This is a genomic window from Pseudoduganella sp. OTU4001 (assembly GCF_038440195.1).
GTDB lineage: Bacteria > Pseudomonadota > Gammaproteobacteria > Burkholderiales > Burkholderiaceae_D > Rugamonas.
Window position 1 is genome coordinate 1 of the sequence record NZ_JASATG010000022.1, and the last position, 53,847, is coordinate 53,847.

57 protein-coding genes (1 of these 57 only partly in view) are annotated in these 53,847 nt (G+C 63.7%); 31 read left to right on the top strand and 26 right to left on the bottom strand.

What is annotated here, in order from left to right:
- A partial coding sequence (locus AAHE99_RS18395; RefSeq protein ID WP_342118878.1) for a hypothetical protein occupies positions 1-191 on the bottom strand: 191 nt, incomplete at its 3' end.
- Between AAHE99_RS18395 and AAHE99_RS18400 the strand changes: the two genes are divergently transcribed.
- Genes AAHE99_RS18400 through AAHE99_RS18420 form a run of 5 tightly spaced genes read left to right on the top strand, consistent with a single transcriptional unit; the run spans position 127 to position 4,353 of the window.
- Positions 127-840, top strand: a complete 714-nt coding sequence (locus AAHE99_RS18400; RefSeq protein WP_342118796.1) for a ZIP family metal transporter — start codon at positions 127-129, stop codon at positions 838-840. The two genes, AAHE99_RS18395 and AAHE99_RS18400, sit on opposite strands and share 65 nt — an antisense overlap.
- Positions 841-893: 53 nt before the next feature.
- The gene (gene tagH, locus AAHE99_RS18405) at positions 894-1,496 is read left to right on the top strand and encodes a type VI secretion system-associated FHA domain protein TagH (RefSeq protein WP_342118797.1); all 603 of its coding nucleotides are present in this window, start codon (positions 894-896) and stop codon (positions 1,494-1,496) included.
- A 3-nt stretch (positions 1,497-1,499) separates the two neighbouring features.
- Positions 1,500-2,270 carry a PP2C family protein-serine/threonine phosphatase gene (locus AAHE99_RS18410; protein WP_342118798.1) on the top strand — a complete coding sequence of 257 codons (771 nt, stop codon included), beginning with the start codon at positions 1,500-1,502 and terminating at the stop codon, positions 2,268-2,270.
- Positions 2,267-3,883 (top strand): serine/threonine-protein kinase, encoded by a 1,617-nt coding sequence (locus AAHE99_RS18415; RefSeq protein WP_342118799.1) that lies wholly within the window; start codon positions 2,267-2,269, stop codon positions 3,881-3,883. The genes AAHE99_RS18410 and AAHE99_RS18415 overlap by 4 nt, the downstream gene beginning before the upstream one ends.
- A complete protein-coding gene (locus tag AAHE99_RS18420; protein ID WP_342118800.1) occupies positions 3,880-4,353 on the top strand; it encodes a TssQ family T6SS-associated lipoprotein in 474 nt (157 codons plus the stop codon). The genes AAHE99_RS18415 and AAHE99_RS18420 overlap by 4 nt, the downstream gene beginning before the upstream one ends.
- A 3-nt stretch (positions 4,354-4,356) precedes the next feature.
- On the opposite strand, the gene AAHE99_RS18425 is transcribed toward AAHE99_RS18420, so the two are convergent.
- Positions 4,357-4,542: a hypothetical protein gene (locus tag AAHE99_RS18425; protein WP_342118801.1), complete on the bottom strand. Its 186-nt coding sequence runs from the start codon at positions 4,540-4,542 to the stop codon at positions 4,357-4,359.
- 156 nt (positions 4,543-4,698) lie between these two features.
- Between AAHE99_RS18425 and AAHE99_RS18430 the strand changes: the two genes are divergently transcribed.
- A complete protein-coding gene (locus AAHE99_RS18430; RefSeq protein WP_342118802.1) occupies positions 4,699-5,481 on the top strand; it encodes a hypothetical protein in 783 nt (260 codons plus the stop codon).
- Positions 5,482-5,597: 116 nt separating this feature from the next.
- Here AAHE99_RS18430 and AAHE99_RS18435 read toward each other — a convergent pair whose 3' ends face one another.
- The 3 genes from AAHE99_RS18435 to AAHE99_RS18445 are packed head-to-tail and all read right to left on the bottom strand — an operon-like array spanning position 5,598 to position 8,476.
- Positions 5,598-6,452: a sulfurtransferase gene (locus tag AAHE99_RS18435; protein ID WP_342118803.1), complete on the bottom strand. Its 855-nt coding sequence runs from the start codon at positions 6,450-6,452 to the stop codon at positions 5,598-5,600.
- A 9-nt stretch (positions 6,453-6,461) separates the two neighbouring features.
- The gene (locus tag AAHE99_RS18440; RefSeq protein WP_342118804.1) at positions 6,462-7,376 is read right to left on the bottom strand and encodes a DMT family transporter; all 915 of its coding nucleotides are present in this window, start codon (positions 7,374-7,376) and stop codon (positions 6,462-6,464) included.
- Positions 7,376-8,476: an aromatic ring-hydroxylating oxygenase subunit alpha gene (locus AAHE99_RS18445; protein ID WP_342118805.1), complete on the bottom strand. Its 1,101-nt coding sequence runs from the start codon at positions 8,474-8,476 to the stop codon at positions 7,376-7,378. The genes AAHE99_RS18440 and AAHE99_RS18445 overlap by 1 nt, the downstream gene beginning before the upstream one ends.
- Positions 8,477-8,734: 258 nt before the next feature.
- Between AAHE99_RS18445 and AAHE99_RS18450 the strand changes: the two genes are divergently transcribed.
- From AAHE99_RS18450 to dxs, 3 genes are read left to right on the top strand one after another with little or no spacing between them, the layout of a single operon-like run.
- Entirely contained in the window at positions 8,735-8,974 is a 240-nt protein-coding gene (locus AAHE99_RS18450) for an exodeoxyribonuclease VII small subunit (protein WP_342118806.1), read from the top strand.
- Positions 8,971-9,861: a polyprenyl synthetase family protein gene (locus tag AAHE99_RS18455; protein WP_342118807.1), complete on the top strand. Its 891-nt coding sequence runs from the start codon at positions 8,971-8,973 to the stop codon at positions 9,859-9,861. The genes AAHE99_RS18450 and AAHE99_RS18455 overlap by 4 nt, the downstream gene beginning before the upstream one ends.
- Before the next feature lies 1 nt (position 9,862).
- Positions 9,863-11,731, top strand: a complete 1,869-nt coding sequence (gene dxs, locus AAHE99_RS18460; protein ID WP_342118808.1) for a 1-deoxy-D-xylulose-5-phosphate synthase — start codon at positions 9,863-9,865, stop codon at positions 11,729-11,731.
- Positions 11,732-11,758: 27 nt separating this feature from the next.
- Here the strand turns inward: dxs and AAHE99_RS18465 are convergent, their stop codons facing one another.
- Positions 11,759-12,853 (bottom strand): hypothetical protein, encoded by a 1,095-nt coding sequence (locus AAHE99_RS18465; RefSeq protein WP_342118809.1) that lies wholly within the window; start codon positions 12,851-12,853, stop codon positions 11,759-11,761.
- Positions 12,854-13,350: 497 nt separating this feature from the next.
- Between AAHE99_RS18465 and AAHE99_RS18470 the strand changes: the two genes are divergently transcribed.
- Together AAHE99_RS18470 and AAHE99_RS18475 are read left to right on the top strand one after the other, a co-directional pair.
- Positions 13,351-14,085, top strand: coding sequence for a M48 family metalloprotease (locus AAHE99_RS18470; protein WP_342118810.1), 735 nt, complete (start codon positions 13,351-13,353; stop codon positions 14,083-14,085).
- Positions 14,086-14,134: 49 nt separating this feature from the next.
- The gene (locus AAHE99_RS18475; RefSeq protein WP_342118874.1) at positions 14,135-14,560 is read left to right on the top strand and encodes an ORF6N domain-containing protein; all 426 of its coding nucleotides are present in this window, start codon (positions 14,135-14,137) and stop codon (positions 14,558-14,560) included.
- Between the two features lie 11 nt (positions 14,561-14,571).
- Here AAHE99_RS18475 and AAHE99_RS18480 read toward each other — a convergent pair whose 3' ends face one another.
- A complete protein-coding gene (locus AAHE99_RS18480; RefSeq protein ID WP_342118811.1) occupies positions 14,572-15,126 on the bottom strand; it encodes a cob(I)yrinic acid a,c-diamide adenosyltransferase in 555 nt (184 codons plus the stop codon).
- A gap of 103 nt (positions 15,127-15,229) precedes the next feature.
- Between AAHE99_RS18480 and AAHE99_RS18485 the strand changes: the two genes are divergently transcribed.
- Genes AAHE99_RS18485 through glcF form a run of 3 tightly spaced genes read left to right on the top strand, consistent with a single transcriptional unit; the run spans position 15,230 to position 18,987 of the window.
- Complete coding sequence (locus AAHE99_RS18485; RefSeq protein WP_342118812.1) at positions 15,230-16,687, top strand: FAD-linked oxidase C-terminal domain-containing protein; 1,458 nt, start codon at positions 15,230-15,232, stop codon at positions 16,685-16,687.
- A 1-nt stretch (position 16,688) separates the two neighbouring features.
- Entirely contained in the window at positions 16,689-17,738 is a 1,050-nt protein-coding gene (gene glcE, locus AAHE99_RS18490; protein ID WP_342118813.1) for a glycolate oxidase subunit GlcE, read from the top strand.
- Between the two features lies 1 nt (position 17,739).
- The gene (gene glcF / locus AAHE99_RS18495) at positions 17,740-18,987 is read left to right on the top strand and encodes a glycolate oxidase subunit GlcF (RefSeq protein ID WP_342118814.1); all 1,248 of its coding nucleotides are present in this window, start codon (positions 17,740-17,742) and stop codon (positions 18,985-18,987) included.
- On the opposite strand, the gene AAHE99_RS18500 is transcribed toward glcF, so the two are convergent.
- The 5 genes from AAHE99_RS18500 to AAHE99_RS18520 are packed head-to-tail and all read right to left on the bottom strand — an operon-like array spanning position 18,984 to position 25,711.
- Positions 18,984-19,994, bottom strand: a complete 1,011-nt coding sequence (locus AAHE99_RS18500; protein WP_342118815.1) for a response regulator — start codon at positions 19,992-19,994, stop codon at positions 18,984-18,986. The two genes, glcF and AAHE99_RS18500, sit on opposite strands and share 4 nt — an antisense overlap.
- Positions 19,991-23,020, bottom strand: a complete 3,030-nt coding sequence (locus tag AAHE99_RS18505) for an MHYT domain-containing protein (protein ID WP_342118816.1) — start codon at positions 23,018-23,020, stop codon at positions 19,991-19,993. Before AAHE99_RS18505 ends, AAHE99_RS18500 begins: the two co-directional genes overlap by 4 nt.
- Positions 23,021-23,040: 20 nt before the next feature.
- Positions 23,041-23,526 carry a glutathione peroxidase gene (locus AAHE99_RS18510; RefSeq protein WP_342118817.1) on the bottom strand — a complete coding sequence of 162 codons (486 nt, stop codon included), beginning with the start codon at positions 23,524-23,526 and terminating at the stop codon, positions 23,041-23,043.
- Positions 23,526-24,662, bottom strand: coding sequence for a PilT/PilU family type 4a pilus ATPase (locus AAHE99_RS18515; protein ID WP_342118818.1), 1,137 nt, complete (start codon positions 24,660-24,662; stop codon positions 23,526-23,528). The genes AAHE99_RS18510 and AAHE99_RS18515 overlap by 1 nt, the downstream gene beginning before the upstream one ends.
- A gap of 5 nt (positions 24,663-24,667) precedes the next feature.
- Positions 24,668-25,711 carry a type IV pilus twitching motility protein PilT gene (locus tag AAHE99_RS18520; protein WP_342118819.1) on the bottom strand — a complete coding sequence of 348 codons (1,044 nt, stop codon included), beginning with the start codon at positions 25,709-25,711 and terminating at the stop codon, positions 24,668-24,670.
- Between the two features lie 55 nt (positions 25,712-25,766).
- Here AAHE99_RS18520 and AAHE99_RS18525 point away from each other — a divergent pair, with 55 nt between their 5' ends.
- Both AAHE99_RS18525 and proC read left to right on the top strand, forming a co-directional pair.
- Positions 25,767-26,471: a YggS family pyridoxal phosphate-dependent enzyme gene (locus AAHE99_RS18525; protein ID WP_342118820.1), complete on the top strand. Its 705-nt coding sequence runs from the start codon at positions 25,767-25,769 to the stop codon at positions 26,469-26,471.
- Between the two features lie 3 nt (positions 26,472-26,474).
- Positions 26,475-27,317 carry a pyrroline-5-carboxylate reductase gene (gene proC / locus AAHE99_RS18530; protein ID WP_342118821.1) on the top strand — a complete coding sequence of 281 codons (843 nt, stop codon included), beginning with the start codon at positions 26,475-26,477 and terminating at the stop codon, positions 27,315-27,317.
- Here proC and AAHE99_RS18535 read toward each other — a convergent pair.
- From AAHE99_RS18535 to AAHE99_RS18550, 4 genes are all read right to left on the bottom strand, one after another.
- Positions 27,314-29,455 carry an ATP-binding protein gene (locus tag AAHE99_RS18535; RefSeq protein WP_342118822.1) on the bottom strand — a complete coding sequence of 714 codons (2,142 nt, stop codon included), beginning with the start codon at positions 29,453-29,455 and terminating at the stop codon, positions 27,314-27,316. The two genes, proC and AAHE99_RS18535, sit on opposite strands and share 4 nt — an antisense overlap.
- Before the next feature lie 68 nt (positions 29,456-29,523).
- Positions 29,524-31,917: a TonB-dependent receptor gene (locus AAHE99_RS18540; RefSeq protein WP_342118823.1), complete on the bottom strand. Its 2,394-nt coding sequence runs from the start codon at positions 31,915-31,917 to the stop codon at positions 29,524-29,526.
- A gap of 21 nt (positions 31,918-31,938) precedes the next feature.
- A complete protein-coding gene (locus AAHE99_RS18545; RefSeq protein ID WP_342118824.1) occupies positions 31,939-33,063 on the bottom strand; it encodes an SO2930 family diheme c-type cytochrome in 1,125 nt (374 codons plus the stop codon).
- On the bottom strand, positions 33,063-34,310 hold the full coding sequence (locus AAHE99_RS18550; RefSeq protein ID WP_342118825.1) for a parallel beta-helix domain-containing protein: 1,248 nt from the start codon (positions 34,308-34,310) through the stop codon (positions 33,063-33,065). The genes AAHE99_RS18545 and AAHE99_RS18550 overlap by 1 nt, the downstream gene beginning before the upstream one ends.
- Before the next feature lie 167 nt (positions 34,311-34,477).
- Between AAHE99_RS18550 and AAHE99_RS18555 the strand changes: the two genes are divergently transcribed.
- Positions 34,478-35,419 (top strand): GlxA family transcriptional regulator, encoded by a 942-nt coding sequence (locus tag AAHE99_RS18555; protein ID WP_342118826.1) that lies wholly within the window; start codon positions 34,478-34,480, stop codon positions 35,417-35,419.
- Here AAHE99_RS18555 and AAHE99_RS18560 read toward each other — a convergent pair.
- Both AAHE99_RS18560 and AAHE99_RS18565 read right to left on the bottom strand, forming a co-directional pair.
- Complete coding sequence (locus AAHE99_RS18560; protein ID WP_342118827.1) at positions 35,395-36,144, bottom strand: substrate-binding periplasmic protein; 750 nt, start codon at positions 36,142-36,144, stop codon at positions 35,395-35,397. The two genes, AAHE99_RS18555 and AAHE99_RS18560, sit on opposite strands and share 25 nt — an antisense overlap.
- 8 nt (positions 36,145-36,152) lie before the next feature.
- A complete protein-coding gene (locus tag AAHE99_RS18565) occupies positions 36,153-37,136 on the bottom strand; it encodes a porin (RefSeq protein ID WP_342118828.1) in 984 nt (327 codons plus the stop codon).
- Between the two features lie 145 nt (positions 37,137-37,281).
- Between AAHE99_RS18565 and AAHE99_RS18570 the strand changes: the two genes are divergently transcribed.
- Complete coding sequence (locus tag AAHE99_RS18570; protein WP_342118829.1) at positions 37,282-38,064, top strand: substrate-binding periplasmic protein; 783 nt, start codon at positions 37,282-37,284, stop codon at positions 38,062-38,064.
- On the opposite strand, the gene AAHE99_RS18575 is transcribed toward AAHE99_RS18570, so the two are convergent.
- The 3 genes from AAHE99_RS18575 to AAHE99_RS18585 are packed head-to-tail and all read right to left on the bottom strand — an operon-like array spanning position 38,061 to position 40,305.
- Positions 38,061-38,435 carry a DUF883 family protein gene (locus AAHE99_RS18575; RefSeq protein ID WP_342118830.1) on the bottom strand — a complete coding sequence of 125 codons (375 nt, stop codon included), beginning with the start codon at positions 38,433-38,435 and terminating at the stop codon, positions 38,061-38,063. The two genes, AAHE99_RS18570 and AAHE99_RS18575, sit on opposite strands and share 4 nt — an antisense overlap.
- 46 nt (positions 38,436-38,481) lie before the next feature.
- A complete protein-coding gene (ubiA, locus tag AAHE99_RS18580) occupies positions 38,482-39,336 on the bottom strand; it encodes a 4-hydroxybenzoate octaprenyltransferase (RefSeq protein WP_342118875.1) in 855 nt (284 codons plus the stop codon).
- 30 nt (positions 39,337-39,366) lie between these two features.
- Positions 39,367-40,305 carry a hydrogen peroxide-inducible genes activator gene (locus tag AAHE99_RS18585; RefSeq protein WP_342118831.1) on the bottom strand — a complete coding sequence of 313 codons (939 nt, stop codon included), beginning with the start codon at positions 40,303-40,305 and terminating at the stop codon, positions 39,367-39,369.
- A 96-nt stretch (positions 40,306-40,401) separates the two neighbouring features.
- Here AAHE99_RS18585 and AAHE99_RS18590 point away from each other — a divergent pair, with 96 nt between their 5' ends.
- Genes AAHE99_RS18590 through AAHE99_RS18600 form a run of 3 tightly spaced genes read left to right on the top strand, consistent with a single transcriptional unit; the run spans position 40,402 to position 42,335 of the window.
- The gene (locus AAHE99_RS18590) at positions 40,402-41,592 is read left to right on the top strand and encodes a PilT/PilU family type 4a pilus ATPase (protein WP_342118832.1); all 1,191 of its coding nucleotides are present in this window, start codon (positions 40,402-40,404) and stop codon (positions 41,590-41,592) included.
- Positions 41,589-42,071 (top strand): adenylyltransferase/cytidyltransferase family protein, encoded by a 483-nt coding sequence (locus tag AAHE99_RS18595; RefSeq protein WP_342118833.1) that lies wholly within the window; start codon positions 41,589-41,591, stop codon positions 42,069-42,071. The genes AAHE99_RS18590 and AAHE99_RS18595 overlap by 4 nt, the downstream gene beginning before the upstream one ends.
- 9 nt (positions 42,072-42,080) lie before the next feature.
- Positions 42,081-42,335 (top strand): hypothetical protein, encoded by a 255-nt coding sequence (locus AAHE99_RS18600; protein ID WP_342118834.1) that lies wholly within the window; start codon positions 42,081-42,083, stop codon positions 42,333-42,335.
- Here AAHE99_RS18600 and AAHE99_RS18605 read toward each other — a convergent pair.
- From AAHE99_RS18605 to AAHE99_RS18620, 4 genes are all read right to left on the bottom strand, one after another.
- On the bottom strand, positions 42,332-42,790 hold the full coding sequence (locus AAHE99_RS18605; RefSeq protein WP_342118835.1) for a DUF421 domain-containing protein: 459 nt from the start codon (positions 42,788-42,790) through the stop codon (positions 42,332-42,334). The two genes, AAHE99_RS18600 and AAHE99_RS18605, sit on opposite strands and share 4 nt — an antisense overlap.
- A 64-nt stretch (positions 42,791-42,854) precedes the next feature.
- On the bottom strand, positions 42,855-43,922 hold the full coding sequence (locus tag AAHE99_RS18610) for a hypothetical protein (protein WP_342118836.1): 1,068 nt from the start codon (positions 43,920-43,922) through the stop codon (positions 42,855-42,857).
- A gap of 70 nt (positions 43,923-43,992) precedes the next feature.
- Entirely contained in the window at positions 43,993-44,463 is a 471-nt protein-coding gene (trmL, locus tag AAHE99_RS18615) for a tRNA (uridine(34)/cytosine(34)/5-carboxymethylaminomethyluridine(34)-2'-O)-methyltransferase TrmL (protein ID WP_342118837.1), read from the bottom strand.
- Between the two features lie 9 nt (positions 44,464-44,472).
- A complete protein-coding gene (locus AAHE99_RS18620) occupies positions 44,473-45,228 on the bottom strand; it encodes a ComF family protein (protein ID WP_342118838.1) in 756 nt (251 codons plus the stop codon).
- Between the two features lie 60 nt (positions 45,229-45,288).
- Between AAHE99_RS18620 and AAHE99_RS18625 the strand changes: the two genes are divergently transcribed.
- From AAHE99_RS18625 to AAHE99_RS18655, 7 genes are all read left to right on the top strand, one after another.
- On the top strand, positions 45,289-46,212 hold the full coding sequence (locus AAHE99_RS18625; protein WP_342118839.1) for a methyltransferase domain-containing protein: 924 nt from the start codon (positions 45,289-45,291) through the stop codon (positions 46,210-46,212).
- A gap of 340 nt (positions 46,213-46,552) precedes the next feature.
- Complete coding sequence (gene coxB, locus AAHE99_RS18630) at positions 46,553-47,773, top strand: cytochrome c oxidase subunit II (RefSeq protein WP_342118840.1); 1,221 nt, start codon at positions 46,553-46,555, stop codon at positions 47,771-47,773.
- A 13-nt stretch (positions 47,774-47,786) separates the two neighbouring features.
- Positions 47,787-49,385: a cytochrome c oxidase subunit I gene (ctaD, locus tag AAHE99_RS18635; protein ID WP_342118841.1), complete on the top strand. Its 1,599-nt coding sequence runs from the start codon at positions 47,787-47,789 to the stop codon at positions 49,383-49,385.
- A 45-nt stretch (positions 49,386-49,430) separates the two neighbouring features.
- Entirely contained in the window at positions 49,431-49,541 is a 111-nt protein-coding gene (locus AAHE99_RS18640; RefSeq protein WP_342118842.1) for a cytochrome oxidase small assembly protein, read from the top strand.
- Positions 49,542-50,078 carry a cytochrome c oxidase assembly protein gene (locus AAHE99_RS18645; RefSeq protein WP_342118843.1) on the top strand — a complete coding sequence of 179 codons (537 nt, stop codon included), beginning with the start codon at positions 49,542-49,544 and terminating at the stop codon, positions 50,076-50,078.
- A complete protein-coding gene (locus AAHE99_RS18650) occupies positions 50,075-50,260 on the top strand; it encodes a DUF2970 domain-containing protein (RefSeq protein ID WP_342118844.1) in 186 nt (61 codons plus the stop codon). Before AAHE99_RS18645 ends, AAHE99_RS18650 begins: the two co-directional genes overlap by 4 nt.
- 27 nt (positions 50,261-50,287) lie before the next feature.
- Positions 50,288-51,151 carry a cytochrome c oxidase subunit 3 gene (locus tag AAHE99_RS18655; protein ID WP_342118845.1) on the top strand — a complete coding sequence of 288 codons (864 nt, stop codon included), beginning with the start codon at positions 50,288-50,290 and terminating at the stop codon, positions 51,149-51,151.
- Between the two features lie 75 nt (positions 51,152-51,226).
- Here the strand turns inward: AAHE99_RS18655 and AAHE99_RS18660 are convergent, their stop codons facing one another.
- Complete coding sequence (locus AAHE99_RS18660; protein WP_342118846.1) at positions 51,227-51,427, bottom strand: DUF2909 domain-containing protein; 201 nt, start codon at positions 51,425-51,427, stop codon at positions 51,227-51,229.
- Between the two features lie 40 nt (positions 51,428-51,467).
- On the opposite strand from AAHE99_RS18660, the gene AAHE99_RS18665 reads away from it, so the two are divergent.
- The 3 genes in view from AAHE99_RS18665 to AAHE99_RS18675 are tightly spaced (at most 37 nt apart) and all read left to right on the top strand, a layout consistent with a single transcriptional unit that may run on beyond the window.
- Entirely contained in the window at positions 51,468-52,187 is a 720-nt protein-coding gene (locus AAHE99_RS18665; RefSeq protein WP_342118847.1) for an SURF1 family protein, read from the top strand.
- Positions 52,188-52,224: 37 nt separating this feature from the next.
- Positions 52,225-52,776, top strand: a complete 552-nt coding sequence (locus tag AAHE99_RS18670; protein WP_342118876.1) for an SCO family protein — start codon at positions 52,225-52,227, stop codon at positions 52,774-52,776.
- Positions 52,777-52,786: 10 nt separating this feature from the next.
- Positions 52,787-53,847: the 5' portion of a COX15/CtaA family protein gene (locus AAHE99_RS18675; protein ID WP_342118848.1), read on the top strand. It continues 82 nt past the right edge of the window; the window shows 1,061 of its 1,143 coding nt (coding positions 1-1,061); the start codon lies at positions 52,787-52,789; its stop codon lies beyond the right edge, outside the window.

Genomic DNA, 53,847 nt, shown 5'->3' on the forward strand with positions numbered 1-53,847 from the left:
CACGAACTCGGCTGTAAGAGGTAAAATGCTCGGTTTGCACGCAAAGGAAGCACCATCGATCCCGTCCTGACCTCCATCCTGCTGGCCACCACGATTGCCGGCGTTGCCAGTATTTCGGCAGCGGCGGTGTTTTCGTTCGCCTTGCTGTCGAAGGTGGTCGAGAAGATGGTTAGTTTGTCGGTCGGCATCATGCTGTCCACCTCCTTACTGCACGCGCTGCCGGAGGCGTTTGAGTCCGGCACCGACCCGCGCCACCTGTTCGGCGCCTTGCTGGCCGGCCTGCTGGCTTTCTTCCTGCTCGAAAAACTGGCTATCTTGCGCCATTCGCACCATCACGAGCACGATGGCCACCACCATCACCACGGCCACGATAAGGCCGAGGCGGGCCGCGCCGGCTGGATGATCCTGCTGGGCGACGGCATGCACAACTTCACCGATGGTATCCTGATCGCGGCGGCCTTCCTGGCCAACCCGCAGTTGGGCATCGTCACCGGCGTGGCCATCATTGCCCATGAAATTCCGCAGGAAATCGGCGATTTCATCGTCCTGCTGAACGCCGGGTTCTCGCGCACGCGCGCCTATGTCTATAATCTCCTTTGCAGCCTGCTGGCCGTGGCCGGCGGCCTGCTCGGGTATTACACCCTGGACAAGGCCACCAACCTGATCCCTTACGTGCTGGTGTTCGCGTCCTCTGGCTTCATTTATATTGCGGTCAGTGATTTGATGCCTCAAATGCAACGCCGCGCTACCATGCGCGAGACTATCCCGCAAGTGTTGTTGATCGCCCTCGGTGTGGCGATTGTGCTTTTCCTGACAGCTACCGCGCACGATACGCACTAAGTAGTTTCCGCCTGGCATCTTTTTTGCTACGCTAGGGGGAATAGGAGACCCCCATGCTCGACACTGCGACTGAAAACCATAACGCCGATTCCCTGATGGCCGCCTTCCAGCGCGGCGCCGGCGTGCAACCGAACTGGCAACTGACGCCGGAATTCATGGAAATGCTGGGCAAGCTGGTCGCTACGTCGATCGGCGGCGCCCACAGCCTGCTCGAAACGCGCGCCGAGCTCAAGCGCGATATCCACGCCGACGCCACCGTGGTGGTGGTGCGCAACAACAATCCCCTCAAATTCCTGCCCGATGGCCAGGCCGCCCTGACCCAGATGCTGCGCAAAAAGATGCCTGGCTTTATGGGCCCGGTGGAGGCGCTGGAAGATGCCTTTGCCGACCTGTCGGCCCACCAGCAATGTGTGATGGCCGGCATGGAAGGTGCGGTGGCCGAAGCGCTGGCGCGTATCTCGCCGGAGGCTATCGCCGCGCGTCATCGCAGCGGTGTGCTGGCGGCTGCCGTGCCGGCGCTGCGCAAGGCGGCGCTGTGGGACCGCTTCTGCGCCAAGCATGCGGCGCTGGCCGAGGCCACGTCCGCCGATTTCCACGGCGCGCTGGGCGATGCGTTTTTGGGTGCTTACGAGCGCCGGTTGGATGAAATGGAGTAAATCATGGCCGATATGTCCCAGCGCCTGGCGCTTAACGTGGCGGAGGTGAGCTCCGTCGGTGGGCGCTCTTCCAACCAGGATGCGATCGGCCGTGCCGAACGTGGCGAGCTGGCTTGCTTCGTCGTGTCCGACGGCGCCGGCGGGCATGAGGGCGGCGAAGTGGCGGCGCGCACGGTGGTGCAGTCGGTGCTGTCGACCTTCGGCGAAAAGCCCGGCTTCAGCGCCGATGCCACGCCGGCCATGGTGGCCGAAGCGGCCATCGCAGTGGCCCGCAGCAAGAAGCAGCGTCCGGCGCTGCAGGGCATGAGCGCCACCGTGGCGCTGGCGCTGGTGGACCGCGCCGGTGCGCAAGCTACCTGGGCGCATATGGGCGACACGCGTATCTACCTGTTCCGCGCTGGGCGCCTGCTGCAGGCCACGCGCGACCACAGCATGGTGCAGCAGATGATCGATTCCGGGCTGGCTGCCGGCGCCGATCCGCGCAGCCATCCCAAGCGCAACGTGCTGTATGCCGCGATTGGTACCGACAACGAAGTGCAGCCTGCCGTGCAGCCGCCGCTGGCGCTGCTGGCCGGCGATGCGATCCTGATCTGCACCGACGGCTTATGGGAGTGGGTGGCCGAGCCGCAAATGGAAATGCTGCTGGCCCAATCGGGCACCGCGCAGCAATGGCTGGATGCGATCTGCGCCGTGGCCGAGGAGCGTTCCGGCCTGGTACACAAGGCGCGCGACAATTTCAGTGCACAAGCTATCTTTATCGGTGAGGCGCCATGAACCGGCCTGCTGATTTGCCGAATAGCCTTCCGCTCGGCACCCGTGTCGCGGAATTCGAGATCCGCGATGTGGTCGGGGAGGGCGGCTTTGGCATCGTCTACCTGGCGTTCGACCATTCCTTGCAGCGCACGGTGGCGATCAAGGAGTACATGCCGACGGCGCTGGCTTCGCGCGCTTCCGACCATACGGTGTCGGTGCGCTCCAAGCGCCATGCGGAGGCGTTCGGTGCGGGCTTGCGCAGCTTTATCAACGAGGCGCGTTTGCTGGCGCAGTTCGACCATCCGGCGCTGGTGAAGGTGTACCGTTTCTGGGAGGCGCATGGCACGGCTTATATGGCGATGCGCTATTACGAGGGGCGTACCTTCAAGGTGGTGTGCCGCGATAATCCGGAGCTGGTGACCGAGGCCTGGCTGAAACGCCTGCTGCAACCGGTGCTGGGTGCGCTGGAGGCGCTGTATGCGGCCAATATCCTGCACCGCGATGTCTCGCCCGAGAACATCATGATCCAGCCCGATGGCAAGCCGGTGCTGCTCGACTTCGGCGCGGCGCGCCAGATCGTGCAGGATATGGCGCAGTCTCTGACCGTGATCCTGAAGCCGGGCTTTGCGCCGGTTGAACAGTATGCGGATGACGAGTCGATGCGCCAGGGGCCGTGGACCGATATCTATTCGCTGTCGGCGGTGATGTATGCGGCGATTACCGGCAAGGCGCCGCCGGCTGCCGTGGCGCGCATGCTGAATGATCCGATCGAGCCGCTGGCTGTGGCGGGGCGTCCCGGCTATAGCATGCAGTTCCTGGAGGCGATTGATCGCGGGATGGCAGTGCGTCCGGAAGTGCGGCCGCAGTCGATTGCGGAGTTTGCGGCATTGTTGGGGATCGCTGATTCGCATGGTGCGGATGCAGCACATGCCGCGGCGGGTCAGCCAGTTGCCAGCAGCGCGCCTGCCAAGGCGCTTCCGGCGGAAGCGGGCGGCAAGCCGGCTGCCAAGGCTGAAGCCAAGCCGGACGCCAAGCCGGATGCCAGGATTGACGCCAAGCCGGCCGTAAAGTCGGCCAGCAAACCGTCCAGTAAACCGGCCGCCAAATCCGGCAAGAGCGCCTCGGCATCCGCAGCGGCTGTTGCACGTCCGGCAGCCGGCGGCAAGGGCAAACTGATCGGCGCCGGTATTGCCGTCGCGCTGCTGGCGGTGGTGGGCGCGTTCTGGCTTGCCAGCGACAGTCCGGTCAAACCCGCCGCCACTGAAGTTGCCAGCGTCGAGGAAGCTCCTGCCAGCAAGGCAGCGAGCGAGGCCTCGGTAGGCGCCGCGATTGCAGCCGGCGCCAGCGCCGCCGCGAGCGAAGCCGTGGCCCCAGTGGAAGCAAGCCCCCAGGCTGCCGTTGCGCCCGAACCCGCCGCACCGACCAGCGGAAGCGTCACCATCGCCGTCCAGCCATGGGCTACAATCTACGTGGACGGCGTCCAGAAAGGCATCACACCGCCTTTGAAGAAATTGACGCTGCCACTGGGCGATCATGAGGTCCGCCTGGAAAACCCTAACTTCCCAGCCTACGTGCAGAAAGTCACTGTCGACGCCAAGCGGACTGTGACCGTGAAACACGATTTCGGACAATGAATAAGAAGAAGATCTGCCTGATCGCCGCCGCGCTAGTGCTGGCCGGCTGCGAAACCACCGGCCCGCTGAAGCAGGCGCCGCAAGCGTCCGCCCCGCAGAAAGAGCCCGCGCCGGTGGCTGCCGCTCCGGCCACCCCACCGGCGCCACCCGCGCCGCCGGAATTACCGCCAGCCCGCAAGGCCCTGAACGCCGGCATCGAGATGTATAGGGCCGGAAACTTCAACGGTGCAATCAAGCAGCTGACGACCGCGCCGGAGCTGGCCAAGGCCGAGACACCGCTGCAGCTGGAAGCGCTGAAATACACCGCGTTCAGCTATTGCGTCACCAACCGCGTCACGCTGTGCCGCCAGCAATTCGACAAGGCCTTCAAGCTCGACAAGACGTTCGACCTGAACGCAGGCGAAAAAGGCCATCCGCTGTGGACGCCGTCCTTCGAGCGGGCGCGCAAGGACGCAAAAATCAAGAAGTAAGAGTCAGTGAACGACGTGTAGAGCTGGTGTGTGGCGCAGCAGGTTCACGATTTCATCGTCGTGAAAGCCATTTTGTTTCAGAAAGATCCAGGCATGGATGCTGCCCGCTTCCACATTGATGCGCATGGCAATCTGGACGATATCCTGCGTTGTATTTTCCGCAGTGGCCAGCTGTGTTCTGGTTTTCATGATTTTTTGCCCTCGCGACGAAGCCCGCTATCCCCGGCGGGCTCTCAAGCTAAATAGTCACACTTTCTCACCGAAATTTCCAACGGAAAACGACCCGGTGCGGCAAGGGCGCCACGTTGTAATACACTTGTCACAATCTTTTCGTAGGCTTTGATCATGATTTGGACAATGTTGAATACCTGGTACGCGCAGCGACTCTTGCAGCGTTCGCGACACGGCAAAGCCCTCAAGGACCTGCCACCGAGCCTATACGATTACTGGAAAAGCAGCGCACCCAACGAATACCACGGCATCCCGACGGATGCCGTTTTTTTTGCCCGCTCGGTGATCGGCCTGCTGGACTTCTTCGAATGCGCCGCACGCGACGGGACACCATGCGCCTTGCCCTCCAAAGCGGCCGATTCGGTGTGGCACGCCTGGCTGCGGCTGTCGCCGCTCAAGCTGGAAGTGTTCTGCCGCAAGCACTTTGGCCGTGTGGTACCGCATGTGGAAGGCGCGGCCATGGGCGGCAAGCTGGATGAAGGGCTGGCGGTGTGCCTGGTGCGGGCGCGCAAGGCGGAAGGCATCGTCGTCGAAGGCCCGCGCCTGCCGTCGCTCTTCCTGCTTGATAAGAAAGTAAAGATGCCGTATGGCTTCGGCTACGCCGTGCAGCGCGGCCAGCCGGGCTGCAGCCGGCTCGACGCCTCTGGCCGGTTTGACCCGCTGATCGCCTGCCCGCCGCAATTGGCGGCCGCAGGGCTGCTGGCAGCCGGCCTGATCACTACCGCCCAGTTTGAAGAGTTTGAGGCCCGCGCCCGCCAGCAAGCCAACAGCAGTGGCAGCAGCTGCGGCTCCGGCTGCGGCAGCTCGCTCGACTGCAGCAGCTCATCCAGCTGCGACAGCGGCGGCAGTAGTTGTGGCAGCAGTTGCGGCAGCAGCTGCGGCGGAGGCGGCGATTAAAGCTGAACTCGCCGGATGGCCGTCCCGTCCATCTTGGGGTCAGGCTCTTTGGTGGACATGGGCAGAGCCCGTGTCCACCAAAGAGCCTGACCCCAAGGTGGACACGGGCTGGAGTGTCAGGTGGGGCCGGTGGCGACGGGGCGCGTGCTGTCGGAGCACCACTCGGACCAGGAGCCGGGGTAGAGGGCGGCGCCGCCCATGCCGGCGACTTCCAGGGCCAGCAGGTTGTGGCAGGCGGTGACGCCGGAGCCGCATTGCATGACGGCGTCCTGCGGCGAGCCGACCAGCGGCGCCAGTTCGGTCTTCAGCGTGGCGGCATCCTTGAAGCGGCCGTCGGCTTGCAGGTTGTCTTTGAAGAAGCGGTTGCGCGCGCCGGGAATGTGGCCGCCGACCGGGTCGATGGTTTCGTTCTCGCCGCGGAAGCGGTCGTTGGCGCGGGCGTCGATGACCTGGAAGCGTTTCGACTCAAGGTTCTCCACTACATCTGCCACCGACACGGTGCGCACCAGCGTGTGCTTCTCGGCGATGTTGCCGCGCGCGCGGGCGGCCACCGGAGTGACCAGCGGCAGGCCGGCTGCGCTCCAGGAGGCCAGGCCGCCATCCAGCACAGCGACCGCGCCATGGCCTACCCAGCGCAGCAGCCACCACAGGCGGGCGGCGAACATGCCGCCGTGCGCGTCATACGCAACGACTTGCGAATCTCCGTTGATGCCCCAGGCGCGCAGCATTTCGATCAGCTGCGCGCGCTCCGGCAGCGGGTGGCGGCCACGGAACACCCCGTCGGCGCCAGTCTTTGGCCCGGACAGGTCGGTGTCGATATTGGCGAATTGCGCATTCTGGATATGGCCTTCGGCGAAGGCATTGCGGCCGAAGTCCGGATTCATCAGGTCATGGCGGCAATCGAGGATGACCCAGTTCGGGTCGGTCAGGTGCTGCGACAGGGTGTTGGCGTCGATCAGGGTGGTGAACATGCGTGGTCCTTAAACTTCGCTGGCAATAGGGTCGGTGTCGGCAATGGCCTTGCCGCGCTCCGTGCTGCGCGTATTGTAGAACGTGGCCGCCACGCCGGACAGCACGATAATCCCCATGCCCAGCCAGCTAAGCCAGTCGAAACTGTCGGCGAACAGCAGCACGCCCCAGATGCTGGAAAACACAATGCCGCTGTACTGCAGGTTGGCCACCACCAGCGTCTTGCCGACGCGGTAGGCGCGTGTCATGGCGACTTGCGCGGCGGTGGCGCACAGGCCGGTGCCGAGCAGCAGGAAGGCGCCGTAGCCATTATCGAGCGGCGTCCAGCTCCAGCCCGAGCCGGCCACATGGCCGCCGAAGCCCGCCACAAAGTTCATGCAGGCGAAGTAGAACACCACGCGGCTTTCCGGCTCGCCCGCCAGGCCCAGTTTGCGCACCTGCATATAGGCCATGGCCGTCAGCACCGAGGAGCCGATCGCCACCAGGGCCGGCACCAGCTGGTTGGCGTGGAAGGCCGGCTGCAGCAGGCAGGTCACGCCGACGAAGGAGAATGCCACCGCCAGGATCAGCGGCCATTCGACATGGTTCTTGCGGTGCCACCAGCCGTGGCCGAACAGCCAGACCGCGATCCAGATCGGGGACAGGTAGTTCAAGGTCATGGCCGTAGCCAGGGGTAGGGCGGCGATGGTGTAGTACCACAGCCAGAGGGAGGCCACGCCGACCACGCAGCGCCACAGGTGCGCCAGCGGCATGGTGGTCTTGAATGACCCGCCTTGCAGGCGGATCATCGTCCCCAGGACCAGAATGCCGATGATTCCACGGTACATCACAATCTCTGAAGTGCTATAGAGACCCGAGGCCAGTTTCACGCACACCCCCATGGCGGCGAACAGGAAACTGGCAAGTAGCATCCAGAGTGATTGCATCAGATTTCCAGCTTGCTCCGGTACCATTCATGGAAGTGCTGCATGCCGTCTTCCATCGGTGATTGATAAGGGCCGGCATCGTTTTCGCCGCGTTCCATCAGGATCTTGCGGCCGGCATCCATGCGGGCGCCGATTTCATCGTCCTCGACGCAGGTTTCCATATAGGCTGCGCGTTCGGCTTCGATGAATTCGCGCTCGAACAGCACGATTTCTTCCGGATAGTAGAACTCCACCACGTTCTTGGTGCGGTTCGGGCCCTCCGGCCACAGGGTCGATACCACCAGCACGTGCGGGTACCACTCGACCATGATGTTCGGGTACAGGGTGAGCCAGATCGCGCCATGCTTCGGCGGTTCGCCATTGCGGAACTTGAGCAGCTGCTCGTGCCACTTCTGGTAGGTGTCGGAGCCGGATTTCTTCAGGCCACGGTTCACGCCCACGGTCTGCACGCTGTAGTCCTTGCCGAATTCCCAGCGCAGGTCGTCGCAGGTGACGAAGCTGCCCAGGCCCGGGTGGAACGGCTCGACGTGGTAATCCTCCAGGTAGACCTCGATGAAGGTCTTCCAGTTGTAGTCGCAGTGGTGCACTTCCACGTGGTCCAGCATATAGCCGGTGAAATCGAGATCCTTGGTCACCGACAGGGTGCCCAGCTTCTCCATCACGTTGTAGCCGTTTTGCTCGAACAGCAGGCCGTTCCAGTTCTGCAGCTTGGCCTTCGGCAGGTTCAGGCACGGGGTGTCCGGGAAGTGCGGTGCGCCAATCAGCTCGCCCTTCAGGTCGTAAGTCCAGCGGTGCAGCGGGCAGACGATGGTGTCGGCATTGCCGCGGCCATTGAACATCAGCGCCTGGCGGTGGCGGCAGACATTGGACAGCAGTTCGATACCGTTCGCGTTACGAACCAGCATGCGGCCTTCATTTTCAGCCGCCAGCGTGGCAAAGTCGCCAACATTTGGCACCATCAGCTCGTGGCCGACGTAGCGTGGACCCTTTTTGAACAGTTCCTGCATTTCACGCTGCAGCAGCGTTTCGTCAAAATAGACGTTGACCGGAAGTTGCGCGTTGGAACGCGCCAGCTTGGCGTGGCTACCCAGATCGGACATCCAAACCCCCCTTAATTAAATATCAAACCAAGAAGAGAAAGATCCGCAAAGACCTGAATTCAGAGAATAAAAACGGTATTTCGGACAGAACCGGAGATTATAGCGTGAAATGGCCATTCCTCGCTGAACTATCTGCAAGTCGGCGCCGGTCTTGCCCTATGGCAGGATTTGCAACGTTTTCCCCGTATTAGAGCGCCGTTTTTAGACCGCCCACAGGACTTTGTTCTAAAATAGCGGGCTACACTAAAGCTATATGTCATGACCAAGAAAATGAATGCGCCCGCCACCTTCGAGGAAGCCATGGCCGAACTGGCCCAGCTGGTAACCCAGATGGAAGCCGGTCAGTTGCCGCTGGAAGCCTCGGTCGCCGCCTACGCGCGCGGCTCCGAACTGGTGAAATTCTGCGCCGGGCAGCTCGACAAGGTCGAAGCCCAGGTAAAAGTGCTGGAAGGCGATATGCTCAAGCCCTTCGCGGAAGGCGAGGAGGCTGCACAATGAGCGTGACGTTCCAGGACTGGATGAAAACCATCCAGGCCGGCATGGAGCAGGACCTGTCCTCCTACCTGCCTGCCGAAGATGTGGTCCCGACCAAGCTGCATGCCGCCATGCGCTATGCCGTGCTCGATGGCGGCAAGCGTGTGCGTCCGCTGCTGGTGCATGCCGCCGGCGCCTTGTCCGGCGCCGATGCGCAGGCCCTGAGCCGCGCCGCCGCCGCTTTGGAGATGATCCACGCCTACTCGCTGGTGCACGACGACATGCCATGCATGGACGACGATGAACTGCGCCGCGGCAAACCGACGGTGCATGTGGCCTACGACGAAGCGACCGCGCTGCTGGTGGGCGACGCGCTGCAGGCGCAGGCCTTCGGCGTGCTGGCCGGTGTCGATTCGGTACCGCCACAGCGCCTGGTCGGCATGCTGCGCCTGTTGGCCGATGCCGCGGGTTCGGCCGGCATGTGCGGCGGCCAGGCCATCGACCTCGATAGCGTGGGCATCAGCCTGACGCTGGAACAGCTGGAGCGCATGCACCAGCTGAAGACCGGTGCGCTGCTGCGCGCCTCCGTCGTGCTGGGCGCGATGGCGGGCAAGGATTTGACGGAAGCCGAGCTGGCGGCGCTGCACGATTATTCGCGCGCCATCGGCCTGGCTTTCCAGGTGGTCGACGATGTGCTCGACGCCACGGCCGATTCGGCCACGCTGGGCAAGACTGCCGGCAAGGATGCGGCGGACAACAAGCCGACTTACGTATCCATCCTGGGCCTGGAACCGTCGATCGCCCTGGCGGAAAAACTGCGGCAGGATGCGCATGCTGCGCTGGCGCCGTTCGGAGAACAAGCTCTGCGCCTGCGTGAACTCGCAGACCTGATCGTGCAGAGGAAAGCTTAAAATGAAACTGCTTGACACCATCAACAACCCGGCCGACCTGCGCAAGCTGCAGCGCCACCAGCTGACGCCACTGGCCGAAGAGCTGCGTACCTTCCTGCTCGATTCCGTCTCCAAGACCGGCGGCCACCTGTCGTCCAACCTGGGCACGGTGGAGCTGACCGTCGCGCTGCATTACGTGTTCAACACGCCGCAGGACCGCATCGTGTGGGACGTGGGCCACCAGACCTACTCGCACAAGATCCTGACCGGCCGCCGCGACAAGTTCCACACCCTGCGCCAGCTGGATGGCATTTCCGGCTTCCCGCGCCGCGTGGAATCGGAATACGACACCTTCGGCACCGCACACTCGTCGACGTCGATTTCGGCTGCGCTGGGCATGGCCATGGGCGCCAAGATCAAGGGCGAACACCGCCACGCCATCGCCGTGATCGGCGACGGCTCGATGACCGCCGGCATGGCGTTCGAAGCGCTGAACAACGCGGGCGTGGAAAAGGACTGCAACCTGCTGGTGATCCTGAACGACAACGATATGTCGATCTCGCCGCCGGTCGGTGCATTGAACCGCTACCTGGCGCGCCTGATGTCGGGCCAGTTCTATGCGGCGTCGAAGAACGTCGCCAAGTCGGTGCTGCCGGCGCCGCTGCTGGAAGTGGCGAAGCGCCTGGAAGAACATGCCAAGGGCATGGTGGTCCCGGCCACCATGTTCGAAGAGCTGGGCTTCAACTACATCGGCCCGATCGACGGCCACGACCTGGATTCGCTGATCCCGACCCTGCAGAACATCAAGCAGCTGAAAGGCCCGCAGTTCCTGCACGTGGTGACCAAGAAAGGCCAGGGCTACAAGCTGGCCGAGGCGGAGCCAATCCTGTACCACGGCACCGGCAAGTTCAACCCGGCGGAAGGCATCAAGCCTGCGCTGGCGCCTTCCAAGAAGACCTACACCGAAGTATTCGGCGACTGGCTGTGCGATATGGCCAAGGCCGACAAGCGCCTGGTGGGCATTACGCCTGCCATGCGCGAAGGCTCGGGCATGGTGCGCTTCGATAAAGAATATCCGGACCGTTATTTCGACGTCGGCATCGCCGAGCAGCACTCGGTGACCTTCGGCGCCGGCCTGGCCTGCGAAGGCCTGAAGCCGGTGGTAGCGATCTACTCGACCTTCCTGCAGCGCGCCTACGACCAGTTGATCCACGACGTGGCGCTGCAAGACCTGGACGTGACCTTCGCGCTGGACCGCGCTGGCCTGGTGGGCGCCGACGGTGCGACCCACGCCGGTAACTACGACCTGGCCTACCTGCGCTGCATCCCGAACATGGTGGTGATGGCGCCGTCCGACGAGAACGAGTGCCGCCAGATGCTGACCACGGCCTACAACTTCCCGGGCCCGGCTGCCGTGCGCTATCCGCGTGGTGCGGGCATCGGGGCGGCGATCCAGCAGGAGCTGACCGCGCTGCCGATCGGTAAGGGTGAGATCCGCCGCAAGGGCCAGAAAATCGCCATCCTGGCCTTTGGCTCGATGGTGGCGCCTTCGATGGGCGCAGCCGAACTGCTGAACGCCACCGTGGCGAACATGCGCTTCGTGAAGCCGCTGGATGTGGAACTGGTCAAGCAGCTGGCTGCCGACCATGACTACCTGGTGACGGTGGAAGAGGGCTGTGTGATGGGCGGCGCCGGCGCTGCCGTCGCGGAAGCCCTGGCGGCCGAAGGAATCACCAAGCCGATCCAGATGCTTGGCCTGCCGGACAAGTTCATCGACCACGGCGATCCAGCCAAGCTGCTGGCGCTGGTGGGGCTGGATGCTGCCGGTATCGCGGCCTCGATCAAGGCGCGCTTCGGCGACGAGCCAAGGCTGGTCGTCAACAACGGCTAAGAAAAACGGCGCCTCGGCGCCGTTTTTTTATGGCAACCGCGCCAGGCGTAAGGTCGGCGCTTCCTTGTCGCGGGCGTCCAGGGTGAGGGCGTAGCGGCCCGCGTTTTCCACGCTAAACGCCAAGGCCTTGCCATTGCGATGCAGCGGCTTGGCGACGCCGTCCTCCACCTTGCGCTTGTCTTCGCCCGGGGCGCCCAGGCTGATCGCACTCAGGCCGCGCGTGCCGACGCGCAGCGAGTGGGTGCCTTTGTTCAGGTCCAGCTCCGCGGCGTATGTGCCGTCTTCCTGTTTGCGCAGCGGGAGGCGCAGGTTATTTCCGTTGGCCGTACCGATGGCGAACAGGGTTTGCAGCCATGGGTCGGCTTTTTCCTCCGCCGTCAGCTCCGGCGCGTAGCGCAGCTCGATGCGCGCATCGTTCGACCATTCCGGTTCTGCGACCGGAGGTTGGAAGCTGTAGTCCGTCACCTCAAGCGGCATACGGCGCTCGCCGTCGACGATCTCCGCACCATCCAGCGCGCGCAGGCTGGCAAAGGAGAAGTTGACCTTCTTCTTGTTGAAGCTCATATCGCACCAGTCGGTGGTCATGGCTATCGTATTGACCAGCAGCGTGAACATCAGGCCGATTTCTTTTTTGCCGATGGCGACCATCACCTGGCACTCAAGGCGCAGGTCGCCCAGGCGGCGTACGTTTTCAGGCAGTCCGGGCGTGCGGACTTCGGGGCGGCCTTTCAGGACGCCTTTTTTGCGGTTCAGGATCAGGTCTGCATCATCGTCGTAAGCCGATTCCACACGCGGCACGCTGAAGGTGCCGTCCGGCGCAACCGGCACCGGGATCGGGTCTCCGTTGCCGACAATGCGCAGGTACAGCGGCTCCGCCGCGTCCTGTGCGGCTTGCTCAGTGCCGGAGCGCGGCGCAAGGCGGAAGCGCAATTCCGGCACCGCCGGCGCCAGCGCATGGTGCTTCTCAAACGCATCCAGCCCCGCCACGACGGCGCGGTAGGAACGCATATCAGGATTTTTCACACCCTGCACCTCGACGCTCGGCGTCGCCTCCTGGGCCCCCGCGCCAACCGCTGCACAGGCGAGCAGGATGGCGAAAACACATTGTTGAATTTTTTGCATCCGCGCAGTCTAGCAGAGCTTCACTTCAAAGTGGACCACGGAATAGCGTTAGCCGGAGCTTGCCTCTGGTGTGCACTAGCGTCAGGCGCGCTTGCAAGAAGTCTTCGCCATCGCCGTCGACTTCCTGTTCGGTGTTCAAGGGCTTTCCTGCGCCCGCCATCGCTCTCAGTGTCTGCGCTGCGCGTGGCAGGTCGAAGTTTGAGTCGGGGTGCAGTGCTTGCAGGCTGTCCAGCATGTTGGCGGCAGCGGCATACGCCGCGACCGAAGGCGCATGGTCTCTATCGCCTCGGTCGCGGAGCGCCGCGCGAAACTGTGCTCGCTGGCTGCGGCTTTGGGGAAGAATGGCGTTGGCTCGCCATGCACGCAGCCATCCTGCGCCGCAGCATGAACGGCAATCATGGCGAACAGGGGAAGGACAATCATTTTCTTCATAGCTTGCGACGAGTAGATGCCTGGGCTAGATTGGTATAAATGGTTTAGCTGGATTGGAGTGCAAAATGCGCTGCCTGATGCTTGCTTTGCTAACCGCTGCGTCGCAATCCGTGGCGCAGGTGCCCGACTCCGGGCGCTGGCAGGAATTGCGCTTCCCGGCCGGGGCGGTGGAGTTGCGTGCCGAGGACAATTATATCGAGCAGACCGTTTCGCTGGCCGCTGCAGGCCGGCTAGACCGGGACCGCGCCTTACTGGCGCGCGTGAAGCGCATTGCCAATGGCCTGGTCCGCGCGGCAGTCGCGCTCAAGCCGGATGCCGCGGCATGGCCGTGGGAAGTACACGTGACCGACGACCCGGCCATTGAAGCGGAAAGCCAGGCCGGCGGAAAACTTCTGGTTGGAGGCAGCTTTGTCGCCCGGCTCGCGCTGGATGATGGCGAGCTTGCCATCTTACTGGCGCACGAAATCGCCCACATCATCGCAGAACACTCGCGCGAAGCACTTTCCGAAGCCCTGCTGGACAGCCGCCGCGACCTGCCGCTGGAAGTTGTCGAAGAACGCCTGGCCTCCGACTTCCCATTGCAGTTGCGCATGTCGAAGCTCTCCGCGATCCAGGAGCGCGAGGCCGACCAACTCGGGATGCTGATCGCCCACCAGGCTGGCTGGCCCTGCGCCGCGATGTTGCGCTTTTACGCCAAGCTTGCAAGCGATTCGACTGCCCCATCGTTGCTCGCTAGCCATCCCGCCGCCGTTTCCCGGCTGAACCTCGCCAAAGGTATGTCGCGCTTGTTAGACGAGTGATGATTCGTTTGATTCAAATCAAGAGCCCGCAGTTGTATTCACGTGAATAATTGAGGATGCACTTTCACGACGGTGGGGAAAGACATTTACGCGGAATCTCAACAGATTTCCAGCTGACTTCGCATTCCACTTGAATCAGGAAGAGTGGGAGCCTTTGAAATCACAATTTGTGATTTCAAAGGGTGGAAAAGGTGGCCGGCGCTGGATGCCGTTTGCCTTCACGGAGCAGGGCGTGGCAATGCTCGCCTCCGTTTTGAGGAGCCCGCAGGCCATAACAGTCAACATCGAAATTGTCCGCATCTTCGTAAAACTCAGGCAATTCGCCGCCGCTGATACCTATCTCGCTGAAAAGTTGCTTGAACTTGAGCGACAAGTGAATTCACACGATACGGCTATCGTCGAGATTTTTGCTGCCATTCGCGAGCTGGTGCATCGTCCCGACCCTCCGCACCGGCCAATTGGTTTTACGGTCTGAGGCGTTTGGTATCAACCGCGCTTGCGGTCGTGGTGCCACAGGACGTCGCTGCCGCCGGCGAAGCGGTTCAGCACGCGGGCCAGGACGAACATCAGGTCAGACAGGCGGTTCACATACTGGCGCGGGAAGTCGTGGATGGTTTCGACTTTGCCGAGGGTGACGATGGCGCGCTCGGCGCGGCGGCATACGGTGCGGCAGACGTGCGCCACGGCGGCGGCGCGCGAGCCGGCTGGGAGGATGAATTCCGTCAGCGCCGGCAGGGTGGCGTTGTATTTGGCCAGCAGCGCGTCCAGCCGCTCCACATGTTCTTCCTTGATCATCTGGTAGCCCGGAATGCACAACTCTCCGCCCAGGTCGAACAGGTCGTGCTGGATCGAGACCAGCTCTTCGCGCATCTCGTCCGGCAGCGGCTCGGCCAGCAGCACGCCCAGGTTGGAATTCAGCTCATCCACTTCGCCGATGGCCTGGATGCGCACATTGTCCTTATCCACGCGCGAGCCGTCGCCCAGCCCGGTGGTGCCTTTGTCGCCCGTGCGGGTCGCGATTTTCGAGAGTCGGTTACCCATTGCAGCCTCTATTTGTCAAATAACGGTGGGAGGATACGACAAATTACCATTGGTTGGGAGGGGATTTCCGCGCGTGCTTGCTATTTGATCTTACAATGGATCAATGAATAACAGCACCGCCGTTGTTGCCGCCCTGCGCGCGGCCTTGCCGCCGTCCAGCGTGCTGTCCGAACTGGAAGATACCCGTCCCTACGAGTGCGACGGCTTGTCGGCCTATCGCCAGCCACCCATGGCCGTCGCCCTGCCGGCCGACGAGGCACAGGTATTGGCCGTCCTGAACATCTGCCGCGAGTTCAAGGTACCCATCGTGCCGCGCGGCGCCGGCACCGGCTTGTCCGGCGGCGCCATGCCGATCGAACACGGGGTGGTGCTGTCCACCGCGCGCATGAACCGCATCGTGCGTATGGATGCCTATTCGCGCACGGCCGTGGTGCAGCCGGGTGTGCGCAACCTGGCTATTTCGGAAGCGGCCGAGCCGCATGGGCTGTATTACGCGCCCGACCCATCTTCGCAGATCGCCTGCACCATCGGCGGCAATGTGGCGGAAAACTCGGGTGGCGTGCATTGCCTGAAATACGGGCTGACAGTGCATAACGTGCTGCGCGTGCGCATGGTGACCATCGAGGGCGATGTGCTGGAGCTGGGCAGCGAGGCGCTCGACGCGCCGGGGCTGGATTTGCTGGCTGCCGTCATCGGCTCGGAAGGCATGCTGGGCATCGTCACCGAAGTCACGGTCAAACTGGTGCCGAAACCGGCCAGCGCCCGCGTCATCATGGCTTCCTTCGGCGAAGTGGTCGCAGGCGGCAATGCGGTGGCGGCAGTGATCGCGGCCGGCATTATCCCGGCGGGGCTGGAAATGATGGACCGCACTTCAGCGCGCATGGTGGAGCCTTTCGTGCGCGCCGGCTACGACACCGAGGCCGCCGCCATCCTGCTGTGCGAGGCGGACGGCACGCAGGAAGAAGTGGCGGAGGAGATTGCGCGCATGAGCACTGTGCTGCAGGCGGCCGGCGCCACGGCGGTGCAGGTCTCCGGCAGCGAGGCGGAGCGGCTGAAATTCTGGTCGGGCCGCAAGAACGCCTTCCCGGCGGCGGGCCGTATCTCGCCCGATTATTACTGCATGGACGGCACCATCCCGCGCAAGCACCTGGCGCGCGTGCTGCTCGGCATCGAGGAGATGGAGGCTCGCTACGGCCTGCGTTGCGCCAACGTGTTCCACGCGGGCGACGGCAACCTGCACCCGCTGATCCTGTTCGATGCCAACCATCCGGACGAGCTGCAGCGCGCCGAGGCATTCGGTGCCGAGATCCTGGCACTGTGCGTGGAAGTGGGCGGCACCATCACGGGCGAACATGGCGTGGGCATCGAGAAGATCGATTCGATGTGCGTGCAGTTCAGCGATGCGGAGCTGTCGGCTTTCCACGAGGTGAAGCGCGCCTTCGATCCGCTGTCGCTGCTGAACCCGAACAAGGCCATCCCGACGCTGAACCGCTGCGCGGAATTCGGCAAGATGCATGTGCGCGCGGGCCGTTTGCCGTTTGCCGGCTTGCCGAGGTTCTGAGATGGATGCGATCCTCGACCAGTTCCGCGCACGTATCCAGGCGGCCAGCGCCGATGGCACGCCGCTTCTGCTGCGCGGCGGCGGCACCAAGGACTGGTACGGCCAGCATGTGGCGGGTGACGTGTTCGATACGCGCGCTTACACCGGTGTGCTCGATTACGAACCGACCGAGCTGGTGCTGACGGCACGCTGCGGAACGCCGCTGGCCGAAATTGAGGCTTTGCTGGCGCAGAACGGGCAAATGCTGGCCTTCGAACCGCCGCGTTTTGGCGCGGCATCCACCATCGGCGGCGTCGTTGCCAGCGGGCTGTCCGGGCCGCGCCGCGCGGCGGCGGGGGCGCTGCGGGACTTCGTGCTGGGCGCGCAGCTGATGGACGGGCGCGGCGAGTTGCTGTCCTTCGGCGGGCAGGTCATGAAAAATGTGGCGGGCTACGATGTGTCGCGCCTGCTGGCGGGTTCGCTAGGCACGCTGGGGCTGATCACGCAGGTGTCGCTCAAGGTGCTGCCGATGCCGCTGCGCGAAGCCACCATCCGTTTCGAGATGGACGAGATCACGGCGCTGCGCAATATGAATGAATGGGCGGGGCAGCCGCTGCCGATTTCCGCGACTTGCTGGCAGGGCGGGGTGCTGAGCGTGCGTCTCTCAGGCGCGCAGGCGGCGGTCAAGGCGGCCTTGCAGCGTTTGGGCGGGGATCCGTTGGCCAATGGCGATACGTTCTGGGCGGGGCTGCGCGACCAGCAGCGCGACTTCTTTGCAGGGCCGGGTCAATTGTGGCGCTTGTCGGTGCCGTCGGCCGCCAGCGCGCTGGTGCTGCGCGGCGAACAGCTGATCGAGTGGGGCGGGGCGCAGCGCTGGCTGCGCGTTGAGCGCGGCGTGGCGGAAGACATCCGGCGCGTTGTCGCCGCGGCGGGCGGACATGCCACGCGCTACCGGGGGGCACACGGCGAGGGCGCCTTCCATCCGCTGCAGCCTGCCGTGGCGCGCATCCATGAACGACTTAAGGCGGCTTTCGATCCGGCCGGAATCTTCAATCGCGGCCGTATGTACTGATATGCAAACCAACCTGGCAGATTTCATCAAAGGCACGTCCGATGGCGATGAGGCGGAAGCGATCCTGCGTGCCTGCGTCCATTGCGGTTTCTGCACCGCCACCTGCCCGACTTACCAGCTGCTGGGCGATGAGCTGGACGGGCCGCGCGGCCGCATCTACCTGATCAAGCAGGTGCTGGAAGGCGCGCCTGTCACCGCCAGCACCCAGCTGCACCTGGACCGTTGCCTGACCTGCCGCAATTGCGAGAGCACCTGCCCGTCGGGCGTGAAGTATGGACGCCTGGCCGATATCGGCCGCAAGGTGGTGGAGCAGCGCGTGCCGCGCGCACTGCCGGACCGGATCAAGCGCTATGTACTGAAGGAGACGCTGCCGCGCCAGTGGCTGTTCAATCCTGCGCTGCGCATCGGCCAAGCCTTGCGGCCGCTGCTGGCCAAACCGCTGCAGGACAAATTGCCGCCGCGCCGCGCGGCAACGGTGTGGCCGGTGCGCGAGCATCAGCGCACCATGCTGGTGCTGGATGGCTGCGTGCAGCCTGGCCTGGCGCCAAATATCAATGCCGCCACGGCGCGCGTGCTCGATACGCTTGGCGTGCAGCTGCTGGCCGCGCCGCGCGCAGGCTGCTGCGGCGCGCTGCGCTTCCATCTGAACGACCAGGATGCGGCGCTCGATGATATGCGACGCAATATCGATGCCTGGTGGCCGTATGTGGAGCGGGCGGAGGCGATTGTGATGACCGCTTCCGGCTGCGGCGTCACGGTCAAGGAGTATGGGCACCTGCTGGCGCACGATGCGGCGTATGCGGAAAAGGCGGCGCGCATCAGTGCCATGACGCGCGACCTGAGCGAGATCATGCCGGAGTTCGAGGCTGAGCTGGCACGGCGCGTCCAGGCGCGGCGCGAGGGCGTCGGCATTGGCGCGGCGGCGGGCGCTGTCGCCTGGCATCCGCCGTGCACATTGCAGCACGGCCAGCAGATCCGCGGCAAGGTGGAAGGGCTGCTGCGTGCGATCGGCGTCGAGGTGCGGCTGTGCCGCGATGCGCATCTATGCTGCGGTTCGGCGGGGACGTATTCGATCCTGCAGCCGGAGCTGTCGCTGCAGCTGCGCGACCGCAAGCTGGAGGCGCTGGCGGATACTGGCGCGCAGCGCATCGTCTCGGCCAATATCGGCTGCCTGGGCCATCTTCAATCCGGCACCGAAACGCCGGTTGAGCACTGGATCGAGCTGGTCGACCGTACCCTGCATGGCTAGCCGAAAGGCTTTTCCGGCACCGGCTCGCGCTCGGCCCACTTCTCCATAATCTGCGTAATCTCCGGAACCTGCTCGAGGAACAGGTCCACCAGGCGCGGCTCGAAATGCAGGCCGCGCTGTTCGCGCATCCAGTTGGAGGCATCCTCCAGCGTCCAGGCAGGCTTGTAGGGACGCACCGACGTCAGCGCGTCAAACACGTCGGCCACCGCCACGATGCGTCCCGCCAGCGGGATATCTTCGCCTTTCAGGCGGTTCGGGTAGCCGCTGCCGTCCCATTTTTCGTGGTGGCACAGCGCCACGTCGTGCGCCACTGCCAGCATGCCGCTTTCGTGCTGGCCGATGATGTGGGCGCCGATATTGGGGTGGGTCTGCATCACCTGCCATTCCTCCGGCGTCAGGCGCGCCGGTTTTTGCAGGATGTTGTCGGGGATGCCGATCTTGCCGATATCGTGCATCGGCGCTGCGATGAACAGGTCGTCGGCAGCTTGCTCGTCCAGCCCGGCCGCCACGGCCAGCAGGCGCGTGTAATGGCTCATGCGGATCACGTGCAGGCCGGTCTCGTTGTCCTTGTATTCGGCCGCCAGGCCGAGGCGCTGCACGATGGCCAGGCGGCTGGCGCGCAGTTCGTCCATGCGCACCAGCGACAGGTGCAGCTTGACGCGCGCCTTGACCACGGCCGGGCTGACCGGTTTGCTGATGAAGTCCACGGCGCCGGCGTCGAAGCCATCCACCTCGTCGGTGGCATCGGTCAGTGCGGTGACGAAGATGACCGGGATGCCGTTGGTGGCCGGGTTGGCCTTCAGCACCCGGCACACATCGTAGCCGGTCATCTCGGGCATCATCACATCGAGCAGGATCAGGTCGGGCTTCTCGTTGACGGCCAGTTCGATGGCGCGCGCACCGTCCTTGGCGAACAGCAGGCGGTAATGGTCCTGCAGGATCTGGCGCAGCAGCTGCAGGTTGGTCGATTCGTCGTCGACGGCCAGGATGGTCGCTTGTCGGGTCATGTTGCGTTCCTTTGGGTATCCAGGCAGTCCGCCAGCAGGCCTTCCAGGGCGTCGCGGGCGGCGCTGAAGTCGAAGTCATCCAGCGCCCGCTGCAGCGTATCGAGCCGAGCCTGCGCACCGCAGCCGCGCAGCAGTGCGGCCAGCGCGGCCAGTTCCCGTTCGTCAAAGCTGCCGCGTTCGAGCGATTTCAGCATCGCTGCGCCAAGCGTGCGTAGCTGCTCCTGATCCGTTGCAGCCACGGCGGGGGGCGGCGGCGCACCGGCCGCTGTTGCTGCTGCCGCGCCGCCTGCCGCGCTGGCGGCGCCGATTGCCTCCAGCGTTTCCGCCAGGCGCTGCGCGCACAGTTCCATCAAGCCGGGCAGGGCGTCGCGGCCGTCGGGCGCCTGCAATGTACTTTCCGTGCGCCACAGCGCATCGGTCAGTTGTTCCATGCCGAGGTTGGCGGCAGCGCCGCGCAGGCGGTGCGCCAGTGCGCCGGCGGCGGCATGCTGCCCGGCCCCGATCAGGCCACGCAGCTGCTCGGCCGCATCGGCCTGCTCGCGCGCAAAGCGCTCCAGCGCGCGCTGGTAGGGCGCCTGCTGGCCGGCCCAGCGGTACAAGCCCTGCTCCGTATTCAGCACCATCCCCGAACTTGCGGCCGGTGTGGGCGCCAGGCGCGGTGCGCCGGACGGCATGCCCAGTACGCGCGCCAGCTCCAGCGTCAGCGCCGCCACGTCGACCGGCTTGGCGGCAAAGCCGTCCATGCCTGCCTCGCGTGTGGCGTCGCGGTCGCGTTCCAGCACGCTGGCCGTCATGGCCAGGATAGGCGTGCGCTTGCGACCATCGGCGACTTCGGCGGCGCGGATGCGGCGCGTTGCTTCCAGGCCGTCCATGCCGGGCATCTGTACGTCCATCAGGATGGCGTCGAACTGCGCCTCGGACGCCAGCTGCACCGCCATGGCGCCGTCGCTGGCGCCGGTAACCGTGTGCCCCAGCTTGGACAGCAGCAGCATCAGCACCTCCAGGTTCTGCGGTACATCGTCGGCCGCCAGCAGGTGCAGCGGCGGCAGCAGCGTGGGCTGGCCGCCGCTGCGGGTGGCTTCGTCGCGCGCTTCCAACAGCGGCAGCAGCACGTGGAAGGTGCTGCCTGCGCCGGGCGTGCTTTCGGCCCACAGGCTGCCGCCCATCAGTTCCACCAGCTGCTTGCAGATGGTGGTGCCAAGGCCGGTGCCGCCGAAGCGCCGGTTCATCGAGGCGTCGGCCTGTACAAAGGGTTCGAAGATGGCAGCCATGCGGTCGGGCGCAATGCCGATGCCGGTATCTGTGACGGCGAAATGCACCATGCGCCGACCGTCCTTCTGCTCGGCGCTGGCGGACAGCGCAACGCTGCCATGGCTGGTGAACTTGATGGCGTTGTCCATCAGGTTGGTCAGCACCTGGCGCACCCGCAATTCGTCGCCGTGTATCCAGTTCGGCAGCGCGGGATCGTAATGCAGCGCCATCGCCAGGCCCTTGGTCTTGGCGGCGTTGCCCATGGTGGAGGACAATTCGTCGGCCAGGGCCAGCAGGCTGAAATCGTGCAGTTCGAGTTCCACCGCGCCCTTGTCCAGCTTGGCGGTGTCGAGGATCGCGTTGAGCAGGCGCAGCAGGGAACGGCCGGCGTTGCGCACGGTATCGAGCTGGCGCCGCTGTACCGGGGTCAGCTCGCCGTGCAGCAGCACGTCGGTGAAGCCGAGGATGGAATTCATCGGCGTGCGGATCTCGTGGCTCATGTTGGCCAGGAAGGCGGCGCGTGCGGCGGCAGCCTGCTCGGCGCGCTCCTTGGCCACGCGCAGGTCGGTTTCCATCAGGCGCCGGTTGCTGATGTCGAGGATGACACCGTCCAGCAATTCCACTTTGCCGCCCGGCCCCACCACGACATTGCCGTTGCCCCAGAACCAGTGCGTGCTGCCGTCGCGATGGATGATGCGGTACTCCAGCGTGAACGGGCCACGCTGTTCGACGGCGCGCTGGGCGCCCTTCTCCACGGCGGGCCAGTCGTCGGGATGGATCATTTCCTTGAACAGGCGGCGCGGCGGGTCGCCCAGGAAATCGGCGGCGGGATAGCCGGTCATGGATTCGATGGCGTCGCTGACGAACAGCAGCGGCCAGCCCGGTTCATTGCGCGCGCGGAAGGTAATGCCGGGGATATTGCCGATCAGGGTGCGCAGCTGTTCCTCGCTGGCGCGCAGCGCCTGCTCCAGCTGGCTGGTGTGGTGGAACAGGGCGCGGTAGCGCATCATATTGTTGGCCGATGCCACCAGCGCCGTCAGCAGCGCCGTGGTCAGGGTCACGGCCAGCGCCAGGAAGCCGGCATTGGCGATGCCGCTGGCCGCGTCGAGCGGCACGCGGCCGACGAAGCGCGCCGCCGCCATGCCGGTATAGTGCATGCCGGCGATGGCGCAGCCCATGATCACGCCGGCCACAATCACTGTGCCCATTTCACCCAGGCGCCCATGCAAACCCTGCAGGCCGAAGCGCACCCACAGCGCCAGGGTCGCCAGCGCCACCGCCACCACGATGGAGAGACCGAACATCCATGGGTCGTAGCGCAGCGCCAGCGCCGAGCGCATGGCGGCCATGCCGGTGTAGTGCATGGCGCCGATGCCGGCGCCCACCAGCACGCCACCCACCAGCAGGCTGCGCAGGCTGATTTGCTTACGCCCCACCAGCGACAGCGCCACGGTCGATGCCGCGATGCTGGGCAGCATCGACATCAGGGTGATAACGGGATCGTAGGAGACCGGCGTGCACAGGTTAAACGCCAGCATGCCGATGAAGTGCATGGCCCACACGCCGCTGCCCAGCGCCAGGCTGCCGGTGGCCAGCGCCACCAGGCGCAGCGATCGCTGGGTGCCGCGCACTGCCTGGCCGGCCATTTGCAAGGCCATGCCCGAGGAGAAGCTGGCCACCACCACCGACAGGATCACCAGCCAGGGATCGTAGATGCCATAGGTCAGCAGCGCCGGGTCGGCTGGTGGGGAAAACAGCTGGATCAGGTAATCCATGGCGTGCCTGCGCCGCCGCTTTACTGGTTGAGCAGCTTGCGGATGTCGTCCGCCAGGTCTTCCGGCTTGGTGGTCGGCGCGTAGCGGTCGTGGATGCTGCCATCCTTACGGATCAGGAACTTGGTGAAGTTCCACTTGATGCCCTCCGTGCCGAGGATGCCCGGCGCATTCTTCTTCAAGTGCTTGTACAGCGGGTGGGCAGCGTCGCCGTTGACGTCGACCTTGGCGAACATGGGGAAGCTGACGCCGTAATTCTTTTCGCAGAACGCGCCGATTTCGTCGGCATTGCCGGGCTCCTGCTGGCCAAACTGGTTGCAGGGGAAGCCCAGCACCTCAAAGCCCTGGCCGGCGAATTCCTTATGCAGCTGTTCCAGGCCCTGGTACTGCGGCGTGAAGCCGCATTTGCTGGCCGTGTTCACGATCAGCAGCACCTTGCCTTTGTACTGCTGCAGGTCCACGGGTGCGCCGGACAGGCTGTCGGCGCTGAAGTCGAATACGGTCGTCATCAGATGATCCCAAGGTGTTCGGTGCCGGCCGCCAGGTCGCGGTTCTTGGCATCCTTCGATTCCAGTTTGATGGCCAGGCGCAGGTCGTTGACGGAGTCCGCGTTGCGCAGCGCGTCCTCGTAGGTAATCTGCCCAGCTTCGTACAGGTCGAACAGGGCCTGGTCGAACGTCTGCATGCCCAGTTCGCGCGAGCGCTTCATCAGTTCCTTGATCTCGTGCACCTGGCCCTTGAAGATCAGGTCCGCGATCAGCGGGGAGTTCAGCATGATCTCCACCGCCACCGCGCGCCCTTTCGCATCCTTTTTCGGGATCAGGCGCTGCGAAATCATGCCTTTCAGGTTGAGCGACAAGTCCATCAGCAGCTGCTGGCGGCGCTCTTCCGGGAAGAAGTTGATGATACGGTCCAGCGCCTGGTTGGAGCTGTTGGCGTGCAGGGTGGCCAGGCACAGGTGGCCGGTTTCGGCGAAGGCGATGGCGTGGTCCATGGTCTGGCGGTCGCGGATCTCGCCGATCTGGATCACGTCCGGCGCCTGGCGCAGGGTGTTCTTCAGCGCCACTTCCCAGTCCTCGGTATCGACGCCGACTTCGCGCTGGGTGACGATGCAGTTGCGGTGCGGGTGCACGAATTCGACCGGGTCTTCAATGGTGATGATGTGGCCGTAGCTGTTTTCGTTGCGGTGGCCGACCATCGCCGCCAGGGTGGTCGATTTACCGGAGCCGGTCGCGCCAACCATGATCACCAGGCCGCGCTTGGACATGATCACGTCCTTCAGCACCGGCGGCAGGCCCAGGTCGTCGAAGTTCGGGATCGTACTGTTGATGGTACGCAGCACCATGCCGACCGCGCTCATTTGCACGAAAGCCGAGACACGGAAACGTCCCAGGTCGCCCGGGCTGATGGCGAAGTTGGCTTCTTTGGTCTGTTCAAAGGAAGCGGTCTGTTTGTCGTTCATGATCGAACGGGCCAGGTCGGCCGTGTGCGCTGGCGTCAGGGCCTGCGCCGACACGGGCGTCATCTTGCCGTCGATCTTGATGGCCGGCGGGAAGCCGGCGGTAATGAACAGGTCCGAGCCCTTTTTGCTGACCATCAGGCGCAGCAGGTCGAACATGAATTTTGAAGCCTGGTCGCGTTCCATATCAATCAGCCTGGGAAGTTGTCTGGGATCTTGGCGGCGGAACGGGCTGCGGCCGAGGAGATCAGGTTGCGGCGGATCAGGTCCGTCAGGTTCTGGTCCAGCGTCTGCATGCCGACGTTGTTGCCGGTCTGGATCGCGGAATACATCTGCGCGATCTTGGCTTCGCGGATCAGGTTGCGGATGGCCGGCGTGCCGACCATGATTTCGTGTGCCGCCACGCGGCCGGAGCCGTCCTTGGTCTTGAGCAGGGTTTGCGAAATGACGGCCTGCAGCGATTCGGACAGCATGGCGCGCACCATTTCTTTTTCCTCCGCCGGGAAGACGTCGATGATACGGTCGATGGTCTTGGCCGCCGAGGAGGTGTGCAGGGTGCCGAACACCAGGTGGCCGGTTTCCGCCGCCGACAGCGCCAGGCGGATGGTTTCCAGGTCGCGCAATTCGCCGACCAGGATGGCGTCCGGGTCTTCCCGCAGCGCCGAGCGCAGCGCGTTGTTGAAGGACAGCGTGTGCGGGCCCACTTCGCGCTGGTTGATCAGGCACTTCTTCGATTCGTGCACGAATTCGATCGGGTCTTCGATGGTCAGGATGTGGCCATACTCGTTTTCGTTGAGATGGTTGATCATCGCTGCCAGCGTGGTCGATTTGCCGGAGCCGGTCGGGCCGGTCACCAGCACCAGGCCGCGTGGCTTCATCGCGAATTCGGCGAAGATTTTCGGCGCGTTCAGTTCTTCCAGCGACAGGATCTTCGATGGAATGGTACGCAGCACGGCAGCGGCGCCGCGCTCCTGGTTGTAGGCGTTGACGCGGAAGCGCGCCAGGCCCGGAATGGCGAAGGAGAAGTCGCATTCCAGCATTTCTTCGTACGCCTTGCGCTGGCCGTCGTTCATGATGTCATAGATCATGCCGTGCACGTCCTTGTGCTCCAGCGGCGGCAGGTTGATGCGGCGCACGTCGCCGTGCACGCGGATCATTGGCGGCAGGCCTGCAGACAGGTGCAGGTCCGATGCCTTGTTCTTGACGGAGAATGCGAGAAGTTCGGAAATGTCCATTTATAATCCCTGTGCTTTTTGATAGCCAAAAGCCTTGGCCCTGTCTCATTCGATTATGTCCACAATAGCCCACAACTTGCAAGTTGTTACTGAAGTAATTAACGTTGCCGCACAAGAAGCCCAACGCAGTCCTGGCGAAGTCCAGCTGCTGGCCGTTTCCAAGACCTTTCCGGCGCAGGCCGTGCTGGAGGCTGTGCTGGCCGGGCAGCGCGCGTTTGGCGAGAACTATGTGCAGGAAGGCGTGGACAAGATCCACGAGGTGGCGCGGCGCGGCTGCACGCCGCTGGAGTGGCATTTCATCGGTCCGATCCAGAGCAACAAGACGCGTCTTATAGCGGAAAACTTCGATTGGGTGCACACGATTGAGCGCGAAAAGATTGCGCAGCGCCTGTCCGAGCAGCGCCCCGCCGCGCTGCATCCGCTGCAAGTCTGCATCCAGGTGAATACCAGCGGGGAGGCCAGCAAAAGTGGCGTTCTTCCCGCCGAGGCGCTGGCGCTGGCCCGTACCGTGGCCACGCTGCCGCGCCTGCAACTGCGCGGCTTGATGGCCATCCCCGAGCCGGCGCAGGACTTTGAACAGCAGCGCGCGGCTTTCCGCGTGCTGCGTGAACTGTACGAACAGCTGCGCGCCGAGGGCGTGGCGCTCGATACGCTGTCGATGGGCATGTCGGCCGACATGCGGGCGGCGATCCATGAGGGCGCCACCATCGTGCGCGTGGGCAGCGCCATCTTTGGTGCACGCCAATACAACAAAGGATAAGTGATGAAGATTGCATTTGTTGGCGGCGGCAATATGGCCGCTGCCCTGATCGCCGGCCTGGCCGGCAAGCTGACCCCGGGCGCCAATATCCATGTGGTCGACCCGAACCCGGCTTCGCTGGAGGCGCTGCAGCGCCAGTACGGCGTGACGGTGGCGGCGTCGGTGGCCGATGGCGCGGCCGTGGCCGAAGCCGAGGTGCTGGTGCTGGCGGTCAAGCCGCAGGTGATGCACGAGGTGACGCAGCAGCTGTTGCCGCGGCTGCAGGCGGCGCAGGCGGCGGGACGCGCGCCGCTGGTGCTGTCGATTGCGGCCGGCATCCGCGCGGCCGACCTGGCGCGCTGGCTGGGCGGCTACCAGGCCATCGTGCGTACCATGCCGAATACGCCGGCGCTGATCGGCATGGGGGTGACGGGCATGGTGGCGTCGGCCGGCGTGACGGCAGCGCAGCGCGAGGCGGCCGACCAGATCCTGCGTGCGGTGGGCGCCACCGTCTGGCTGGACGATGAATCGAAGATCGATGCGGTGACGGCGGTGTCGGGCAGCGGCCCGGCCTATGTGTTCTATTTCATCGAGGCGATGCAGCAGGCGGCCGAGGAGCTGGGCCTGACGGCTGAGCAGGGCAGGCAGCTGGCCATGGCCACGTTCACCGGTGCGGCGCAACTGGCGCTGCAGTCGCCCGATCCGGTGCCGCTGCTGCGCGAGAAGGTGACCTCGAAGGGCGGTACTACTTATGCTGCGCTGACCAGCATGGAGGCCAGCGGCGTGAAAGCCGCCATTATCGCTGCCGTGAAAGCCGCCGCCGCGCGCGGCAAGGAACTCGGCGAGCAGCTCGGCGCCGCCGCTTAAGCCGCTTCGGCGGCGGGCGCGTCGGCCATGGCCGCCATGGCGGCATCCAGCTCGGCCGCCAGCTGCTCCAGCAGCGGCGCCACAGCGGCGGTCTGTCCGCTATCGGCCATTTTCTCAATCCGGCTGCACAAGGCGCTGAGCGCGGCGGCATTGAAATAGCCGGCGCCGCCCAGCAGGCTGTGGGCGTTCAGGCTGACGCCAGCGGCATCGCCGGCGTCCAGGCTGGCGCGGATCGCCGCCAGCAGGCGCGGGCCCTCGCGCAGGAACGCCGCGCGCGCCGCTGCGCCAGGCACATACAGCGGGGCGGATGCAGCGGCCAGGCCAAACATCCGGTCCAGTTCAGCCAGCGCAGGCGCCCCGGCGCGCGGCAGCAGTTCGATCTGGCGGCCGATTTCCGCATGCAGGCTGGCCTCGTCGATAGGCTTGGGCAGGAAACCATTGGCGCCCGCCGCCATGAAGCGCCGGCGCTCGTCGTCGGCCGCATTGGCCGTCAGCGCAATCACCGGAATCGCCGGGTTGCGCACGCCATATTCACCGGCGCGCAAATGGCGCAGGGCGGCAATGCCATCCATGCGCGGCATGCGGCTGTCCATGACCACCATGTCGAAATCGTATTCGGCCAGCCGCGCCAGCGCCGCCACCCCGTCCTCCGCGATCACCACCGAGTGGCCCATATCGGCCAGCAGTTCGCGCAGGATGATCTGGTTGGTGCTGCCGTCTTCGGCGCACAGGATGGACAGGCTGGCAGCGTGCGGGGTACGGCTTCCTGCCGTCGGCAGCAAGGCCGGCTGGCCCGCCGGCAGCGGCAGGCGCACGGTGAATGTGCTGCCCGCGCCGGGCGTACTCTGGACGTCGATGCTGCCGCCCAGGGTGTCGACGATGTTTTTGCAGATCGCCAGGCCCAGGCCGGCGCCGCCGTATTTGCGCGCGGTCGCGCTGTTGGCCTGCTCGAACTTGCGGAACAGGCGCTGCATGGCTTCGCCGTCGATGCCGATGCCGCTGTCGCGCACCTGCAGCAGGATGCCGCCTTCGGGCGCGACGGCGGCGCTCAAGCGCACTTCGCCGTGTTCGGTGAATTTGACGCCGTTGCCGACCAGGTTCATGACCACCTGGCGCAGGCGCACCGGATCGCCCTGCCACCATTGCGGCAAATCGGGCGGCAGTTCGGCCACCAGCGAAATACCCTTGGTCTCGGCGCGGTCGGCCAGCAGCACCACGACGTCATTGAGCAGTGCCGGCAAGTCGAAGTCGATAGTCTCGAACGGCATCTTGCCCGCTTCCAGGCGCGAAAAATCGAGGATGTCGTTAATGATATGCAGCAGCACTTCCGCGTTGCCCAGGCTGATGCGCAGCTTGTTGCGGGTGTCGGGCGACAGGCTGGCATCCTTTTTCGCCAGGCGCAGCATGCCGATCACGCCACCCAGCGGGGTGCGCACCTCGTGGCTGATCATGGCCAGGAACTCGCTCTTTTGTTCGTTGGATTCTTCCGCCGCCTTTTGCGCCGCCATCGACTGGCGCAGCGCGGCGAGCTGGGATTCCAGCTTGGCGTGGGCCGCGCGCTGGCGCTCCAGCGCACCTTCCAGGCCATGCAGCAGGAAGGCGCAGGACACCACCAGCAGCGACGCCACCAGCAGGAAGTTGGTGGACAGGATGGTCCAATGCAGCAGGGGCGGTCCGCTTTCGGCGGCCAGGCCATGCGGGATGCCGCCGAAGTAGCCGGCCAGGAACAGGGTGGCGCTGCAGGCGCCCAGTGCCAGCGTTGCGGCGCGGCTGCCCATCAGCACAGTGCACAGCACCGGCACGGCCAGCAGGTAGATCTGGGTCATCGCGCCCAGCGTGAACAGCAAGGCCACCGCGATCAGGTAGACCACGGCCAGGAAAATCGTCGCCCGGTAGCGGTAGGCGATGCCGCGGCGCATGTGCAGCAGCGCCACGGCGACTACGCCGAGCAGGTCGGCGGCCGCCAGGCCCCACAGTCCGCACGCCGCGCTGTACCAGACACTGGGCAGGCCGAATAGCAGTCCCAGATAGCACGATGCCGCGCACAGCCCGTTGAGCAGGCTGCGGCGCCAGGCGCTGATGTGCTCGGCATTGGCTGCGCGCAGGGCGCCAAAACGGGCGGCAATGTTATCTGGCATGCAACGGAAGTTAAACGACAAAAAGTCGATTCTAACACCGCGACTATCCAGGATTACATCGCCTTTTCTTACATATTGACGCGCAGTTCAAGCCCTACCTGGCGCGGGCGGTTGACCGACGCATAGGGTGTCCCAAGTACGCTGGCGGTAGTGTTGCCAATCCCGGTCACATAACGCTTGTCGAACACGTTGTTGACGAACAACGCCGCAGCCCACTTGTGGCTGGCTGCTTCATAACCGGCGCGCAAGTCGGTGCGCTGGGTGGAGCTGCCGACACGGAAGCGCGGCGTGACCAGGCAGGCGCCTTGCAGCGCGTCGGCATTGCAGCGGGTGGCGCCGCTATAGGCATGCTGCAGCGTGAAATTCAGGTCGCCGCCGGCCACGTCGCGCACCCAGTAGTCGGCGCCGAAGGCGCTGGTCCACTTCGGCGTGCCGACCGGCTGGCCATCGAGCTTGACGCCATCGCTGGTGGTGAAGGTCTTGTAGGTCTGGTCGATGTAGGCGGCGCTCAGGTTCAGGCGCAGGTCGCGCATCGGCTGCCAGCGCGCTTCGAAGTCCAGGCCTTGCGCCTCCTGGTCGCTGCTGGTGACCTGGTAAGTCGGGATCGCCGAGCCGTTGTTTACCAGCGCCAGCGACTGCAGGTTGCTGAACTTGTAGTGGTAGAGCGAGGCATTCACCAGCAGCTTGTACTGGCGGTAGTAGTTCTTCATGCCCACTTCGTAGTTCCACACTTTCTCCGGCTCGTAGGTGGCATTGACCTGCAGCGCGTTGAAGCCGCCCGACTGGTAGCCCTTGGCGATCGAGCCGTAGACCATCATGTCCTCATTGAGCTTGTAGTCCAGCACCGCGCGCGGGCTGGTGTCGTTCCACTTGTTGCGCTTCTCCAGCGGCTTGGCGGTGGCGCCGGCGCTGGTGAACTCGATGTTCTGGGTCATGGCGCCCAGCGCCATCATCATCTCCATTTCGGAAATGGCGCCCATGCCAACCAGGGCATCGAAGAAGCCCAGGCCCTGCAGGCGCTGGAGCGAGCTATCGAGCGCATTGGCGCTGCGCGTTGGGCTATACCAGCTGAAGCGCTTGTCGTCCCTGGTATAGCGCACGCCGGTGGTCAGGTTCAGCCTGGGCGCCAGGTGCCAGATCACGTCGCCGTAGATGGCGCTGGCCTTGTAGCGGCCCGCCACATGCATGTTCTCCTGCCACGAGTTGCCGAGCAGGCCGGCCGGGATGCCGGCCATGGCGCCGGCGCCTTCCAGCAGGCTGAAGACCGGCATGCCGGCGACGTTGCCGAAGATGGTGTCGAGCGTATTGGTGTTGGTGTTGACCTGGCTGGTCTGGTTGGCTTTCTCGTGATAGAAGCTCAGGCCCGTCACCCAGTCGGCCATGCCGGTATTGCCGGACAGGCGGAATTCCTGCTGCCAGCTGCGGTTGCGCTCCGCGTTCTCAGTATCGACGTAGTGCGTGATGCGGTTGGTGCCATCGTTGTCCTGGCGGTTGCGCGAGTCGAAGCGGCGCATGGCGCTGGTGGAATTGAAGGTGGCCCAGCCCAGCGGCACTTCGATGCGCAGCGTGCCGCCGTGGAAGTCGCGCGTTTCGCCATTGTTGATGGCGTCGTTGAAGACCGGCGCCGTGCGCGGGTCGAGGTAGTTGGCCGGATTGGCCGGCACCGCCGGCACGCCGGCAATCAGGCCGATGGCGGGACGCGCCATATGGTCGAGCTTTTCCGCTTCGACCGACAGCAGCACCTTGGCGCGCGCCGGGGCGTCCCAGCGCAGGGTGGCGCGCACGCCGCTGTCGGTGCCGTGCTGCAGCGAGGCGCCGGTTTTTGCGTCTTTCAGGAAGCCGTCGCTGCCATGGTGCACGGCGCTGATGCGCAGGGCGGTGCTGTCGGACAGCGGCGCATTGGCCAGCAGCTCCACATTGCGCGTCTGGTATTTGCCGTAGCGCAGGCGCGCTTCCAGCTCGTTCTCGCGTCCCGGTTCGCGCGTCACCACCGAAATGGCGCCGCCGGCGCTGTTGCGTCCGAACAGGGTGCCCTGCGGGCCCTTCAGCACTTCGATGCGCTGCACGTCGTTGAAGTTCATCACCGCGCCGCCGGTCTTGCCGGCATACACGCCATCGATATACATGCCGACCGGCGCGTCGGTGCCGATGCCGAAGTCGCCGGTGCCGATGCCGCGCAGCGACATCGAGGGCTGGGTCGGCTGCTCGGCGCTGACTGACAGGCCGGGGATGTAGCCGTCCATTTCGGCCAGGTTGGGGGCGGCCAGCTTGTCGATCTGGTCGGCGCCGATGATCTGCAGCGCGATCGGCACGTCCTGCGCCTGCTGCGTGCGGTTCTGGGCGGTGACCACCACCACATGGGTTTCCTCTTTCGGCGCCGGGTCGGCGGCGATGGCGGCGCCGCTGCAGACGAGCAGCGCGCTGGAAATGCTGGACGACAGGACTTTCTTGCGAAGCTTCATGCGGTCTCCCCTCGGTTTTTATTAGTTGCAGCTTTCGTTCATCGCACCGATCCATTCGCGGATCAGTTCCACGCCTTCGCGGTGCGAGGTGGTGCGTCCCAGCTCCGGCATCATCACGCCCGTCTCGGTCGACTTGAGGCGGAACACGAAGATCGAGTCGTCCGGTTTGCCCGGATTGATGCCGAAAGAGTTGCCGCCGGTGCCGGCGCCCGCCGCCACCGGCGGCTTGCACAGGCCCAGGTGCTGGTTGGCCGGCGCGCCGATTTCGAGGTGCAGCGCCGTGGTGTTGGCCGTGCCCTTCTTGTTGTGGCAGTGGGCGCAATTGATATCGAGATAGGCGCGGGCGCGCGCGTCGACGGTGGCGCCCTTGTCGCGCCAGTCGGCGTTGCGCGGCGCTTCGGCGGCGGACGGTGCGCCGGACAGGTAGCCTGCCTGGGCCAGCTTTTCCAGCTGCCCATCGAGGTTGATGTGGCGCGCCTTCAGGCCGAGCGGTTCGAACTTCTTGCTCTTCAGGTCGGCCACGTGGCAGGAGGCGCACTGGTTCACGTTCGGCACCACATAAGTGAAGCGCTGCTTGCCCTGCGCCGACACCATCTCCATCGGGATCTGGTCGCCGGTGCGTTTCAGCTCGGCCTCGGTCTGCTGTTCATTCCAGACATAGGGCAGGGCGATCCAGCCTTCGGCGCGGCGCACCAGCAGGCGGGTTTCCATCAGCCGCACCTTGCTCAGATCTAGCTGGCTGGTGTCGCCCTTGTCGTCGGTGGCTTGCACGACTTGGCTGCTGCCTTCGCGCGGATAGTAGAAGGTCTTGCTGATGATGGTGCCGACCGGGAAGTCGAAGGCGGTATCGGCGTTATAATTTGCCGACACGCCTTTCGGCATCCATACCGTGCGCAGCTTGTGCGCGTAGTCGCTGAACAGCGGCGTATTCAGGGTGTAGGGCAGAACTTCCTTGTTCAGCATCAGCTGGCCTTCGCTGGCGGCCATGAGGCGCCAGGCGCTGAGTTTTTCGGGGCGGCCTTCGGCGATGAAGTTCACAGGTTCGGCAGGCGGGGCAGGGCTGCGGGCGCACGACGCGAGGACGAGCGCGCACGCAGCCATGCCAACCGCCCGCAGGGGGCGGAAAGCAAGGACGTCAAACATCATCAGGATTGCGAGCTGAGTTGAGGGATGGTGACCGGCGGCAGTTTGGCCAGCTGGCAGCGGTGCGGCGCCGAATCGGCTTTCGGGTTCTTGTACTTGTTGGGGCCATCGGCGTTCAATACTTCCGCGCCGTCCTGCACGCAGATGCGCGCCTCGGCCGGCATCACGCCATTCTTGGCCAAGGCATTGTCGGCATAGCCGTCCCACAGCACGTCGGGCAGGTGGCCGGACAGGCCGTACAGCGCCACCTTGAGCGCCACCAGGTCCAGGCCGTCCGGCGAATCGCCGCCGCCCTTGAAGCGGTTGCCGTAGACGTAGATCGCCTTTGGATACGGATCGTAATCCTTGGCCACGCCTTTCTCGGTGAAGTAGCCGGTCGAGTGGTAGCTGGAAATGATCACGTTGGCGGTCTTGTTGTTGGCGATGTCGTTGTCGAAGATCTCCACCTTGGAATTGGAGTTGATCACCACGCCCGAACCGGCCGGTACGCTGGCCACGGCGGTGCCCTTGGCGGCGAAGTTGCCCAGGTTGTTGTTCTCGACCTTGTTCTTGAACACGCGGGTGCTGTGGCCAGGCTGCTGGAGGTTGGGCATATTGAACACCAGGATGCCGCCGGTATTGTTGGTGGCCACGTTGTCGTACACGTCGGCGTTGATGGTGTTCTCGATCTCGATGCCGGCCACATTGGCTTCGGCGCGCGAATTGCGCACCACCACGTTCTGCGACTGGCCGACGTAGATGCCGGCGTCGGACGCGGCAATCGCCACGCAATCCTCGATCAGCACATTTTTGGTCTTGACCGGGTAAATGCCGTAGGCGCCATTGGTCACCTTGGAGCCGCCGGTCCATTGCACCTTCACGCTGCGGATGGTGATGTGGTCGCCGTCGTTGATCTTCAGCCCATCGCCCTTGGAATCCTCAATGGTCAGGCCTTCGATGGTGAAATTGTTACCGTAGACCAGCAAGCCCTCCGGCCCGGTGATTTGCGGTTTGAAGGAGAGGACGGTCTTGTCCATCCCGGCGCCGCGTATCGTCACGCCGTCGGCCCGCAACTGCAAGCCGCTGGTAAATTTGTACTTGCCCGCTGGGATTTCAATCACCGAGCCGGGTTTGGCGTCGAGCAATTGCTCCTGGAGCTGTTTCTGGAAAGCGATGTCGGCCGCCGAAGCTGGCGCCGGCATGGAGGGCGTGGTTTTGGTACAGGCCGACAGCAGGCCGCACAGCGCAAGGGCGCCGATGGCTTTCAACATACATTCTCCTGACTGTTGTAGGGATGCAGCAGCGCAGCCAGTATATCTGTCCGATATTAAACTGTTATGTCCAGGATCGGCCAAATGCGGTGCTAGTATCGGCCAGAATGAAAGCGCCGGTTACAGTTGCCATCTATGTGGGAAACGATTGCTGGGGAGGCTTGGCCTTGCTGGCGCGGGAAGGCTTTGCCATCGCCGGCACGTTGCATGCGCGCAATGCGGATTTGCAGGCGTCGGAACTGTTCCGCGTGCGGCTGGTGGCGGAGCACCAAGCGCCGGTGCGCTCCTTCACTGGCCCCGCCTTGCAGCCGGAGCTGACCCTGGCCGAAATGACCGCGCCGCAGGTTGTGATCGTGCCGCCGTTCTACCTGCCGCTGGCCACCCGCAGTCCGCTGTCGCCCGCGCTGGCGGGCTGGCTGCAGCAGGTGCATGCGTCCGGCGCGCTGATGGTGGGCATGGCGGGCGGCGTGCGCCTGCTGGCCGAAGCGGGTTTGCTCGATGGCCGCGAGGTGACCGGCAACCTGTCCGACCAGCGCGTGTTCGCCCACCACTATCCCGAGGTGCGATTTACGCCCGATGCGCCGCTGCTGATCGATGGCCGCATCATCACCGCCGGTTCGGTCAATCCCTGCCTGGACGCGTGCAGCTATCTGGTCGGCCATTTCTACGGCGAAGCGGCGGCGCACAAATTCGGCCGCTACACCAACACGGTGACCCAGCCCAATTATGAACGCGTGGCGATCCGCAATACGGTACTCAAGCAGCACGGCGACCAGCGCATCCGCCAGGCGCAGGAATACATTGAACGCTGCTTCAAACAGGACCTGACCGTGGAGGGCGCGGCGCAGCGCAGCGCCATGAGCGTGCGCAATTTCTCACGCCGCTTCCAGCAGGCGGTGGGCATGCCGCCGCATATCTACATTGCCCGCTGCCGCAGTGAATACGCCAAGGAGCTGCTGGTCCGGCCGGGACTTTCGCTGCTGCAGGTGGCGCTGCAATCGGGCTTTCGCAGCGAGGCCATGCTGCGGCGGGCCTTCAGCCAGCAATTCGACATGTCGCCGGCAGCCTACCGCGCCATCAGCGCTCAATCGCCGGCCAGGTATTTCTGATAGATGGCCTGGAAACGGCCGCTGTCTTTCAGGTGCCGTAAGCCGGCGTTGAAATCGTCGCGGATCATGGGGTCGCGGAACACGGGACGGTAATCCATGGGATTCAACTTGACGAAGGCATGCTCGGTGATGGGCTTGGGATGGAAGGATTTATTCAGCTTCAGCTGCAGCGTAAAATACTTGAAGATATTGCGGTCGCTGAGCACCACGTCGTAGCGGCCGCGGTCCAGCGTCAGGACTTGCAAGGCCTGGTCATTCTGCTCGTAATAGCGGCCGCCTTTGCGCACCGGATCGAGCCACTCGGGGTAGCGCTTGGCGGCGCCGACAAAGGAAATCACGGTCAGGCCCTGCAAGTCTTCCGGTTTGGTGATATGCAGCTTGCGCTCTTTCAGCGTGATGAAGACATTGTCGTAGAACACTGCCGGGTTGCCGTAATGCGCACCCCAGGCCGACATGTCCTCGCCCAGGTCGGTCATGGCGGCATCCACTTCGCCGGCCTTGAAGGCGACCGGGATGCGGGCAAACGAGTAGTAGCGCGGTTTCAGCACATGGCCGCGGAAAGCCAGCGCTTCCCGCATCACTTCCAGCTCGATGCCGGAATCGGTTTCCGGAAAACAGAAGGGCGGGATCTTTTCGCCAAAGGCCATTGTCACTTCGACCGCCAGTGCGGCCTGCGCCAGCAAGGCCAGCACGGCGGCGAGTTTGAGTTGGGCGGCCAGGCTCATGGTGTGCCTCAGAATTGGTGGCGCATGCCGCAGGCCAGCAGGCGCCGGTCGCCGCCAAGGCGCGTGGCCTGGTAGTGTGCCAGCGCGTCGTTGCGCAGGTCGGACGCGATGAGGTAGGTGTTGGTGCGCTTCGACAGCGTGTAGTAATAGCCCAGCGCCAGTTGCCGCGCGTCGGCGTTGGACTGCAGCTGGTCCTGTTTGCGCACATAGGTGGCGGCCAGAGTGTTCATGCCGAACGGGAAAGTGAGTCCCAGCAGGTAGTCGCGTGTGTCGAGCGTGCTGCCGTTGCGGTTGCGCGCTACCAGCAGCCAGCCGCGCACCTTGCCGAAATCGTAGTTGCCGCCGGCAAGCACGCTGCGCACCAGTTTGCGGCCCTGGCCATCGTTGGTCTGGTGGTAAGCCAGTACCGCGTTGAGTGGACCAGCGGCATAACCGGCGTCCATGCTGACCTGACGGTTCGCGCTGTGGCCGACGCCCGATTCGCCAAAGCCATAGGCCAGGTCTGCGTAGAAACCGCCGAGCGACGGCGGCAGCGAGAATTTGATGGTGTTGTCCATGCGCACGCCGGAATCCTGGAACAGGCGCGTCGCTTCACCCGGTCCTTTGGCATCGAAAGGATCGTTGGTGGCGATGGCGCCAAAGTAAGGCGTGAACATGCGGCCCAGCTTGACCGCGCCGAGCGGGCCGGACAGGCCGACCCAGACCTGGCTGCCGAAGACCTTGCTGCCGAAGGACGGGGTGCCGGTGTCGGCCTCGATCTGCGATTCGATGACGAAGCTGGCGCTCATGCCACCGCCCAGCGCTTCATTGCCTTTGAAGCCCAGGCGCGATGCCGTTTGCAGCCCGCTGTCCACTTTCATGGTGGTGATGCCCGAATCGGTATCGCGCACCACGCCCAGGTCAGCCACGCCATAGACGGTCACGCCTTGCTGGGCCCAGGCGGCGTGTGCGCCGCTGGCCAATGCCAGGACTGCTATAGCCAGCCGTTTCATGAGCACCGCCTCTTATCGGGTCTAAAGCTATGTTTTACGCCTGAGTGCGCGGCGATGCAATGCTGGGGTGGGCCGGTGTCCTGCATTCACTACAGGGGCGGCTGGCGGGATTGCTTGCATCCATGGATTTGGCTATGCTGGCCCGATGCGCATCCGCCCGATCATCTGCCTCGCCCTGTCGCTGAGCTGTGCCTCGGCGTGGGCGCAGCGTTGCGAAACGGGCCATGGCGCCCGCTTCAGCGTTGGGGTGGAGAAGCTGCAATACATGCCCTTGCATACGGTGGACGGCAACAACCGCTATGGCGGCTATGCGCGCGAGGTACTCGACGCCTTCGCGGCCCAGCATGGTTACACCTTCGATTATGTGCCCTTGCCGATCAACCGCCTGTACAGCCGTTTCCTGACGGAGCGCACGCTGGACTTCAAATATCCGGATAATCCCAAATGGCGCGAGGAGTTGCGCGGCGGGCTGCCGGTCGCCTACAGCGAGGTGGTGGTATCGACGGAAGAGGGCGCGATGGTGCTGCCGGACCGGCGCGGCAAGCCGCTGTCCGCCCTGCATACCCTTGGCACGGTGCTCGGCTTCACGCCCTGGCCCTACCAGGCGGCGATCGACAGCCGCGCGCTCGAACTGACGACGTCGAACAGCACGGATAGCCTGCTGCGCCTTGGCCTGGCCGGCCACCTGGACGCGGTTTACGTCAACGTGGATGTCGCCAACCACATGCTGGCAGGCGAGCTGAAAACGGCCGGCGGCCTGGTGTTCGATCCTTCGCTGCCGCACGCGCGTTCGGACTTCCGCCTGTCGACCTTGCGCTGCAAGCAGGTGGTGGAGCAGTTCAACCGCTTCCTGCAGCGCGAGCAGGGCATGCTGCAGCGCTTGCGCGCCGGCTACCGGATTGGCGACGCCGGCGGCAACGGACGCTAGCGGCGCGAAATCAGCATCCCAACGATTACGCCGATGGCAGCACCGGCGGCCACCGCCTTCCACGGGTTGTCGTGCACATAGTGGTCGGTGGCCTGGGCCGCCATCTTGCCTCTGGCCAGCACGCTGTCTTCCAGCTTCAGCAGATCGCGCTTGGCGGTGCGCAGCGTGTCCTCGAACTTGGCCTTGACCATGCCGAGGTCTTCGGAATTGGCTGTGGCAGCATTGCGCAGCCAGGTTTCGGCATCCTGCACCGCCTGCTTGAGATCGCCCATCAGGCGTTCGCGCGCTTCGGTACTTTCGTTGTGGCTATGGCTCTTGCCGTTGGCAACGCCGCCGCCGTTGGGTTTTGCAGCTTGGGGTGTCTGGTCCATGATCGCCTCGTGTCAGTGAACAGCACTCAGATAAATGCAGTATAGGTCAGCGCAGCGCGTAGTCGAGCACAATGCCTGCGAAGATAGCGGCGCCGAGGTAGTTATTGTGGCGGAAGGCGGCGAAGCAGGGCGCACGCTCGCGGCCGCGGATCAGGAAGTAGTGGTAAACCGCGCAGCCGGCGGCCACGGCGAGGCCGGCCAGGAAGGGCCAGCCCAGGCCGAACTCAAGGCCCACCGCCAGCAGGATCGCCAGGTGCACGCCGTAGCACAGCATGATGATCGCCACGTCCAAACGGCCAAAAGTGATAGCGGAAGTCTTGATGCCGATCTTCAGGTCGTCGTCGCGGTCAACCATGGCATATTCGGTGTCGTAGGCCACGGCCCAGAACACATTGCCCAGCAATAGCAGCCAGGCCACGGCCGGCACGCTGCCCTGCACGGCGGCAAAAGCCATCGGCATGCCGAAGCCGAACGCGATGCCGAGGTAGGCTTGCGGGATGGCGAAGAAGCGTTTGAAGTAAGGGTAGGTGCCGGCGATGACCAGCGCGGCCACGCTCAGTTGCTTGACCAGGGCGTTCAGCGGCTGGATCAGCAAAAAGGCGATCAGCGACAGGCCGGCGGCGATGGCCAGCGCTTCCTTGCCGCTGACGCGGCCGCTGGTGATCGGGCGTTCGGCGGTGCGTTTGACGTGCTTGTCGAAGTCCTGGTCGGCGTAATCGTTGACGGCGCAGCCAGCCGAGCGCATCAGGAAGGTGCCGAGCGAGAAGATCAGCAGCAGCTGCCAGTCCGGCACGCCGCCCGAGGCCAGCCACAGCGCCGACAGGGTCGGCCACAGCAGCAGCACCGTGCCGATCGGTTTGTCCAGCCGCACCAGGCGGAAATACAGTTCGAGTTTGCTCAGGGGTGGGGTAGTCGCTTCCATCCCCGTATTTTACTCGGCGTGGCCGTTCAGCATGCGGATGCCGGGCAGCTGGCAGTCGCCCACCGCTTCCACAATGGCGTCGATGGCAGCCTTGCGGGTAAAACTCTTGCGCCAGACGATGACCACGCGCCGGTTCGGCTCGGGATTCTCGAAATAGCGGAAAGCCAACATGCCGTCGCGGCCTTCCATATCCGGCACCGAGGCGCGTGGCAGCACGGTCAGGCCGATGCCGCTGGCCACCATGTGGCGGATGGTCTCCAGCGAGGAACCTTCGAAAGTACGCTGCATGCCGTTGCCGGGCGAGGAGAAGCGCGCCATTTCGGGGCACACTTCCAGCACCTGGTCGCGGAAGCAGTGGCCATTGCCCAGCAAGAGCATGGTTTCGGTTTTCAGCAGTTCGGCCGGCACGCTGCTGCGGCCCGACCAGGGGTGGCTCTTGGGCATCGCCACCACGAACGGCTCGTCGTACAGCGCTTGGACCGCCATGCCGTGCTCCGGCAGCGGCAGCGCCATGATGGCCGCGTCGAGTTCGCCCTGGCGCAGCATTTCCAGCAGCTTGACGGTGAAGTTCTCCTGCAGGATCAGCGGCATCTGCGGCGTCTTTTCGATCATCCGCTTGACCAGCGGCGGCAGCAGGTAGGGGCCGATGGTGTAGATCACGCCCAGGCGCAGCGGCCCGGCCAGCGGGTCCTTGTTCTGCTTCGCCAGCTCCTTGATTGCCGCCGTCTGTTCCAGCACCCGCTCCGCCTGGGCCACGATCTGGGCCCCCAGCGGGGTGACGGAAATCTCCGCCCCGCCGCGCTCAAACAGGACGACTCCGAGCTCGTCCTCCAGTTTCTTGATGGCGACCGACAGGGTGGGTTGGGCAACAAAACACGCTTCGGCGGCATGGCCGAAGTGTTTCGCTCTGGCAACTGCTACGATATATTTAAGCTCGGTCAGTGTCATAAATCCATTTGAACACAGGTGTATGCATTGGTGCAATGCTACGGATGGATGATGGCGCTGGCTATAATGACCAGCAATCTATTCAGAGAGGCGACTATGTCATCCACACTAGGCCATGAAGAAGCCCAGGCGTATATCCATAAATTATTGACCGCCATGCACCAGGTGGGCGGCTCGGACCTGTTTATTTCGGCCGATTTCCCGCCCAGCATCAAGTCGCAGGGCTCGATGCGCGCCCTGAGCCAGCAGCGCCTGACGCCGGATGTCACGCGCGCCCTGGCCTATGCCATCATGAATGATAAGCAGCGCCGCGAGTTCGAGGCGGAGCTGGAGTGCAATTTCGCGATTTCGCTGCCGAATGTGTGCCGTTTCCGCGTCAATGTCTTCGTGCAGCAGCAGGCGGTGGGCATGGTGATCCGTACCATCGCCTCGGAAATCCCGAATTTCCAGAAGCTGGACCTGCCGGAAGTGCTGAAGGAAGTGGTAATGACCAAGCGCGGCCTGGTGCTGGTGGTGGGTGGTACCGGCTCCGGCAAGTCGACCACGCTGGCGGCCATGATCGATTACCGCAACCAGAATTCGGCCGGCCATATCATCACCGTGGAAGACCCGGTGGAGTACGTGCACAAGAACAAGGGCTGCCTGATCACGCACCGCGAAGTGGGCGTGGATACCCATACCTGGCACCATGCGCTGAAGAACACCCTGCGCCAGGCGCCGGACGTGATCCTGATCGGCGAAATCCGCGATACGGAAACCATGGAGCACGCGATTGCCTTCGCCGAGACCGGCCACCTGTGCCTGGGCACCCTGCACGCGAACAATGCGAACCAGACCATGGACCGCATCATCAACTTCTTCCCGGAAGAGCGCCGCAACCAGCTGCTGATGGACCTGTCTTCCAACCTGCGTGCGATCGTGTCGCAGCGCCTGATCCGCACCGAAGATGGCAACGGCCGCAAGGCGGCCATCGAGATCCTGCTGAACACGCCGACCATCGCCGAGATGATCTTCAAAGGCAATTTCCACTCGATCAAGGAGATCATGGCCAAGTCGCGCGAACTGGGCATGTGCACCTTCGACCAGGCCTTGTTCGAACTTTATAATAGGGGCTATATCGGCTACGAAGAGGCGCTGCGCAACGCCGATTCGACCAACGGCCTGCGCCTGCAGATCAAGCTGCACGGCAGCCGCCCGCCGCCGGATGCGGCTGAAGCCGCGACGCCGGCCAAGTCGGGCGGCCTGAGCATGCAACTGGATGAAGAAGAGGAAGAAGAAGGCGAATGATCGATTTTGAGAAGAAGATGTGCGCGCGCGCCGATCTGGCGGCGCGTGTGGCGGAGCTGCCCAAGCCGGTGGTCATGACCAATGGCGTGTTCGATATCCTGCACCGCGGCCATGTGACCTATCTGGCGCAGGCACGCTCGCTGGGCGCTTCGCTGGTGGTGGCGGCCAATACCGATGCTTCCGTCAAGCGCCTGGGCAAGGGCGATGACCGTCCGCTGAATAATTGCGATGACCGCATGGCGCTGCTGGCGGCGCTGGAATCGGTCAGCCTGGTGGTGCCGTTTGACGAGGACACGGCGCTGGAGGCGGTGCTGCAGGCGAAACCGGAAATCTATGCCAAAGGCGGCGATTACGATATGACCGCGATCCCGGAAGGGAAGGCGGTGCTGGCTTACGGCGGCAAGGCGGTGGCCATCGATTTCGAGCACGACCGCTCGACCACCAAGCTGCTGGCCAAGGTGCGCATGTTTGGAAAATAGGAGGCCGTCATGGCTTTTGGTGTGCTGCTGACCGATGAGGGCGTGGCGGAACTGGGCGCCGTGCTCAAGGACTATCTGGCCGATGGACCTTCAGGCAAGTTCCTCGCGTGCAAGGAAGCCAATCCTGACCGCAGCTTCTTCCACCTGATTGCGGAAACGCAGAATGCGGAAGGGGCGGCGGTGGAGCTGGAGCTGTACATCCCCAACCGGTATGTCAAGCTCGTGATGTCGGGGCTGGAGCGCAAGCACATCGGCTTCCTTTAATTCTGCAGGATGGTGATCTTGCCATCCGCTTCCAGGAAGGCGTACTTCATCTTTCCCAGCGGGCAGTCGTGTTCGCGCAGCGCTTGTTCCATATCGCCTTCCGCCACGTGGTTGCGGCGCAGGACGTGCTTGAAGATCTTGCCGTCGCGGCCGAGCAGAACGGCCGTGCCCTCCACGAAATCGGCCGCCTTGCTGCTGCGCGCGGTGATGAAGGCGATTGCCACGTTCAGCGCGACTAGCGTCACCACCACGATCAGGCCGCCGGCCACCGAGTCGTCGCCGCCGGTCAGGCCGGCCGACACGGACTCACTGAGCAACATGACGACCAGCAGGTCAAACGGGGTGAACTGGCCGACGGTGCGCTTGCCGCTTACGCGCATCATGACCAGCAGCGCGATGTAGATCATTACGCCGCGCACGACGAACTCCCACCAGGGCAGGTCGATGTCGAACATGTCGGGCTCCTTTCAGCCCGGTTATACGTCAGTTCAAGCGCGCGCGGCCACACGCTTCCGTTCGTCAACCCAGCAAATCCTGGAGTGACTTGGCGTCGCAAATGCGCTGTGCCAGGCGTTGCACTTCGTTTGCGCCAGCCGCGCTTAGCTGCCGGCCGACGTGCTCTGGCAACGGACCGAAACGCTGTTCCGCCAGGTCAATCAGCATCAGCCTCCGACCCTCCTTACGGCCTTCTTCACGGCCCTCTTCACGGCCCTCTTCACGGCCCTCTTCACGGCCCTCTTCACGGCCTTCCACGAGGCAGCGCGCCCGTGCTTCTGCAAGTTGTTTCGCAAGATGCTCTGCCGCCTGACGTTGCAGCTCTTGGCGCAGATCTTCCTTACAGCGATCCCAAAGCGATACGTACATGAAATCCTCCTTCGTGAAATTCTGACGGAAGTGAAAGTCCAGCGCGGATGGCAGTTGCATGATGCGGTCCAGCAGCTCGAGCATTTGCATACGCTGGGCGTCGCTCCAGCCCGGCCCGCGCAGGATTTCTGTCAGCCTGCATTTGGCAGCCAGGCGCGCGAAAGGTTCCCGCTTTGTGCGCACTGTTTGCAGATGAGCCGCGATGAACAGGGCGAAGCTGTTGCTGGCCTTCAGCAGCGCAGCAAGCTGAGGTTCCAGCTCGCGCAGCTTGCAGGTGCCGAAATGCATGGCTAGCCAGCTGGGGCCGAAGCCATAGCCGAACTGTGCGGGATGCCAGATGGCACTGTCATCGCCCAGGATGGCCAGGCTGATGACGGGAATGCGGTATTTGACGAAGAGCAAGGCGTGGTAGACGTACATTCGTTCGGCGAAATGTTCGTCGCGCTGGCACTGGACTTCTAGGTGCAGGATGACTGGCTGGCCGTCGCTTGCTATGCAGCGCCAGACGCGGTCTGCGTGGCAGGCATTGCTGGCGGGCGCCGCGCTATCAACCGGCTGATGCAGCTCGGCATCGAGCACGGTGAACGGGCATGACAGGTCCAGCGCCGCCGCGATAGCGGGGAAGCAGAGCGTCAGGCACTCGGCCGGCAAGTATTCAAGGGCGCACTTCCAGGCGCCGTCGAGCTGGTCGGGGCTGTGGGTGGGATCTGGGGTAGGGGACATGCGCGTTGGAGCGCCGTCCCTGCGCCGGGTTCCGCGCGTTGGCGGCCCGGCGTTTGATCTAGATCAAACCTTAGGCGCCGCCGGCGTAGCCGTGCTGGCGCCAGGCTTCAAATACGACGACGGCGACGGTGTTGGAGAGGTTAAGGCTGCGGTTGCCCGGCATCATGGGCAGGCGGATGCGCTGCTGCGCCGGGAAGGATTCGCGGAACTCGGGCGCGAGGCCGCGCGTTTCGCTGCCGAACACGAATACGTCGCCGGGCTGGAAGGCCAGTTCGGCGAAGGGGCGCGAGCCATGGGTGGTCATGGCGAACATGCGGCTGCTGTCCGGCTGGACGTCGGCCAGGAAGGCCGACCAATCCTTGTGGACCTTCATTTCCGCATACTCGTGGTAATCCAGGCCGGCACGCCGCATCTTGGCGTCATCCAGCGGGAAGCCGAGCGGCTCGATCAGGTGCAGCTGCGCGCCGGTGTTGGCGCACAGGCGGATCACATTGCCCGTGTTGGGTGGGATTTCCGGGTTGACCAGCACTACATGAAACAAGTTTTTCTCCTAGTTCGTATTCGGGGGCGTGCGGGCGAACACGAGGTTCGTCACGCGCGCGGCGCCGTGGCGCTTCAATGTTGCCGCCAGCTCCTGCAGCGTCTGGCCGCTGCTCATGACGTCGTCCACCAGGCCGATATGCCGGCCTTCCACCAGCGCCCGGTCGGGGATGGCGAAGACCTGGGCAACATTGGCCTGGCGTGCGCCGTGGGGCGTGCTGCTCTGCGCCCGCGTGTCGCGCACCCGCACTGCCAGCTGCGCGTGCGTCGCAATGCCGAGCTGCTTGCCCAGCGGGCGGGCGATTTCCAGCGACTGGTTGAAGCCGCGCTCGGACAGGCGCTGCAGGCCGAGCGGCACGGGGCAGAGCACGGCCGGACGCGGGCTGTCGTGGCGCTGCACCGCATCGGCCAGCAGGCTTGCGAACAGGCGCGCCAGCGCGAGCTGTCCGGCGAATTTTAACTGAAGGATCAGGCGGTCTACAGGAAGGGCGTATTCGGCCGCCACGATCGTGGCGTCGAAAGCGGGACGGTCGGACTGGCAGCGCCCACAGGGGACCAGGCACGCCAGTGCGGCCGGGCGGGACGCGCCGTCAGGCGCGGCGGGCGGGGGCAGCGGGTTGGCGCAGATGGGGCAGCGGGGCGGGTGGGGGCGGAAGAATTGCTCGTGGCAGCCGGGGCAGAGCAGGGTGGGCCCGGCGGCGCCGCACAGCACGCAATTGGAGGGCAGCAAGGCGGCCAGCAGACCGCCGGCCAAAGCAAGGGCCATCGCAAATCCCCGCGAACGAGTAAACTGCCCGGATTATCCCATTCTAAAGCCGTAATAAATATGCAAGTCCCAGCAAAACCGCCGAAATTGAGCGCTCCCATTGATCTGGATCTAGTCCGCCAGCTGTTTGCCGATCCGGCGCGCGTGGCGGAAGCCGATTTCCTGCGCCGCGAAATCGCCAGCCGCATGCACGAACGCCTGCAACTGGTGAAAGTGAACCCACAGCGTGTGCTGGACGCCGGTTGTGGAACAGGCGCCGACCTGCCGGTCTTGCAAAAAAGTTATCCCGCCGCCCAGATCCTGGGCGCCGACAGCTCGCCCGGCATGATCGCCGCCGCGCGCGGCCAGGCCGGCAAATCCGGCTTCAGCCAATTGATTGGCAAACTGCTACCAGCAAAGTCCGGCATTGACTACCTGTGTGCCGATATGGCTGACCTACCGCTGGCGCGCAACAATGTCGACCTGGTCTGGTCTAATCTTGCGCTGCACTGGCACCCGCAGCCGGACCGCGTGTTCGCGGAATGGCACCGGGTGCTGAAAGTTGGCGGTTTGCTCATGTTCTCGTGCTTCGGTCCCGATACGCTGCAGGAGCTGCGCGCCGCCTTCGCCGAAGTCGACCTGGCGCCGCACACGCTGCCGTTCGTCGACATGCACGATTTTGGCGACCAGCTGGTGGAAGCCGGCTTTGCCGAGCCGGTCATGGATATGGAAAAGATAACAGTTACTTACGACAATGCCGACAAGCTGCTGGCCGACGCCCGTGCCCTGGGCGGCAACCCGCTGCAGACCCGCCGCAGGGGGCTGCTGGGCAAGGACGGTTTTGCGCGCCTGAAGGCCGCGCTGGAAAAACAGCGTCGCGCCGATGGCAAATTGGCATTAACGTTTGAAGTGATCTACGGACACGCTTTCCGTCCGGCGCCGCGCGTGACCAGCAGCGGGGAGGCGATCATCCGTTTTGACCTGCCGCGCAAGCCTAAAAAATAGGCAGAAATAGGCGAAATTACCGGGGTTTACCACATCGAAAGGGCATCTGCCCTTGATGTAGGACATGTTCACTGAGTATAATCATTGACTAATTTTGCCAGTACTTCGTCCAGCCGAACGCGACAAAGCGATCCCGGGCAGGCAAACGTGGCAACAATGCTAACGGTGATGTAAGGTCGCCGGCAGCGATTTTCAAGGTTCCAGCACAGTCCGGTTCGCGAAATTTTTTTTCGTGCGGGACAGGCTCGGAACCTTTAGGTGTTTTAGCGTGCGGCGGCAGTCCGGTTCGGCGGGCAACGGCGCACACCAATTTTTTTATTTTTGGGTGGTTGGGGAAAACATGAAACTTGCGAAACGACTTCAATCGTTGATGCTCGGCTTGGCCGTCACCGCCGCGAATGCGGCGTGGGCCGGTCCTGCGGCGACAGCGGCCGTTGACTACAAGACCGCGACCGGCGGTACCGGTGGTCCAATGGTTAATCAGCTGAACCTGCAGGCTCCTGCAACGCAGATCGCTGCTGATATTTACAGCCTGCATACGCTGATGATGGTCATCATTATGGTGATCTTCGTCGCCGTGTTCGGCGTGATGTTCTATTCGATCTTTAAGCATCGCAAGTCGCTCGGCCACAAAGCTGCGACCTTCCACGAATCCACCGCGGTTGAAATCGCCTGGACCGTGGTGCCTTTCCTGATCGTTATCGGTATGGCACTGCCAGCGACCAAGACCGTGGTTGCAATGAAAGACACTTCCAACGCCGACATCACCATCAAGGCGACCGGCATGCAGTGGAAGTGGGGCTATGACTACCTGAAGGGCGAAGGCGAAGGCATTTCCTTCATCTCCAACCTGTCCACCCCACGCTCGCAAGTGGGCAACCCAGGCGAAGCGCCAACCGAAAAGCGCGGCGAAAACTACCTGATGGAAGTGGACAACGAAGTGGTTGTTCCAGTCGGCAAGAAGATCCGTATCGTGACCACCGCGAACGACGTGATCCACGCCTGGATGATCCCAGCCTTCGGCGTCAAGCAGGATGCGATCCCTGGTTTCGTGCGCGACACCTGGTTCAAAGCTGAATACACTGGCACCTTCCGCGGCAACTGCGCCGAACTGTGCGGTAAAGAGCACGCCTTCATGCCGATCGTGGTCCGCGTTGTGACCGCCGAAGAGTACACCGCCTGGGTGGAAGGCAAGAAGAAGGAAATGGCAGCCCTGGCTGACGACCCGAACAAGACCTGGACTATCGACGAACTGAAGACCAAGGGCGAAAAAGTTTACACCGCTAACTGCGCAGTTTGCCACCAGGGCAACGGCAAGGGCGTGCCAGGTGCATTCGCTGCACTGGACGGCTCGGCAGTTGTGAATGGTCCAAAAGCCGAACAGATCAAGGTTCTGCTGCACGGCCAGAAGTCGGGCAAGTTCCCATCCGAAATGCCGGCATGGAAGCAACTGTCTGACACCGACATCGCGGCTGTTATCACTTACACCCGCAACACCTGGTCGAACAAGCCAGCGGAAAACATCGTTCAGCCAGCCGAAGTTGTGGCTGCACGCAAGTAATTAGGAGCTTTACATGAGCACTCACGATCACGCACACGATCACGCCCACGGCGACCACGATCACGCACACGATCACCCACACGGCCTGAGCCGTTGGCTGTTCGCGACCAACCACAAGGACATCGGTACCCTGTACATGTGGTTCTCGTTCATCATGCTGCTGTCCGGCGGCGTGCTGGCACTGATGATCCGTACCGAACTGTTCAAACCAGGCCTGCAGTTCTTCCAGCCTGAGTTCTTCAACCAGCTGACCACCATGCACGGCCTGGTGATGGTGTTCGGCGCGATCATGCCTGCGTTCGTCGGCTTCGCTAACTGGATGATCCCGCTGCAGATCGGCGCATCCGACATGGCGTTCGCCCGTATGAACAACTTCTCGTTCTGGCTGCTGCCGCCTGCGGCAATCCTGCTGGCTGGCTCGTTCTTCGTGCCAGGCGGCGCGACCGCTGCCGGCTGGACCCTGTACGCTCCGCTGTCGACCCAGATGGGTATCGGCATGGACATGGGTATCTTCGCGATGCACATCATGGGCGCGTCGTCGATCATGGGTTCCATCAACATCATCGTTACCATCCTGAACATGCGCGCTCCTGGCATGACCCTGATGAAGATGCCGATGTTCTGCTGGACCTGGCTGATCACCGCCTACCTGCTGATCGCTGTGATGCCGGTTCTGGCAGGCGCCATCACCATGACCCTGACCGACCGTCACTTCGGTACCTCGTTCTTCAACGCCGCTGGCGGCGGTGACCCGGTCATGTACCAGCACATCTTCTGGTTCTTCGGTCACCCAGAGGTGTACATCATGATTCTGCCGGCCTTCGGTATCGTGTCGCAGATCATCCCAGCCTTCTCCCGCAAGCAGCTGTTCGGCTACGCTTCGATGGTGTACGCCACCGCGTCCATCGCGATCCTGTCGTTCATCGTTTGGGCGCACCACATGTTCACCACCGGCATGCCGGTGACCTCGCAGCTGTTCTTCATGTACGCCACCATGCTGATCTCCGTGCCGACCGGCGTGAAGGTCTTCAACTGGATCGCGACCATGTGGAAAGGCTCGATGACTTTTGAAACCCCGATGCTGTTCTCGGTTGGCTTCATCTTCGTGTTCACCATGGGCGGCTTCACCGGCCTGATGCTGGCAGTGACCCCGGTCGACATCCAGCTGCAGGATACCTACTACGTGGTGGCGCACTTCCACTACGTGCTGGTGGCAGGTTCCCTGTTCGCGCTGTTCGCAGGCTTCTACTACTGGGCTCCTAAGTGGACCGGCCACATGGTTAACGAAACCATGGGCAAGGCGCACTTCTGGCTGTCGCTGATCACCTTCAACATCACTTTCTTCCCAATGCACTTCCTGGGTCTGGCCGGTATGCCGCGTCGTTACGCTGACTACCAGGCACAGTTCACCGACTTCAACTCGATCGCCACCATCGGCGCGTTCGGTTTCGGTCTGTCCCAGGCATTCTTCCTGTTCGCTGTGGTCCTGCCGACCATCCGCGGCGGCAAGAAAGCTGAAGCGAAGCCATGGGATGGCGCAGAAGGCCTGGAGTGGACCGTGCCATCGCCGGCGCCGTTCCACACCTTCGAAGTACCACCGACTGTCAAGTAATGACGTTTTTGCGGGCGGCCCGGCCGCCTGCGTAGGAAGCAGCAAATGTCTGATCCGAAGAAGCCGAACAACCTGCGCCTGGCGCTGATCCTGGGTTCCGTAGCGCTGGTGTTCTTCGCGGCAGTGATCGCGAAACGCTGGATCCTTGGTGTGTAAATGAGCACCGGGGATTCCAACCGCAAGATGCTCGGCAAACTGCTGGTCATCGCGGTGATGATGTTCGGATTCGGTTATGCGCTGATTCCGGTCTACAAGCACTTGTGCGAGGTGCTCGGCATTAACGTGCTGACACAGCGCGACGGCAGCGTCGACGACGTGAAAAACACGCAGGTCGACACCAGCCGTACGATTACCGTTGAGCTGGACAGCAATGTGCAAGGCACGCTGCGCTTCCGCCCGACACAAAACAGTATTACCGTGCATCCTGGTGAAATGGTCACCGTGGTGTACGAAGTGGTGAACAGCTTGCCGCGCGAGGTGAAAGCCCAGGCGATTCCAAGCTATACGCCGCAAAGCGTCACGCCGCATTTCAGGAAGGTTGAATGCTTCTGCTTCAAGGAGCAGACCCTGAAGGCGAACGAGGCGCGGCAGATGCCGGTGATGTTCTACATCGATCCGGCGGTGCCAAAGGATATTAAAGTCATGACCATGTCGTACACCTTCTTCGAAACCGGGCTGGTGGGCAAGTCATGAAGTCGTTCCTGTATTCGATGAAAGCAGTGCTGTGGTCGTTTATTGGCCTGCGCCGCAAAGGTGATTTTGACCAGGATGAGCAGAAGTTGAGCATCGCCCACGTCATCATCGCCGCCCTGCTGGGCGCGGCCATGTTCATCGGCCTGCTGGTATCGATCGTTAAATTTGTAGTCTTAAAGTAAATTTTGCAGGATTTTAGGGAGAACAAGATGAGCTCTAATAACGCCGCGGCACCGTACTACTTCGTGCCTGGTCCATCCAAATGGCCAATGCTGGCAGGTATTTCCCTGCTGATTACCATGATCGGCGCTTCCGCCTGGGTTAACGATGCCTCCTGGGGCATGGTGGCCTGCCTGGCTGGTATCGTCATGACCCTGTCGGTACTGTACTGCTGGTTCGGCGACGCCATTTCCGAGTCGGAAAAAGGCCTGTACTCCAAGCGTATCGACGTGTCCTACCGCTGGTCGATGGGCTGGTTCATTTTCTCCGAAGTGATGTTCTTCGGTGCTTTCTTCGGCGCGCTGTACTACGCCCGTTCCATCACCTTCCCATGGCTGGCTGACCTGGACCACAAGTTCATCTGGCCTGACTTCAACGGCGCCTGGACTGGCAGCGTTGGTCCTGCTGGCACCGTGGATTCGTACACCCCGATGGGCCCGTTCCCGATCCCAACCATCAACACCGCGCTGCTGCTGGCTTCGGGCATGACCCTGACCATCTCGCACCACGCGCTGCAAGCTGCCAACCGCTCCAAAGCGATCTTCTGGCTGGCTGCGACCGTGCTGCTGGGTGCCGTGTTCATGGGCTTCCAGGCTTACGAGTACATGCACGCGTACAGCGAACTGAACCTGAAGCTGACCTCCGGCATCTACGGTTCGACCTTCTTCATGCTGACCGGCTTCCACGGCTTCCACGTGACCATGGGCGCGATCATGCTGTCCGTCGTCCTGTACCGTCTGATCCGCGGCGACATGAGCGCTGAACACCACTTCGCCTTCGAAGGCGCGGCCTGGTACTGGCACTTCGTTGACGTGGTCTGGCTGGGCCTGTACGTCGTCGTGTACTGGCTGTAAGACGCGGGTATAATTTAGCCCGCAATAAAAAAAGCCGCAGCGCTTGCCTGCGGCTTTTTTGCATTTGTAAGCATCCTAGCGGATGCCGGTCGGCTTGATGTAGCCCATCTTGGCCAGCACCAGGATGGTGATGAACAGGAAGATCGAGAAGCCGACGCGCAGCGCGAAGGCGCGCACCATCTTCGGATTGGCCGATTTGCTGCGCATCATGCTGATGAAGGCCGAAGCCAGGCTGCCGATGATCAGCACGAAGGCTACGGCGACGAAATATTTCATGGTAATTAAGTAGGAACTAAGGAAAATAAGGTCTCATTGTATGGCATTCCGCTTCCGCTTGATCCCCTTCCTGGCGACCGCTGTGCTGGTCGCCATCGGCGTTGCGGCCGGGCGCTGGCAGGATGGCCGCGCGGCGCAGAAGATCGCGCTGGAAGCGCGACTGGCCGCCGGCAATGCGGCCGCTCCGTTGACGCTGGGCGCGGCGCCGGTCGCTGCGGCCGCCGTGGAGTTCCGCCGTGTGCGCCTGCGGGGCGAGTGGGTGGCCGGCTGGCCGGTTTACCTCGACAATCGTCCGCATGGCGGACGGCCTGGTTTCTACCTGTTGATGCCGTTGCGCCTGGCCGGCAGCGATATGCATGTGCTGGTGGCGCGCGGCTGGCTGCCGCGCGATATGGCGGACCGCAGCAAGCTGCCTGCCTACGCCACGCCGGCCGGGCCGGTGACGGTGGAGGGCATCGCGCGGCTGGCGCCGGGCCACGTCATGCAGCTGGGTGAGGCGGCCAAGCTGGCGCCGGGGGCGATCGTGCAGAATGCGGATGCGGCGGCAGTTGCGGCGGCAACCGGCTGGAAGTTCCAGCCGATTGTGGTCGAGCAGACCACGCCGGATGGCGCGGCGGCGGAAGCGCTGGTGCGCGACTGGCCGGCACCGGCGCTGGGCGCGGACAAGCATAAGGGTTATGCCTTCCAGTGGTACGCACTGGCGGCAATGGCAGTACTTTTCTTCGTATTCACTGGGTTGAGAAAAAGTGGAAAACACTAAACAAGTCGAGAACCAGCGCCGCCGTGGCCGCTGGAGCATGTTTGCGGTGCTGCTGGTGTGCGCTGCGCCGATCATTGCTTCCTACATCACCTATCACTTCATCAAGCCGGAAGGCCGCACCAACTACGGCGACCTGATCGACCCGCGCCAGTATCCGATTCCGGCCATGGCCAGCACCACAGTCGACGGCAAGCCGCAGACGCTGGAGGACTTTAAAGGCAAGTGGATCATGGTGAAAGTGGGCGGCTCCGCCTGCGACCAGAAATGCCAGGACATGCTGTTCATGATGCGCCAGCTGCGTACCATGCAGGGCAAGGAAGCCGACCGCGTCGAACGCGTCTGGCTGATCACCGATAACGAACCGCTGGAAACCTTCATGCTGCGCGTGAACGACGGCACCCGCTTCCTGCGCGCGCCGGCCGATGTGGTGGGCAAGTGGCTGCCGCTGGAGCAGGGCGGCAAGGTGGAAGAGCATATTTACCTGATCGACCCGCTGGGCAACCTGATGATGCGCTTCCCGAAAGATGCCGACCCGGCCAAGGTGAAGAAGGATATCGCCAAGCTGCTCAAGGCTTCGGCCATCGGCTAAGGCGCATGCAATGGACCACAACTCCTTTGCCCATATGGCGATCACGGCGCTGCTGGTAGCGGCGCTGCCGCTGTCGATCGTCTGGATCTCCAAGGACACCAACAAGTACCGCAAGCTGGTCTGGATCGCGGTGTTCCTGACCTTCGACCTGATCGTGTTCGGCGCCTTCACGCGCCTGACCGACTCCGGCCTGGGTTGCCCGGACTGGCCGGGCTGCTACGGCGAAGCCAATCCTTTCATCGCGCATGAACAGATCCGCGCGGCGGAAACGCTGATGCCGACCGGTCCGGTCACCATGGTCAAAGCCTGGATCGAAATGATCCACCGCTACCTGGCGATGGGCATTGGTGTGCTGATCGTGGCCATGATGGGGGTGGCGTGGTGGCGCTGGCTGGGCCGCCGCCGCGGCTCGGCCAACGCGGTGGTGTTCGCGCGCCGCGTGTCGCCCGGATTCCCGACCTTCCTGTTCTTCTTCATCCTGCTGCAGGGCGCATTCGGCGCCTGGACCGTGACGCAGAAGCTGCAGCCTATTTTCGTGACCGGCCACCTGGTGCTGGGCATGTCGCTGCTTGCGCTGCTGGCCTGGTTCGGCGGACGTGAGGACCAGCTGCATGCGCCGATGGCCGCCGCGCCGATGGCGCAGCATGCGCGCCTGACCCGCATCCGCCTGCTGGCCGCGCTGTCGGGCGTGGTGCTGCTGGTGCAACTGGCGCTGGGCGCCTGGGTCAGCTCCAACTATGCCACCCTGGCCTGCACCGAGTTCCCGACCTGCGCCGGCGCCTGGGTGCCGGAGATGGATTTCGAACACGCTTACCACCTGTGGCGCGACCTGGGCAAGACCGCGGCCGGCCACTACCTGCCGTTCTCCGCGCTGACCGCGATCCATTGGGTGCACCGCAACTTCGCGGCCGTGGTGGTGCTGGTGCTGGGCCTGACCGCGTGGCAGGCCTGGCGTGTGGAAGGCCTGGGCAAGCACGCGCGCTGGATGGCGGCGGTGCTGGCATTGCAGGCGCTGAGCGGCGTGGCAACCATTTACTTCAACTTCCCGCTGGCCATTGCGGTGGTCCATAA

Bases quoted from the DNA above. Each gene is read 5' to 3' on its own strand.
- tagH (WP_342118797.1), top strand. From the start codon at position 894: ATGCTCGACACTGCGACTGAAAACCATAACGCCGATTCCCTGATGGCC.
- AAHE99_RS18410 (WP_342118798.1), top strand. From the start codon at position 1,500: ATGGCCGATATGTCCCAGCGCCTGGCGCTTAACGTGGCGGAGGTGAGC.
- AAHE99_RS18415 (WP_342118799.1), top strand. From the start codon at position 2,267: ATGAACCGGCCTGCTGATTTGCCGAATAGCCTTCCGCTCGGCACCCGT.
- AAHE99_RS18420 (WP_342118800.1), top strand. From the start codon at position 3,880: ATGAATAAGAAGAAGATCTGCCTGATCGCCGCCGCGCTAGTGCTGGCC.
- AAHE99_RS18425 (WP_342118801.1), bottom strand. From the start codon at position 4,542: ATGAAAACCAGAACACAGCTGGCCACTGCGGAAAATACAACGCAGGAT.
- AAHE99_RS18430 (WP_342118802.1), top strand. From the start codon at position 4,699: ATGATTTGGACAATGTTGAATACCTGGTACGCGCAGCGACTCTTGCAG.
- AAHE99_RS18435 (WP_342118803.1), bottom strand. From the start codon at position 6,452: ATGTTCACCACCCTGATCGACGCCAACACCCTGTCGCAGCACCTGACC.
- AAHE99_RS18440 (WP_342118804.1), bottom strand. From the start codon at position 7,376: ATGCAATCACTCTGGATGCTACTTGCCAGTTTCCTGTTCGCCGCCATG.
- AAHE99_RS18445 (WP_342118805.1), bottom strand. From the start codon at position 8,476: ATGTCCGATCTGGGTAGCCACGCCAAGCTGGCGCGTTCCAACGCGCAA.
- AAHE99_RS18450 (WP_342118806.1), top strand. From the start codon at position 8,735: ATGACCAAGAAAATGAATGCGCCCGCCACCTTCGAGGAAGCCATGGCC.
- AAHE99_RS18455 (WP_342118807.1), top strand. From the start codon at position 8,971: ATGAGCGTGACGTTCCAGGACTGGATGAAAACCATCCAGGCCGGCATG.
- dxs (WP_342118808.1), top strand. From the start codon at position 9,863: ATGAAACTGCTTGACACCATCAACAACCCGGCCGACCTGCGCAAGCTG.
- AAHE99_RS18465 (WP_342118809.1), bottom strand. From the start codon at position 12,853: ATGCAAAAAATTCAACAATGTGTTTTCGCCATCCTGCTCGCCTGTGCA.
- AAHE99_RS18470 (WP_342118810.1), top strand. From the start codon at position 13,351: ATGCGCTGCCTGATGCTTGCTTTGCTAACCGCTGCGTCGCAATCCGTG.
- AAHE99_RS18480 (WP_342118811.1), bottom strand. From the start codon at position 15,126: ATGGGTAACCGACTCTCGAAAATCGCGACCCGCACGGGCGACAAAGGC.
- AAHE99_RS18485 (WP_342118812.1), top strand. From the start codon at position 15,230: ATGAATAACAGCACCGCCGTTGTTGCCGCCCTGCGCGCGGCCTTGCCG.
- glcE (WP_342118813.1), top strand. From the start codon at position 16,689: ATGGATGCGATCCTCGACCAGTTCCGCGCACGTATCCAGGCGGCCAGC.
- glcF (WP_342118814.1), top strand. From the start codon at position 17,740: ATGCAAACCAACCTGGCAGATTTCATCAAAGGCACGTCCGATGGCGAT.
- AAHE99_RS18500 (WP_342118815.1), bottom strand. From the start codon at position 19,994: ATGACCCGACAAGCGACCATCCTGGCCGTCGACGACGAATCGACCAAC.
- AAHE99_RS18505 (WP_342118816.1), bottom strand. From the start codon at position 23,020: ATGGATTACCTGATCCAGCTGTTTTCCCCACCAGCCGACCCGGCGCTG.
- AAHE99_RS18510 (WP_342118817.1), bottom strand. From the start codon at position 23,526: ATGACGACCGTATTCGACTTCAGCGCCGACAGCCTGTCCGGCGCACCC.
- AAHE99_RS18515 (WP_342118818.1), bottom strand. From the start codon at position 24,662: ATGGAACGCGACCAGGCTTCAAAATTCATGTTCGACCTGCTGCGCCTG.
- AAHE99_RS18520 (WP_342118819.1), bottom strand. From the start codon at position 25,711: ATGGACATTTCCGAACTTCTCGCATTCTCCGTCAAGAACAAGGCATCG.
- AAHE99_RS18525 (WP_342118820.1), top strand. From the start codon at position 25,767: ATGTCCACAATAGCCCACAACTTGCAAGTTGTTACTGAAGTAATTAAC.
- proC (WP_342118821.1), top strand. From the start codon at position 26,475: ATGAAGATTGCATTTGTTGGCGGCGGCAATATGGCCGCTGCCCTGATC.
- AAHE99_RS18535 (WP_342118822.1), bottom strand. From the start codon at position 29,455: ATGCCAGATAACATTGCCGCCCGTTTTGGCGCCCTGCGCGCAGCCAAT.
- AAHE99_RS18540 (WP_342118823.1), bottom strand. From the start codon at position 31,917: ATGAAGCTTCGCAAGAAAGTCCTGTCGTCCAGCATTTCCAGCGCGCTG.
- AAHE99_RS18545 (WP_342118824.1), bottom strand. From the start codon at position 33,063: ATGATGTTTGACGTCCTTGCTTTCCGCCCCCTGCGGGCGGTTGGCATG.
- AAHE99_RS18550 (WP_342118825.1), bottom strand. From the start codon at position 34,310: ATGTTGAAAGCCATCGGCGCCCTTGCGCTGTGCGGCCTGCTGTCGGCC.
- AAHE99_RS18560 (WP_342118827.1), bottom strand. From the start codon at position 36,144: ATGAGCCTGGCCGCCCAACTCAAACTCGCCGCCGTGCTGGCCTTGCTG.
- AAHE99_RS18565 (WP_342118828.1), bottom strand. From the start codon at position 37,136: ATGAAACGGCTGGCTATAGCAGTCCTGGCATTGGCCAGCGGCGCACAC.
- AAHE99_RS18570 (WP_342118829.1), top strand. From the start codon at position 37,282: ATGCGCATCCGCCCGATCATCTGCCTCGCCCTGTCGCTGAGCTGTGCC.
- AAHE99_RS18575 (WP_342118830.1), bottom strand. From the start codon at position 38,435: ATGGACCAGACACCCCAAGCTGCAAAACCCAACGGCGGCGGCGTTGCC.
- AAHE99_RS18585 (WP_342118831.1), bottom strand. From the start codon at position 40,305: ATGACACTGACCGAGCTTAAATATATCGTAGCAGTTGCCAGAGCGAAA.
- AAHE99_RS18590 (WP_342118832.1), top strand. From the start codon at position 40,402: ATGTCATCCACACTAGGCCATGAAGAAGCCCAGGCGTATATCCATAAA.
- AAHE99_RS18595 (WP_342118833.1), top strand. From the start codon at position 41,589: ATGATCGATTTTGAGAAGAAGATGTGCGCGCGCGCCGATCTGGCGGCG.
- AAHE99_RS18600 (WP_342118834.1), top strand. From the start codon at position 42,081: ATGGCTTTTGGTGTGCTGCTGACCGATGAGGGCGTGGCGGAACTGGGC.
- AAHE99_RS18605 (WP_342118835.1), bottom strand. From the start codon at position 42,790: ATGTTCGACATCGACCTGCCCTGGTGGGAGTTCGTCGTGCGCGGCGTA.
- AAHE99_RS18610 (WP_342118836.1), bottom strand. From the start codon at position 43,922: ATGTCCCCTACCCCAGATCCCACCCACAGCCCCGACCAGCTCGACGGC.
- AAHE99_RS18620 (WP_342118838.1), bottom strand. From the start codon at position 45,228: ATGGCCCTTGCTTTGGCCGGCGGTCTGCTGGCCGCCTTGCTGCCCTCC.
- AAHE99_RS18625 (WP_342118839.1), top strand. From the start codon at position 45,289: ATGCAAGTCCCAGCAAAACCGCCGAAATTGAGCGCTCCCATTGATCTG.
- coxB (WP_342118840.1), top strand. From the start codon at position 46,553: ATGAAACTTGCGAAACGACTTCAATCGTTGATGCTCGGCTTGGCCGTC.
- ctaD (WP_342118841.1), top strand. From the start codon at position 47,787: ATGAGCACTCACGATCACGCACACGATCACGCCCACGGCGACCACGAT.
- AAHE99_RS18640 (WP_342118842.1), top strand. From the start codon at position 49,431: ATGTCTGATCCGAAGAAGCCGAACAACCTGCGCCTGGCGCTGATCCTG.
- AAHE99_RS18645 (WP_342118843.1), top strand. From the start codon at position 49,542: ATGAGCACCGGGGATTCCAACCGCAAGATGCTCGGCAAACTGCTGGTC.
- AAHE99_RS18650 (WP_342118844.1), top strand. From the start codon at position 50,075: ATGAAGTCGTTCCTGTATTCGATGAAAGCAGTGCTGTGGTCGTTTATT.
- AAHE99_RS18655 (WP_342118845.1), top strand. From the start codon at position 50,288: ATGAGCTCTAATAACGCCGCGGCACCGTACTACTTCGTGCCTGGTCCA.
- AAHE99_RS18660 (WP_342118846.1), bottom strand. From the start codon at position 51,427: ATGAAATATTTCGTCGCCGTAGCCTTCGTGCTGATCATCGGCAGCCTG.
- AAHE99_RS18665 (WP_342118847.1), top strand. From the start codon at position 51,468: ATGGCATTCCGCTTCCGCTTGATCCCCTTCCTGGCGACCGCTGTGCTG.
- AAHE99_RS18670 (WP_342118876.1), top strand. From the start codon at position 52,225: ATGTTTGCGGTGCTGCTGGTGTGCGCTGCGCCGATCATTGCTTCCTAC.